The organism is Streptomyces sp. NPDC048473 (assembly GCF_043200155.1).
In the GTDB taxonomy this organism is placed as follows: Bacteria; Actinomycetota; Actinomycetes; order Streptomycetales; family Streptomycetaceae; genus Streptomyces.
In genome coordinates, this window is the sequence record NZ_JBICXE010000001.1 from 453,829 (window position 1) to 510,229 (window position 56,401).

Here is a 56,401-nt window from a genome sequence, read left to right on the forward strand (position 1 = left end):
GCAGGATCCGGATCTCGTCGCCGTCCATCCGGGCGATCTGCTGCGAGAAGTCCGCGGCGAACGGGATTCCGCGGGTGCGGCACTCCTCGGTGTGGCGGAGCATGCCCTCGGGGTCGTCGGCACCGATCGAGACGAGGTCGAGGCCGCCGACGCGGTCGGCGACGGCCTTCAGCTCGATGAGCCGGGCCTCGCTCATCGCGCCCGTGTAGAAGGAGCCGATCTGGTTGTGGTCGGCATCCGTCGTGCAGACGAAACGGGCGGTGTGCAGGACCTCGGAGATCCGGACCGAACCGGTGTCGACGCCGTGGCGGTCGAGCCAGGCGCGGTACTCGTCGAAGTCGGAGCCCGCGGCACCGACCAGGATCGGGCTCGTGCCCAGCAGGCCCATGCCGAAGCAGATATTGGCGGCGACACCGCCCCGGCGCACGTCGAGGTTGTCGACCAGGAAGGAGAGCGAGACCGTGTGCAGCTGATCCGCGACCAGCTGGTCGGCGAAACGGCCGGGGAAGGTCATGAGGTGATCGGTGGCGATGGAGCCGGTGACTGCGATTCGCACGGGGAGACTGCTCCTGTGGAGATCGGGGGGAACGGGTGACTGCGTTCCCGGGGCGGCGTGACAGTTCACGCTACCCGTTTCCCGCACTCACCCTGAAGGGGGGAAAACTACCCGATAGTAGGGCTTTCTTCCTTAGCCGTGCGGTGCCTACGGTGCGGATATGCCGAACCACATCGCCACACGCGAGTCCGAGATCAGCCTGGCCGAGCTGCGCGGTGACTGCGCGCGGATGGCTCCGCACTGGGTGGTCCCCGCGAAGTCTGCCCCCGTTCGGGTGGCGCCGTCCCTGATTCACGGGGTTACCGTGCCCGCCGCCTCCGCCCGGCTGATCGACGCCATGTCCGAATACGGCGACTGAGACCGGCACCGATCGCGTCCGACGCCCCCTGAGGGAACCGTGCGCTCCTGTGCCCCGTCCCACCGTTGTCCCCACCCGCGGGACGGACGGCAGGCCCGGTGACGGCCTGTGACGGCGATGCAGGCGAAGGAGCGATCCGGTGAGCACCGAGCGACCCGACAACGACGTGACCGGCCCCCGGCGGCGTTCGCCGCTCGCCGTGGCCGCGGTGGCGGCAGCTGTACTGCTGGCTGGGGGCGGCGGTGCGTACTGGGCCGCGACCGCCGCGGACGGGGAAGGCGGCGAGAGCGCGGCGGGCAGCGGGGAGCGCACCCCTCCCCCGCTGGCCCTGGACGAGCGCGCGGGTGACCCGACGGCGCCCGACGGGTCCTCGCAGGGCATCGCGCCGGGCGAGCCGGATCCGCACGGCGGCCAGGTGGTCTACCGCGCGTCCGGCAAGCTGCCCGAGGGGCCGCGTACGGCCGCGGTGCAGCGCGCGGAGGGGACTGTCTCCGCGACGGAGGTGGCCCGGCTGGCGAAGGCGCTGGGTGTGCAGGGCACGCCGCGGGCGGAGGGCACGTCCTGGAAGGTGGGGTCCGACGGGGACGGCTCGGGCCCGGTCCTCCGGGTGAACAAGCAGGCCCCGGGCACCTGGAGCTTCGCCCGGTACGGCTCCGGCGGTACGGACAACTGCGAGAGCGCCACGGTCTGTTCGAGCAAGAAAACGGCCCCGGGCGGCAGCGGCGCTCCGGTGAGCGAGAGCGCTGCCAGGGCTGCCGCGGCACCGGTCCTCAAGGCGGTGGGGCAGGACGACGCCGCCCTCGACGCCCGCCAACTCATGGGTTCGGTACGGGTGGTGAACGCCGACCCGGTGGTGGACGGCCTTCCCACCTACGGCTGGTCGACCGGGATCCAGGTGGGTTCGGGCGGTGAAGTGGTCGGCGGCAGCGGGCAGTTGAAGGGCCTGGAGAAGGGCGACAGCTATCCGGCGATCAGTGCGGGCGAGGCGCTGAAGCAGCTGAACGGGGCGGCGTCCCGGACGGACGGGCGCCCGGACGTCGGCGGGTGCGCCACTCCCGTACCGCTGCAGGATGGCCTGAAGTCGCCGGGGGTCCACTGCGGGGCGCGGACCGGGGCGGAGCGGACGACGACGACCGTGACGGTCGACAAGGCGGTGTTCGGACTGGCCAAGCAGTACGTGGCGGGAAAGCAGACGCTCGTACCGTCCTGGCTCTTCTCGGTGCGGCCGGCCGCGGGCGGCACGGGTGACACCGTGTCGCAGATCGCCGTGGACCCCACGTATCTGGCGAAGGACGCACCGTCGGCGACGACCCCGCCCCCGGGGGATACGGAGAAGTCCCAGCGGCAGATCCTGTCGTACAGCGCCGACGGACGGACCCTGTCGGTGACGTTCTGGGGCGGGGTGTGCAGTACGTACGCGGCGAGCGCGACCGAGGACGGGAACAGGGTGCGGGTGACGGTGACGGAATCGAAGCCGGCCGAGAAGAAGGTCTGCATCATGATCGCCAAGGAGCTGACCCGGACGGTGACGCTGGACGCGCCGCTCGGTGACCGGACAGTGGTCGACGCGGCGTCGGGCGGCGATGTGCCCCGCGCCTGACGCCTGCCCCTGCGTACGACGACGACGGCGGCGGCCCCGGATTCCGGGACCGCCGCCGTCGTGGTGTTCCGCCGCCGCCTTCAGGGCTTAGCTGAAGGAGTCGCCGCAGGCGCAGGAGCCCGTGGCGTTCGGGTTGTCGATCGTGAAGCCCTGCTTCTCGATGGTGTCGACGAAGTCGACGGAGGCGCCGCCCAGGTACGGAGCGCTCATCCGGTCGGTGACGACCTTGACGCCGCCGAAGTCCTTCACGACGTCGCCGTCGAGCGAACGCTCGTCGAAGAAGAGCTGGTAGCGCAGGCCCGAGCAGCCGCCGGGCTGGACGGCGACGCGCAGCGCCAGGTCGTCACGGCCTTCCTGCTCCAGCAGGCCCTTGACCTTGGCTGCGGCGGCGTCGGACAGGAGGATGCCGTCGCTCACGGTGGTGGTCTCGTCCGATACGGACATCTGCTTCTCTCCCGGGTTGTACGGAGACTGCTTGCCGACGTTGCAACCGTCGGGACCGCGGATTCATTCCGGGCCGAGCGCTTGCCTGTTCCATTCATGCTCGCACACCGGCCAACCGGGGGGATGCGTCACATCGACACTATGGCCATCGTCAAAGTGACGTGAACCGGATATGATAGATAACGTCAATTAGACGAAAAGGCTTTCTGCAGAGAAGAAAGGGTGCGTGACGTGACCACGGCCCACCCCGTCCAGGATCTCGACGTCCAGCCGACGCCCCTCGCCCTGCTTCTGCTCGGCCGTGAGGCCGACCCGAAGAGCGAGCGTGGCGTCGAGTGCCCCGGTGACCTGCCATCCCCGTCCGACCCGGACCTGGTGGAGCGTGCCCGCGCGGCCAAGGAGAAGCTCGGGGACAAGGTGTTCATCCTCGGCCACCACTACCAGCGCGACGAGGTCATCCAGTTCGCGGACGTCACCGGCGACTCGTTCAAGCTCGCCCGGGACGCGGCTGCGCGCCCGGAAGCCGAGTACATCGTCTTCTGCGGTGTGCACTTCATGGCCGAGTCGGCGGACATCCTGACCACCGACGACCAGAAGGTCGTGCTGCCGGACCTGGCGGCGGGCTGCTCCATGGCCGACATGGCCACCGCCGAGCAGGTCGCCGAGTGCTGGGACGTGCTGACCGAGGCCGGGGTCGCCGAGCAGGTCGTACCCGTCTCGTACATGAACTCCTCCGCCGACATCAAGGCCTTCACCGGGCGGCACGGTGGCACGATCTGCACCTCGTCCAACGCCAAGCGGGCGTTGGAGTGGGCCTTCGAGCAGCGGGAGCCCTCGGCGGGCAAGGTGCTCTTCCTGCCCGATCAGCACCTGGGGCGGAACACCGCGGTCCGGGACATGGGGATGTCGCTGGAGGACTGTGTCCTCTACAACCCGCACAAGCCGAACGGCGGCCTGACCGCCGAGGAGCTGCGCAACGCCAAGATGATCCTGTGGCGCGGGCACTGTTCGGTGCACGGGCGCTTCTCGGTCGAGTCCGTCAACGATGTGCGTGAGCGGATTCCGGGCGTCAATGTGCTGGTGCACCCGGAGTGCAAGCACGAGGTCGTGGCGGCGGCGGACCATGTCGGGTCGACGGAGTACATCATCAAGGCCCTGGAGGCGGCGCCGGCCGGCTCGAAGTGGGCGATCGGCACCGAGCTGAACCTGGTGCGGCGCCTGGCGAACCGGTTCGCGGCCGAGGACAAGGAGATCGTCTTCCTCGACAAGACGGTGTGCTTCTGCTCGACGATGAACCGGATCGATCTGCCGCACCTGGTGTGGACGCTGGAGTCGCTGGCCGAGGGGAACCTGGTCAACCGGATCGAGGTCGACCCGGAGACGGAGAAATACGCGAAGCTGGCACTGGAGCGGATGCTGGCGCTGCCGTAGCGGGTGACGGGGCGCGAGCCCCGGACCCCTTTTTGTCCTCAATCGCCGGACAGGCTGGAAAAACGCCGGACCGGCTGGACTTTCCAGCCCGTCCGGCGATTGAGGACAACGGCATGCAGAGGCCCCGGCACCGTCGAAACGGTGCCGGGGCCATTGCGTGCCCTGCGTTACGCCTTCGCGGGCTCCGGCTCCTCGGCGGTGGAGTCCCCCACCTCGACCGGGACCGGCAGGCCGGCCTTCTTGGCGCGCTTGGCCGCCTTCTTCTTCGCGCGGCGCTCCTTGCGGAGTTCGACCATCGCGTACAGCGTCGGCACCAGGAGCAGCGTCAGCAGGGTCGAGGTGACCAGGCCGCCGATCACCACGACGGCGAGCGGCTGCGAGATGAAGCCGCCCTCGCCGGTGACGCCGAGTGCCATCGGAAGCAGGGCGAAGATCGTCGCCAGGGCGGTCATCAGGATCGGGCGGAGCCGGTGGCGGCCACCCTCGATGACTGCTTCGACGACGCCCATGCCCTGCGTCCGGTACTGGTTGATCAGGTCGATCAGCACGATCGCGTTGGTGACCACGATGCCGATCAGCATCAGCATGCCGATCATCGCCGGGACGCCCATCGGGGTGCCGGTGACGACGAGCAGGCCGATCGCGCCGGTTGCCGCGAACGGGATGGAGACCAGCAGGATCAGCGGCTGGATCAGGGACCGGAAGGTCGCCACCAGCAGCATGAAGACGATCGCGATCGCGGCCAGCATGGCCAGGCCGAGCTTTATGAACGCATCGTTCTGGTCCTCGGAGACACCGCCGATGGTGGCCGTGGCACCGTCCGGGAGCTTCAGCGCGTTGATCTTCGTCTGGAGCGAGGCGCTGACCGCGCCGGTGTTGTCACCGGTGGGCTTGGCGGTGATGGTCGCGGCGCGCTGACCGTCGATCCGCGTCATCGAGACCGGTCCGGGGACCAGCTTCACTTCGGCGATCTGGCCGAGCTTGACCGGGCCGAGGGAGAGGTTCTTCAGCTCGGCCATCGTGGTGGCCGGGTGGGCGGACTTGATGACGACGTCGCGCTCGGTGTCGTCCATGATCGCCTTGCCGGACGGGGTGCCGCGCACCGCTCCGGCGACGGCCGCGCCGAGGGTGGTCTGGTTGAAGCCGGCGTCCGCTGCCTTGGAGTTGGCCTTGACCGAGATGCGCGGGATGCTCTGCGCCAGGTCGCTCTGGACGTCGGTGACGTCCTTGAGCCCGGCCACCTCGGCCCGTACCTCTTCGGATGCCTTCTTCAGGACGTCCGCGTCGGCGGCCTTGACCACGACGCTCAGGTCCTGGCTGCCGAAGCCGTCGCCCGCAGCGATGGTGGTGTCACCGATGCCGTCGAGCTTGCCGAGGCCCTCGTCGATGCGCTTCTGGGTGGCGTCGAAGTCGGCCGAGTCCTTCAGGGTGACCTGGTAGGAGGCCTGGTTGGATCCCGTACCGCCGCCGAAGGCCGCCATGAAGCCGGAGGAGCCGACGGTGACCTGGTAGTCCTTGACGCCCTGGTCGGTGTCGAGGAGCTTCTCGACCTTCTTGGCCGCCGCGTCGGCGCCCGCCAGGCTGGTGCCGGGGGTCAGCTCCTGCTTGATGGAGAGGACTTCCTGCTCGCCCTGGTCGAAGAAGTTGGTCTTCAGCAGCGGGGCCATGCCGAAGGTGCCGAACAGCACCACGATGGCGATGACGATGCTGGTGATACGGCGCCGGGTCGCGAAGCGCAGCACCGGGACGTACAGCCGCTGGAGCCGGCTGCGGGCTTCCTTCTCCTCGGCCTTGCGACGGGCCTCGTCCGGGTTCTCCGTGCTGCCCTTGGGTGCGCGCAGGAACCAGAACGACAGGACGGGGACCACGGTCAGCGAGACCAGCAGGGAGGCCAGCAGGGCCGCGGTGACGGTCAGCGAGAACGAGCCGAAGAGCTCGCCGACCATGCCGCCGACGAGACCGATCGGCAGGAAGACGGCGACCGTGGTGAGGGTCGAGGAGGTGACCGCGCCGGCCACTTCCCTGACCGCGGTGATGATCGCGGACTGGCGCTCCTCGCCGTAGCCGAGGTGACGCTTGATGTTCTCCAGGACCACGATCGAGTCGTCGACGACGCGGCCGATCGCGATGGTCAGCGCGCCGAGCGTGAGCATGTTGAGCGACAGGTCGCGGGTCCAGAGCACGATCAGCGCGAGGACCACGGAGAGCGGGATGGAGACCGCGGTGACCAGGGTGGAGCGCAGCGACGCGAGGAAGACCAGGATGACGATGACCGCGAAGAGCAGACCGAGCGCGCCCTCGGTGGTCAGACCGGAGATCGCCTTGGAGACGGCGGGGCCCTGGTCGGAGACGACGGTCAGCTCGGCGCCGGCGCCGAGGTCCTTGCGGAGGTCGGGGAGCTTGTCCTTGACCGCGTCCGAGATGGCGACGGCGCTGCCGTCCTTGTCCATCGTGGCCATCACGGCGAGGCTCGGCTTGCCGTTGGTACGGGTGATGGAGACCGCGGTGGACGGCTCCTGCTTCACCGTGGCGATGTCACCGACGCGGACCGGCTCGCCGGGCTTGCCCGTTGCCGGGTTCTGGCCGGTGACCCGCAGGTCCTCGATCTGCTTCACGGAGGTGAAGGCGCCGCCGACCTGGACGGTACGGCTCTTGCCCGACTCGGAGAAGGAACCGGCGGGGACGGTCGCGCCACCCGCCTGGAGCGCCTGGGAGAGCGTCACGGCGTTCAGACCGGCGGCCGCGAGCTTTTTGCCGTCAGGGGTGATGGAGACCTGGAGCTCCTGCACACCGTCGACGGCGACCTGGCCGACGCCGTCGATGTCCTCCAGCGCGGGGACGACGGTGCGATCCAGCTGGTCGGCGAGCGCCTGCTGGTCCTTGTCGGAGGTGACGGCGAGGACGACCGTCGGGATGTCGTCCGTCGAACCGGCGATGACCTGCGGGTCGACGTCGTCGGGAAGCTGGACACGGGCGCGGTTCACCGCCTGCTGGATGTCGGCGACGAGCTGCTTGGTGCCCTCGTCACCGAAGTCGAAGGACGCCATGATGACGGCGTTGCCCTCGCTTGCGGTCGAGGTGACGCCCGTGACGCCGTCGACGGCCTTGATGGAATTCTCGAGCGGCTCGACGACCTGCTTCTCGACCACATCGGGGGACGCACCCTGATAGGGGGCGAGCACCGACACCATCGGAAGTTCGATGGTGGGCAGCAATTGCTGCTTGAGCTGCGGGATCGCGATCGCTCCGAATACGAGCGCGACGATCGAGATCAGCCCGATCAGGGCCCTTTGCGCGAGGCTGAATCTGGACAGCCAGGACATGGGTGGGTCTCTCTTCTGTGGCTTACGCGGCAGGTGGGCGGGTGACTCGGGGACAGACCCGGCCCAGCTATACGATCGCTCATCCACAAGGCCGAAAGCGTCGCCCCAAGGTCGCTTTCTTATGCCGCGCATACCGCAGGTGGAGTACGCCGTATCTCCACCCGTCACTCCACCCTGGGGCGCACCAGGCCCGATTCATACGCAATTACTACCAATTGAGCCCTGTCGCGGGCGCCGAGTTTCGCCATCGCCCTGTTCACATGGGTCTTGACGGTGAGCGGGCTGACGACGAGCCGCTCGGCGATCTCGTCGTTGGAGTGCCCGCCCGCAACCAGGACCAGCACCTCGCGTTCGCGGCCGGTGAGCGCGGCGAGCCGCTCGGAGTACTCCGCGGCGCTCGGCCCGTCACCGCCCGAACCGCCGCCCTGCGCAAGGAAGGTGGCGATCAGACCCTTGGTCGCGGCCGGCGAGAGCAGCGCCTCGCCGCCTGCGGCGATACGGATGGCATTGAGCAGTTCCTCCGGTTCCGCCCCTTTGCCGAGGAAGCCCGACGCCCCGGCCCGCAGCGACTGCACCACGTACTCATCCACCTCGAAGGTGGTGAGCATGACGACCCGTACGTCCGCCAGTTCCGGATCGGCGCTGATCATCCGGGTCGCGGCGAGTCCGTCCGTACCGGGCATCCGGATGTCCATCAGCACCACGTCGGCACGGGTCGAGCGGGCGAGTTCCACGGCCTGTGCGCCGTCCGCCGCCTCGCCGACCACCTCCATGTCGGCCTCCGAGTCGACCAGCACCCGGAACGCGCTGCGCAGCAGCGCCTGGTCATCGACGAGCAGCACCTTGATGGGCGGTGTCATGCGTTCTCCCCCGTCCGGCCCGCCGCGCCCGGCTCCTCGGGCTCTGCGGTGCGGGCCTTGACGGGCAGGATCGCATGGACCCGGAATCCGCCGCCGTAGCGGGGCCCCACGGTGAGGGAGCCGCCGAGTGCGGTGACACGTTCGCGCATGCCGAGGAGGCCGTGACCGCCGCCGTCCCCGTTGCGGACGCCCCCGGCCGAGCCGTTGTCGATCACGGTGACCTCGGCCGTGGCGCCGACCCGTACGACGCTCACCTCGGCCTTCGCCCCGGGGCCCGCGTGTTTGCGCACATTGGTCAGCGCCTCCTGGATCACCCGGTACGCGGCCAGGTCGACGGCCGCGGGCAGCGGGGGCCGCCGGTCGGTGCAGGCCACCTCGACCGGGAGCCCGGCCCGCCGGACGGTGTCCACCAGCTCGTCGAGGACCGCGAGCCCCGGGGCCGGTTCGGTCGGCGCCTCCGGGTCGCCGGACTGACGCAGCAGCCCGACGGTGGCCCGCAGTTCGTTGAGCGCGGAGCGGCTGGCCTCCCGGACGTGGGCCAGCGCCTCCTTGGCCTGGTCGGGGCGCTTGTCCATGACGTGGGCGGCCACCCCGGCCTGGACGTTGACGAGGGCGATGTGGTGGGCCACGACGTCGTGCAGATCGCGGGCGATCCGCAGCCGCTCCTCGGCGACCCGGCGCCGGGCCTCCTCGTCACGGGTGCGCTCGGCCCGTTCGGCGCGCTCCCTGATCGCGTCGACGAAGGCGCGCCTGGAGCGTACGGCGTCCCCCGCGGCGCCGGCCATGCCGGTCCAGGCGAAGACGCCGAAGTTCTCCTGGCTGTACCAGGGCGCCGGACCGAAGAACATCGCCGCGGCCGTCAGCGCGGCCATGGTCAGCAGACCGACCCGCCAGGTGGTGGGCCGGTCGGTGCGGGCGGCGACGGTGTACAGCGCGATGACGGTGCTCATCACCACGGGCGCGGGCGGGTCGGATCCCACCAGCTCGACGACCGTCAGCCCTGCGGTGGCCGCGAGCACCGCCATGGGATTGCGCCGCCGCCAGATGAGCGCCACGGCACCGAGCACCATCAGGAGCACACTGCTCGCCTCGGGCGTGCGCGTGCCGAAGGTGTGCCCGTTCGGTGCGCCCGGGCGGACGAACGACCCGACGATCATGGCCACGAGTACGGCCAGGGCGAGCGCGGTGTCCAGCGCGAGGGGATGGTCGCGCAGCCAGTGCCGGACGCGCAGAACCCCGGTTCCGAGGGTGGTCACGTCAAGTTACGTTACGGCGTGTCGCGCGTGAATCGGTCCGGGTCGTACGGAGAAACCGGTGCGGAGCGCGCAGAACGCCCGGAATTCGCAGAACACCGGGGGTGCCGTACCGCGGACACAGCCGTGCCCCGTGTCCGGCGGACCGGACACGGGGCACGGACTTGTGCGGGTGCTGGAGAGCGACCGGCGTCAGCCGGGGATCAGGCCGTCGTCCCGGAGCATGGCGCGCACCTCTTCGAGAGTCGCGTCGGACGACGGCAGGATCAGCTCGGACGGCTCCAGGGAGTCGTCCGGCAAGGGTGTGCCGAGCTCGCGCACCCTGGCGAGGAGCGCGTGGAGAGTGGAGCGAAAGCCGGGGCCGTCGCCGCTCTCCATCTCGGCGAGCAGTTCGTCGTCGAGCTTGTTGAGCTCGGCGAGATGACTGTCGGCCAGTGCGACCTGGCCCTCCCCCATGATCCGTACGATCATGACGCTGCCTTAACTCTTGTCGAACTTGTGCGGGGACTGCGACGACTGCTGCTGCGCCGCGTCCTGCGGGCCGCCCTCGATCGCCTGCTGCTGGGTGGAGCCGCCGGCCAGCTCGGCCTTCATGCGCTGCAGCTCCAGCTCCACATCCGTACCACCGGAGATCCGGTCCAGCTCGGCGGCGATGTCGTCCTTCGCCGTCCCGGTCGGGTCGTCCAGGGCGCCGGAGGCGAGCAGCTCGTCGATCGCACCGGCCCGGGCCTGCAGCTGCTGGGTCTTGTCCTCGGCCCGCTGGATCGCCAGGCCGACATCGCCCATCTCCTCGGAGATCCCGGAGAAGGCCTCGCCGATCCGGGTCTGTGCCTGGGCTGCGGTGTAGGTGGCCTTGATGGTCTCCTTCTTCGTACGGAAGGCATCGACCTTGGCCTGCAGCCGCTGGGCCGCGAGAGTGAGCTTCTCCTCCTCGCCCTGCAGCGTGGTGTGCTGCGTCTCCAGGTCGGTGACCTGCTGCTGGAGTGCGGCGCGCCGGGACAGCGCCTCGCGGGCCAGGTCCTCGCGGCCGAGCGCGAGCGCCTTGCGGCCCTGGTCCTCCAGCTTGGACGACTGGCCCTGCAGCTGATTCAGCTGCAGCTCCAGCCGCTTGCGCGAGGTCGCCACATCGGCGACACCGCGGCGTACCTTCTGAAGCAGCTCCAGCTGCTTCTGGTACGAGTAATCGAGGGTCTCGCGCGGATCCTCGGCCCGGTCAAGGGCCTTGTTTGCCTTCGCGCGGAAGATCATCCCCATACGCTTCATGACACCGCTCATGGGCTTCGCGCGCCCCCTTCTGACGGACTGAGCTCCAGCACTCCAACAGAACCCACAGTACGGGCCCTGCCTCTATTACCGCACTGTTCGAGCACAGATGTGCTCCTCCCCAAGGACGACTGCACCCGGTCACCGCTCCGGCCCAGGGAGTAGGTGGTGGTCGGAGAAACCGGTGGAAACGTCCGTGCAGAATCCGTGGGGACACCTGCGAGGACGCAGGCCGTTGCCGGATCGTTCCCGACCGGCCTGGGGTCGCGGCGATCGAACCCGTACCCTTGGGCCTTGTGTTCCGTAGCCGTTCGAAGGAAGAGAAGGCGCCCACCGGCAAGGTGACGGCGGACCTCTCCAAGCAGCCCCGCGACCCGCAGTCCCCCAAAGGTCGCCCCACCCCCAAGCGCAGCGATGCCCAGTCGCAGCGCCGTCGTGCCTCCAGTGGCGCGCCGCTCGACCGCAAGGAGGCCGTGAAGCGGCAGCGCGAAGCGCGCCGTGTGGACATGGCCAAGCAGCGTGAGGCGCTCGCCAGTGGCGACGAGCGCTATCTGCCGGCTCGCGACAAGGGCCCGGTGCGGCGCTTCGTCCGCGCCTACGTGGACTCGCGTTTCTGCATCGCGGAGTTCTTCCTGCCGCTCGCGGTGATCATTCTGATCCTCAGCGTGATCCAGGTGCAGAACATCCAGAACATCTCGCTGCTGCTCTGGCTCATCGTGATCGTGCTGATCGTCATCGACTCGATCGGTCTCGCGTTCCGCCTGAAGAAGCAGCTGAACGAGCGCTTCCCCGATACGCCGAAGCGTGGCGCGGTCGCCTACGGCCTGATGCGTACGCTTCAGATGCGTCGGCTCCGGCTGCCGAAGCCGCAGGTCAAGCGCGGAGAGCGGCCCTGAGTACGGATCTCTCCGGCTCGGCCGGCGGCCCGTCCGCCGGCCCGCCGGGCGGTGCCGTCGCCGTCACCGGATTCTCGGGAGCCTCCTCGGTGTGGCTGAAAGGGCTCGGCGGACTGCGCAACACCGTCCGCCAGGAGCTCGTCGCCCGGCAGATCGACGAGCAGATAGCCGCCCGCTTCCCGGTCGGGCAGCGGCTGCGCGTCCTCGACGTCGGCATGGGCCAGGGCACCCAGGCGCTGCGCCTGGCCAGGGCCGGTCACACCGTGACGGGTCTGGAGTCCGATGCCGAGATGCTGCGGGTGGCCCGTGAGGCGCTCGGCAGCGAGCCCGCGGGCATCCGCGAACGGGTCCGGCTGATCGAGGGCGACGGCCTGGACACCGGGGTGCACTTCCTGCCCGGCAGCTTCGACGTGGTGCTCTGCCACGGTGTGCTGATGTATGTCCGGGAGCCGGACGCGATGCTGGCCGGTCTGGCCCGGATGCTGGCCCCCGGCGGACTGCTTTCGCTGCTCGTACGGAACGCCGATGCGCTGGCGATGCGGCCCGGGACCGCCGGGAACTGGGACGCGGCGCTGGCCGCCTTCGACACGGATACGTACACCAGCCGGCTGGGTCTCACGGTACGGGCCGACCGGCTGGACGCGCTGACGGCCACGCTCGCCGGGATCGCGGCGCCCCTGCACGCCTGGTACGGGGTGCGCGTCTTCACGGACAACGTGAGCAACGACGTGGAACTGCCCGCCGCCGACGAACTGGAGGGGGTGCTGGCCGCGGAGGACCAGGCCGGACGGACGGATCCGTACCGCCGGGTGGCCGCACTGCTGCATCTGTGCGGGGTACGGGGCTAGAACGTTCGGGGCGGTGGCCGGAGTGGTCCGGCGCCGTTCCCGGTTGGCCGAACCCAACAGGCCGCCAATAGGGTTAATAGCAATAATTCGGACATGGATGCATCTCACTCCCGCAGCCGTGTGCGCCGGTTGCTGCTGCCTCTGACCGCAGGTCTCTGTACGGTCGCCCTGGTGAGCGGCTGCTCGGACGCGAACTCCGATTCACAGGCGGCCGATCCCACCAAGTCGGCCTCCGCTTCCCGGGCCTCAGACGATCTGCAGAGCGAATACCAGGACGTGATCAAGAACGTGCTGCCGTCGGTCGTGCAGATCGACGCCTCCAACAGCCTTGGCTCCGGCATCATCTACGACTCCAAGGGCCATATCGTCACCAACGCCCATGTGGTCGGCAACGAGAAGACGTTCAAGGTCACTGTCGCCACCGGCGAGAAGGTTCTGAAGGCCTCGCTCGTCGCCGCCTATCCGGAACAGGATCTGGCCGTCATCAAGCTCGACAGCGTTCCGGATGGGCTGAAGGCCGCGAAGTTCGGTGACTCCGAGCAGGTCGAGGTGGGACAGATCGTGCTGGCGATGGGCTCGCCGCTCGGGCTGTCCTCCAGCGTCACCCAGGGCATCGTCTCGGCGCTCGGCCGGACCGTCAGCGAGAGCCGCGTGGGCGGTGGCACGGGCGCGACGATCGCGAACATGGTGCAGACCTCGGCGGCGATCAACCCGGGCAACAGCGGCGGTGCGCTGGTCAACCTGAACAGCGAGGTGATCGGCATCCCGACGCTGGGGGCGGTCGACTCGCAGATGGGTGACAGTGCGGCGCCGGGGATCGGGTTTGCGATCCCCGTGTCGATGGTGAAGACGGTCGCCGATCAGATCATCAAGAGCGGCAAGGTCACCGACTCGGGCCGGGCGGCGCTGAACATCGCCGGACGCACGGTCGTCGACGACACCTACCAGCCGGCCGGGGTGGCGCTGGTCAGCGTGACGAAGGGCGGCGCCGCGGAGAAGGCGGGGCTGCGGGTCGGCGACGTCATCATCAAGGTCGGAGATCTGCCGGTCCCGACGATCACGTCCCTGTCGGAGGCGCTGGCCTCGGACAAGCCGGGCGAGAAGGTCACGGTGACGTATCTGCGCAACGAGGCGGAGAAGACGGCGCAGGTCACCCTGGGCGAGATCTGACTCCCGGCCGTCGCCGTACGGGCCCGGTCGCGGCCGTACGAAACGGGGCGTCGCCGTACGAGAGCCCGACCGTCAGCCCTACGGAGCCGGTCGCGGCCGTACGAGGATGAGCATCGCCGTACGGCCCGGTCGTCGCCGTACGGGCCCGGTCGCGGCCCAACGAGAGACCGGTGCTTCGCCGTACGGGCCCGGCCATCAGCCGTACGGGCTCGGAGACCGGCCCGAGCCCGTACGGCTCCTCACGCGTCGGGGCGGATCAGCCCTGGTCGGCCTGGAGGCTCATGGGGCCGTAGATCTTCGTCGTGTCGTCGAAGAGCGTCACCTGGTCCGCCCCGCCGTCGAGGAGTTCCTTCCAGTACTCACCGATCCAGGACTCCGCATCGCCCTGCGTCGTGAATTCCTCCGGCTGCAGGGCCGGCTCCGTCTCCGCACCGTCGGACTTCTCGAACCGCCACGTCCACGCCATGTCCGCCTCCTGGGTCACTTTGCTGCCCGCAGCCTAGTGCCTCCAACCAGTGCGGGAACGGGTCCTGCGCCCGCCCGGACACCCCCAAGTCGCGCACCCGTTGCGCGGACGCGGGAGGATCGGAGGCGTGGAACTGACTCTGCTCGGCACCGGAGCCCCCGACGGGCTGCCGCGGCCCGAATGTCCGTGCGCCGCCTGCGCCACCGCCCGCGGGCTGCGTTCGCGGGCCGCGACCGCGCTGCTCGTCGACGACGCGCTGCTGCTCGATCTCACCCCGGGGGCCGTGTTCGCCGCCGCCCGTGCGGGGCACTCGCTCACCGGCGTACGGCAGGTGCTGCTCACCCATCCGCACGACGGGCCCGCCGTGGAGCTGCCCGCCGGACTGCCTCCGGCGGGACGGGTGCCGGACGGGCGGGAGCTGACGCTGATCAGCGGTCACCGGGTGCGGGCGGTGCCGATGGACGCGCCGGGTACGGGTTACGAGGTGACGGCGCCGGAGGGCGCACGGCTGCTCTACCTGCCGCCGGGCGCCGCGCCCTCCGGTCTCGCAGACCGGGTGGCCCAGCCGTACGACATGGTGGTCGGCGATGTGGTCGGGCGGCCGGACTCGGTGGCACGGCTGCGGGCCGTCGAGGCGATCGGGCCGACCACCGAGATCATCGCCGTCCATCTGGACCATGACGCACCGCCCGGCGCCGAGCTGGACAGGCGGCTCGCGGCGGCCGGCTCGCGGGCCGTGCCGGACGGGACGACGCTGGTGGTGGGCGAGTACCACTCGGTGCCGGCCGCACCGCGGCGCACGCTGGTGACGGGCGGGGCCAGGTCGGGGAAGTCGGTGGAGGCCGAGCGGCGTCTGGAGACGTTCCCCGAGGTGGTGTACGTGGCGACCGGTGGTGGCAGGGAAGGGGACGAGGAGTGGGCGGCCCGGATCGGGCTGCACCGGGAACGCAGGCCTGCCGCCTGGCGCACCGAGGAGACCTGTGAGCTGGCGGAGCTGCTGGAGTCGGACGGGCCTCCGCTGCTGATCGACTGTCTGTCGCTGTGGCTGACGGATGCGATGGACCGGGTGGATGCCTGGGACGACGCGGCGTGGGCGGGCGGCGGCGAGAGCGCGCTGCGGGAGCGGACCGCCGAGCTGGTCGCCGCGGTGCGCGGAACGCGGCGCACGGTCGTCGCCGTGACCAATGAGACCGGCTCGGGCGTGGTGCCCGCGACGGCCGCCGGGCGGCGGTTCCGCGACGAGCTGGGCCGGTTGAACGCCGCGTTCGCCGACGAGTGCGAACAGGTGCTGCTGGTGGTGGCCGGACAGGTGCTGACGCTGCGCGGCTGACCGGGGCATGGGAACGAAACGCGAGAACAGGAGGAGCGGACATGGCACGTGTGCGACCGATGCTGAACGGGGTTCCCGAGACCTTGTTGTGGACGCTCTACAACCGGGCGTACGAGGCGGGGCAGCCCTATCCCGTGCTGGATGATCCGATGGCGCTCCGGCTGCTGGAGGATCTGGACTACCCCTTCGAGGAGCGGTTCGGGCGGCCGAACGCGTTCCATTCACAGGCCCAGGGGCTGCGCTCGCGCTGCTTCGACCTGGCCGTGCAGGGGTATCTCGCCGACCGGCCGCAGGCCACCGTGGTCGCGCTCGGCGACGGTCTGGAGACCGGCTTCTGGCGGGTCGACAACGGCCGGCTGAACTGGCTGAGCGTGGAGCTGCCCGAGGTCGCCGAGCTGCGCCGGGCACTGCTGCCCGCCTCGGACCGGCTGCGCACCCTGTCCCGGTCGGCGACCGATCTGTCCTGGCTGGACGAGATCGAGGACCCCGAGGGCCGCGGTGTTGTCGTCACGACGCAGGGGCTGCTGATGTACCTGCCCCCCAAAGAGGTACGGAGGATCCTGGCAGCCTGTGCCGAACGGCTGCCCGGCGGCATCCTCGTGCTGGACACGATGGCGCGCTGGCTGGCCAGGGGCACGGTGGCGGGCACATCGAAGGTCGGTGCGATGACCATTCCGCCGATGCGCTGGGCGATGAACCCCGGCGAGCGCCACAAGCTGCGCGGCACGCACCCGGGGATCACCGAGGTGCGGGCGCTGCGGCTGCCGCGGGGACGAGGCGCGATGGGCGAGCTGATCCGGATCCAGTCGCTGCTCCCGGGGCTGCGGACCCTGACGCCCGCGATGACGCAGCTGCGGTTCGGGGGCGGAACCCCGCACTGACCGGGTGTCAGAAACGTGGCGGGTACTGTTCCGCAGTGAGCCCGCCGCCGGGCTCACCGGCCCACTCCACGTATCGACCCGCGAGGCAGACCCCCGTGAATCTGGACGACTTCTCCGACCTGATCGAACGCCCCGACGGCGGCGTACGGCGTGACGCCGAGGAACGCCGGGAGCGTCTGGTCGTTCCGCCGGGCGCCCTCGGCCGCCTGGACGAGCTGGGCGAATGGCTCTCGGCCGCCCAGCAGGCCGTACCGGTCAAGGCGATCGAGCAGCCGCGCGTGGTGCTCTTCGCCGGTGACCACGGGGTTGCCGAACTGGGTGTCTCGGGGCGCGCGGCCGGGAGTGCGTACGAGCTGGTACGGGCCACGCTGGAGGGTGCGACTCCGCTCGCCGTGCTGGCCCGCCAGTTCTCCGTACCGGTACGGATCGTCGACGCCGCCCTGGACTGCGACCCCGAGCTGCTGCCCGAGTCGGTGGTACGTCACCGGGTGCGGCGCGGCAGCGGCCGGATCGACATCGAGGACGCGCTCACGGCCGAGGAGGCCGAGCAGGCGGTACGTCTCGGCATGGCGATCGCCGACGAGGAGGCCGACTCGGGCACCGATCTGGTGGTGCTCGGCGATCTGAGCGTCGGCGGTACGACGGCCGCGGCCACGCTGATCGCGGCGCTGTGCGGCACGGATGCCTCGGTGGTCACCGGGCGCGGCGGTGCCAACATCGACGATCTGGCGTGGATGCGCAAGTGTGCGGCGATCCGGGACGCGCTGCGGCGGGCCCGGCCGGTCCTCGGTGATCAGCTGGAGCTGCTGGCCACGGTGGGCGGTGCGGATCTCGCGGCGATGACCGGGTTCCTGCTGCAGTGCGCGGTGCGCAGGCTGCCGGTGATTCTGGACGGCGTGGTCTCGTCGGCCTGTGCGCTGGTGGGTCAGCGGGCGGCCTTCCGGGCGCCGGACTGGTGGCTGGCGGGTCAGGCGAGCGGCGAGCCGGCGCAGACCAAGGCGCTGGACCGGATGGCACTCAACCCGTTGCTGGACCACGGCGTCATCGTGGGCGAAGGAAGTGGGGCATTGCTCGCACTTCCGCTTGTTCGGGCCGCGGCCGCACTGGCGGCCGAGCTGCCCGAACGTGCACCCGTCGCCGACGAGAAGGACGGCGCCGGCGAAGGGGCCGACGGAAGCGACGCGGACGGCGACGCGGCCGACGGCTGACGGACCCGGCAGAGTTGCGGCCGCCCAGGGCATGTCCGGCCATGATCCGCCGGACAGGCCCTGGCACCGGCCGCAGCACAGTCCCCTCATGCAGCGCGATGCACCATATGATCGCTTTTCATGGGAGAGGTCCGATTGGCCACCGAGGATTCCGGGCGGGGCAGTACCCGGTCACCGAGCACCGTCCGGTCACGCCGCGGCGCCGCGTTCACCATCTGGTATCTGCGCGTCGTGTCGTTCATCAATTTCCTGAGCGCCGTCTGGGTCACTCTCGGCAACGATCTGCGCCGTCACAACACCGCGAACTACTTCACCCCCTACCTGCTCACCGCGGGCTTCTCCTCCGGGGTGGTCGCGCTCTTCCTCGCGGTCACCATGCGCCGCCGCAAGCGGGCCGCCTGGATCGTGAACATGGTGGTGAGCAGTCTTCTGCTGCTGCTCTTCGCCCTGGTGATCCCGTTCCCGGAGGTCCGGCAGTACCCGCAGAACTGGATCTCGCTGGCGCTGACCGCCGTCTTCGTCCTGGCGCTCGCCCTCGGCCGGCGGGAGTTCTATGCGAAGGGCGACCGGTCCAACCCGAAGCTGGCCGCCGTCGTCGCGGTCGGCGGACTGCTGGCCACCTCGCTGATCGCCGCGGGCCTGGTCACCCTGACCAACACCGCGCACGACGGCTACCTCTCGTCCTTCCTGGACCGCTGGCGCTACGGCGCCCTGCGGCTGGTCTCGGTCGCCGCCAATGACGCCGATTTCCCCGGTATCACCACGCCCGGCTGGGTCAATGTCACCATCAACATCCTCTCCACACTGCTGCTGATCGCCGTCGTGTACGCGGCGTTCCGGTCCCGCCGGGCCGTCGACCCGATCACCCCCGAGGACGAGGCCCGGCTGCGGGCGCTGCTCGACAAGCACGGCGGCCGCGACTCGCTCGGCTACTTCGCACTGCGCCGGGAGAAGAGCGTCATCTGGTCGCCGACCGGGAAGGCCGCCGTCGCCTACCGGGTGGTCGGCGGGGTCTCGCTCGCCTCCGGTGATCCCATCGGCGACCCGGAGGCCTGGCCCGGAGCGATCGGTCCATGGCTGGCCGAGGCCCGCGAGCACGGCTGGATCCCGGCGGTGATGGGCGTGAGCGAGGAGGGCGGCACCGTCTACGCGCGGCACGGCCTCGACGCCCTGGAACTGGGCGACGAAGCGATCGTGGAGACCGCCGAGTTCACCCTCGAAGGACGGGCGATGCGGACCGTCCGCCAGGCGTACAACCGGGTCGGGCGCGCCGGGTACGACGTGACCGTGCGCCGGCATGCCGACATCCCCGACGACGAGATGGCCGAACTGGTGCGGCGCGCCGACGACTGGCGCGACGGGGCGACCGAACGCGGCTTCTCGATGGCGCTGGGCCGGCTCGGCGATCCGGCCGACGGGCAGTGCGTGATGCTCGAATGCCGCGACTCGCCCACCGAAGAGGGCGGCGGGCCCGGCGAGTTGCGCGCCGTACTGAGCTTTGTGCCATGGGGACCGAACGGCCTCTCGCTGGACCTGATGCGCCGTGACCGGGACGCCGAGAACGGCCTGATGGAGTTCATGGTCATCGAACTCCTGCAGCGCGCAGAAGAGATCGGGATCACTCAGGTCTCGCTGAACTTCGCGATGTTCCGGTCCGTCTTCGAACGGGGTTCACGGCTCGGCGCCGGACCGGTGCTGAGGCTGTGGCGCTCCATGCTCAGTTTCTTCTCGCGCTGGTGGCAGATCGAGTCGCTCTACCGCGCCAACGCCAAGTACCGACCGATCTGGGAGCCGCGTTTCATGCTCTTCGAGAAGAGCTCCGACCTCCTGCGCATCGGCCTCGCCGCGGGCCGGGCCGAAGGGTTCCTGGAGGCGCCCGGCCTGCCCAAGTGGATGCACCGCTCGCATCTCGGGGCCGGTGGATGAGACCCGTACGCGCGCTGGGCGGAGCGGCTCGCCGCGAATGGGGTCCGCTCGTGGGGACCGTACGCGCGGGGCTCGCCGCCTCCCGGCTGCGGGCGGTCCCGATGACGCTCGCCGCGGTCTGTCTGACGGCGCTGCTCCATGCGGTGCAGCGCCAGTGGTGGGGGGTCGGGGCGGTGCGCGGGCTCGGGGCGGTGCGGGCCGAGGATCCGTTGTGGGAGGCCCTGCTGCGTACCCCGTTGTCGCTGTTCGTCCCGGCGCCGGATCTGCCGGTGTGGGGGGCGCTGGCGCAGATCCTGGTGGTGTTCGGGGCCGCCGAGATCTGTCTGGGCCGATGGCGCACGCTCATGATCGCGTACGTCGCGACGCTGGCCGGGACGCTGTACGCGCGGATCGGCGTCGCACTCGGTCCTGACGGGCTGTTCGGACTGCCCTCCTCCGACGCCCGGATCGTCGACACCGGTCCGTCGGCGGCGGTGGTCGGTGTCGCCGTCTATGTGTGCTGCGTCTACCGGGCCTGGTTGACCGGGGCGCTGGTGATCGTGGCGATGGCGGTCGAGGTGGTCTTCAAGAACAACCTGGCCGGCAAGGAGCATCTGGCGGCGATCGCCGCGGTGCTCGTGCTCTGCGCCGTCGCGGTCGGCCGGGACCGGCGCCGGTATCTGCGCCGCCGGGATCAGGACTTGCGTACGGGGGCCGGAACCCGGTCCGGTGCGCCGCCGATCAGGTCCTGAAATCTGCGGCGCGGGCCCGCCCAGCGCACATCGTGGTGGTAGGCGCGCAGCACTGCCCGCGCGCGGGCGCGGTGGCGGTCGCGGTAGAAGCGCTTCGCCCACACCGAGGTCGGCCGGGCCAGCCGGATCGCCCCGATCAGTGCGACGAACGGGACGAGGGTGCCGACGACCGCGAGCCGCGCCTTGCCCTTGAACAGGGCGATCAGCACGAAACAGAAGTTGACGGCCAGGGTCAGGACGACGCCGAGTCTGCCCTGCTGCTGGTCACTGCTCAGCTCGTTCACGCCGAGCGGTGAGAATCCGGCCAGGACCAGCAGCACCAGCGCCGCGGTGAGGACCACGACCTCCACGCTCTGGCGGCCCTCCTCGGTCCAGTACACATCGTCGAGGTGGAGGATCAGGGCGAACTCGTCCAGCACCAGACCCGCACCCATGCCGAAGATCACCGCGCAGACCCCCGCGGTGACGCCCTGGCGTCCGCTGGCGACCGCCCCGAAGCCGCCGATGACGCTCAGCACCACTCCGGGCACCACATGGTGGACATGCACTCCGCCGGGCGTGATGTTGCGGAATGGGCCCTTCCCCGCCCGGATCATCCGCGTGATGACCCGGGTGATGGCGAAGGTGAGCACGAAGGCGGCCAGGGCGAGGAGCAGCGGCAGCTTTCCCGGCTCGACGATGTTCTGATCGAACCAGTGACCCATGCCACCCACTCCCGATAAGCCTCTTTTGCCACGGTCTATTGCGTTCTGCACAATCTATCGGCCCGTCACACCGATTAGCCTGCGCGCCGTGACCTCCCTGAACAGCCATGGCCTGCGTTTCGCCTTCGGCACCCTGACCGTGCTCCCCGTCCGCGTCACCCGCTGGGACCGCCGGACCGCCCGCGCCGGGATGCTGTGCGCGCCGCTCGCCGGCCTCGTGGTGGGGCTGCTCGCGGCGGTGCCCGGCTGTCTGTTGCTGCTGCTCGGCTCCGGTCCGCTGCTCGCCGCGGTCGCCTCCGCCGCCGTGCCCGCGGTCCTGACCCGGGGTCTGCATCTGGACGGTCTCGCGGACACCGCCGACGGCCTGGGCAGCGGCAAGCCCGCCGACGACGCCCTGCGGATCATGAAGCAGTCGGACATTGGGCCATTCGGTGTGATCACCCTGCTGTTCGTGCTGCTGGCCCAGGTCGCGGTCCTTTACCAGCTCTACGGGCAGAGCTGGGCGCACGGAGCGGTGGCGGCGGCCGTCGCCGCGGTCACCGCCCGGCTGGCACTCACCCTGGCTTCCCGTCAGGGCGTGCCGGCGGCCCGTCCGGAAGGGCTGGGTGCGGCGGTGGCGGGGACGGTCACGGTCCGGGCCGCGGCGGCGGCCGGGGCCGTCGTGGTCGCGGCCTGTGCGGGTGCCGGGGCGCTCTTCGGCGGGTATGGGGCGCTGCACCACGCCCTCGCCGCGCTGGCCGCCCTCGGCGTCGCCCAACTCCTGCTGCGGCACTGTGTGCGGCGCTTCGGCGGGGTGACCGGCGATGTCTTCGGCGCACTGGCGGAGACGGCGGCGACGGCGGCCCTGGTGGGCCTGGCACTCGGTTAGGACATGGTCCGGAAGCGAGGCACTAGGGGCGGGCCTTCGGGCACTCCTGGCGCCACACGCCCAGCTCGTACCTCTTCCGCAGCGAGCTGAGCCCCAGCCGCTCCGATCCGGCGCAGAACCGGGCGACCGGCAGCTCGTACTCCACATGGAAGACGGCCTTGTCCGCCTTCACGAACGGTGTGAGGGCCTCGCACTCCTCGTACTGCGCGCACTGCTCATTGACCGCGAAGTCGAAGTCCGGCTCCAGCTCCGGGATCTGGCCGAGGTCGTTCTTCAGACCGACGGCGAGTCCATGGCGGTGGGCGATACGGGCGATGAGCCGGTTGTAGCGCAACTGGTCGGCGGCGGTCAGCGGGAAGCCCGTGCGGTTGCGGTAGCCGTCCATGTTGTCGGGCTCCACCGCATCGAAGCCCTTCTTCGCACACATCGCGATCCGCGCCTCCATCAACGGCTCCAGGACGTCCGTGCGGCGGATGTCGAGCCACCGCTCCCCCGCCCAGCCGTTGCCCTTTCCCCGTACCGAGGCGGGAAACTTCCCCGCGTCCGGGCGGAACTCCTCCCAGGCACCGGTGGAGAGGTAGCAGATCACCTTGCGGCCCCGGCGGTGCAGATCGGCGACCGCCGCAGCCTTGTGCTCGAAGCCGTCGATGTCGTACACCGGGACGTCCACCGTGGGGTCCAGCCGGCCGGAGAGCTGCCACTGCCAGCCGATGCCCGGCTCCGGCCGCCAGCGGTCCGTTCCGGCGGGTTCCGGCGCCGAGGTGCAGCCGGTCAGCAGGGCCAGCAGGGCCAGCAGGGCCAGCAGAATCAGTACGGTGACCGGCAGCGCCGGCCCGGGTCCGGTCACGCGTGCAGCCCCACGGGCGCGCATGGTTCTCCCCCCGTCGGTCCGCCACCACCAACGACCCTACTTCCACGGCCCGTTCCAGCTGCACGGCCCCGGCCCCGGCCGCCCGGAACCGGCGCATCGACGCCACAACAGGCCGCCGACGGCCCGCCGCCGTGTTCCCGTGGCAAAGGCGCGCGTAGGCTCATTCCCGGCACATTGCGGCGGCGTCTACGATGCGCCGGGCACGGTCGGCCCACCCCTCGACCGGCAACGAACTCAACGGAAGCGAGATTTCACCACCGTGACTGCTCTCACTCTCAGCACTGCCGGTGCGGCGACGCTGCGCGCCGACGCACTCGTCGTCGGCGTCGCCAAGGGCGCCAAGGGTCCGGTCCTCGCACCGGGCGCCGAGGCCGTGGACAAGGCGTTCGACGGAAAGCTCGCCACCGTCCTGGAGGCCCTGGGCGCCGCAGGTGCCGAGGGCGAGGTGACCAAGCTCCCCGCGCCCGCCGGCCTCAAGGTCCCGGTCGTCATCGCGGTCGGACTCGGTTCCGTCCCGGAGAAGGACGACGCGTACGACGCCGAGGCGCTGCGCCGGGCCGCGGGCTCGGCCGCCCGTGCCCTGAGCGGTTCGAAGAAGGCCGGCTTCGCGCTGCCCATCGCGTCCGCCGAGGACGCCGAGGCGATCTCCGAGGGCGCGCTCCTCGGTGCGTACGCCTTCACCGCGTACCAGGGCGGCGAGAACAAGCTGGCGCCCAAGGACAAGAAGAACGGCAACGGCCCGAAGCTGCCGCTCGGCGAGGTCGCCCTGCTCGGCGCCAAGCCGCGCGACAAGGCGTTCAAGGCGGCCGCCGAGCGTGCCGTCGCGGTCGTCGAGGAGATCAACCGCGCCCGCGACCTGATCAACACCCCGCCGAACGACCTGTACCCCGAGTCCTTCGCCGCCGTGGCCACCGCCGCGGGCAAGGAGCACGGCATCAAGGTGCAGGTCCTCGACGAGAAGGCGCTCGTCAAGGGCGGTTTCGGCGGTCTGCTGGGCGTCGGCCAGGGCTCGTCCCACGGCCCGCGTCTGGTGAAGCTCGCCTACACGCACCCGAAGGCGGAGAAGACCCTGGCCCTGGTCGGCAAGGGCATCACCTACGACTCGGGCGGCATCTCGCTGAAGCCGGCCGGCCACAACGAGACGATGAAGTGCGACATGAGCGGCGCCGCCGCCGTGTTCGCGAGCGTCGTCGCGGCCGCCCGTCTGGGTCTCCAGGTCAATGTCACCGGCTGGCTGGCGCTCGCCGAGAACATGCCGTCGGGCAACGCCACCCGCCCCGGTGACGTGCTGCACATGTACAGCGGCAAGACCGTCGAGGTCCTCAACACGGACGCCGAGGGCCGGCTCGTCCTCGCCGACGCGCTGACCCGCGCCTCCGAGGAGAACCCGGACGCGATCGTCGACGTGGCGACCCTGACCGGCGCGATGGTGCTGGCGCTGGGCAACCGCACCTTCGGCATCATGGCGAACGACGACGCCTTCCGTACCTCCATCCACGAGATCGCCGAGGAGGTCGGCGAGGCCTCCTGGCCGATGCCGCTCCCCGCCGACCTGCGCAAGGGCATGGACTCCCCGACCGCCGACATCGCCAACATGGGCGAGCGGATGGGCGGCGGCCTGGTGGCCGGTCTGTTCCTGCAGGAGTTCGTGGGCGAGGGCATCGCCTGGGCGCACCTGGACATCGCCGGCCCGGCCTTCCACGAGGGCGCCCCGTACGGCTACACGCCGAAGGGCGGCACCGGTTCCGCGGTCCGCACGCTGGTGAAGCTGGCGGAGCGCACCGCTGCCGGAGACCTCGGCTGAGGTCGCAGCCGGCATACGGCCCCGGGCATACGTCCGGGGCCGTATGTGTTCCCCCCGTGGCATCGCAGCACGGATCCGGCAGGTTTCGCTCTCGACGAAATCCGTAGGCCTCTACGCAGCGGTAACCACCCGAGACGGAGATCATCCGCCTCAGACCCGGGCCCCGCGTCCCGCCCACCGTCAACAAGTGCGAAGATGGGTTCTCGGCAGGACAGGGCCCCCACCACAGGGCCGAATAACAAAAGCGGCCGAACACCAGCCGACCGGCCGGTCACACCCCAGCGACGGGGCCCGGCGTACGGCGCACATGCATGGAGGACGTGACGTGGCGAACGACGCCAGCACCGTTTTCGACCTAGTGATCCTCGGCGGTGGTAGCGGCGGTTACGCCGCGGCCCTGCGCGGAGCGCAGCTGGGCCTGGACGTCGCTCTGATCGAGAAGGGCAAGGTCGGCGGCACCTGCCTGCACAACGGTTGTATCCCGACGAAGGCCCTGCTGCACGCCGGCGAGATCGCCGACCAGGCGCGCGAGGCCGGGCAGTTCGGTGTCAAGGCCACCTTCGAGGGCATCGACATCGAGGCCGTCCACAAGTACAAGGACGACGTGATCTCGGGCCTGTACAAGGGTCTGCAGGGTCTCATCGCCTCGCGCAAGGTCACCTACATCGAGGGTGAGGGACGGCTCTCCTCCCCCACCTCGGTGGATGTGAACGGCCAGCGCGTCCAGGGCCGCCACGTGCTGCTCGCGACCGGCTCCGTGCCGAAGTCGCTGCCGGGCCTGGAGATCGACGGCAACCGCATCATCTCCTCGGACCACGCGCTGAAGCTGGACCGTGTCCCGAAGTCCGCGATCGTGCTGGGCGGCGGCGTCATCGGCGTCGAGTTCGCCTCGGCGTGGACGTCCTTCGGCACCGACGTGACGATCATCGAGGGCCTGAAGCACCTCGTCCCGGTCGAGGACGAGAACAGCTCGAAGCTTCTTGAGCGCGCCTTCCGCAAGCGCGGCATCAAGTTCAACCTCGGTACGTTCTTCCAGAGCGCCGAGTACACGCAGGACGGCGTCCGCGTGACCCTCGCCGACGGCAAGACCTTCGAGGCCGAGGTGCTGCTGGTCGCCATCGGCCGCGGCCCGGTCTCGCAGGGTCTGGGCTACGAGGAGGCCGGCGTCGCGATGGACCGCGGCTACGTCCTCGTCGACGAGTACATGCAGACCAACGTGCCCACCATCTCGGCCGTGGGTGACCTGGCCCCGACGCTCCAGCTCGCGCACGTCGGCTTCGCCGAGGGCATCCTGGTGGCGGAGCGGCTGGCCGGTCTGAAGACCGTTCCGATCGACTACGACGGTGTCCCGCGGGTGACGTACTGCCACCCCGAGGTCGCCTCCGTGGGCATCACCGAGGCCAAGGCCAAGGAGCTCTACGGCGCGGACAAGGTCGTCGCTCTGAAGTACAACCTCGCGGGCAACGGCAAGAGCAAGATCCTCAAGACCGCGGGCGAGATCAAGCTCGTCCAGGTCAAGGACGGTGCCGTGGTCGGCGTCCACATGGTCGGTGACCGTATGGGCGAGCAGGTCGGCGAAGCCCAGCTGATCTACAACTGGGAGGCGCTGCCCGCCGAGGTCGCGCAGCTCATCCACGCCCACCCGACCCAGAGCGAGGCGCTCGGCGAGGCCCACCTGGCCCTGGCCGGCAAGCCGCTGCACTCCCACGACTGATCAGTCGACCGGGCGCGACGACCGACCTACTTCCGCACTTTCGTAAGGAGCAACTGAAACCATGTCGGTTTCCGTAACCCTTCCGGCGCTCGGCGAGAGCGTCACCGAGGGCACTGTCACCCGCTGGCTGAAGGCCGAGGGCGAGCGCGTCGAGGCCGACGAGCCGTTGCTCGAGGTTTCGACCGACAAGGTCGACACCGAGATCCCGGCCCCCGCGGCCGGCATCCTCGCCTCCATCAAGGTCGCCGAGGACGAGACCGTCGAGGTCGGCGCCGAGCTGGCCGTCATCGACGACGGCACGGGTGCGCCGGCTGCCGCCGCGGCCCCGGCCGCCGAGCCCGTGGCCGCCCCGGCGCCGGTCGCCGAGGCCCCCGCTGCCGCTGCTCCGGCCCCCGTGGCCGAAGCTCCGGCCGCCGCCGCACCGGCCGGTGGCGCCGCCGGTACCGACGTCACCCTCCCGGCGCTCGGCGAGAGCGTCACCGAGGGCACCGTCACCCGCTGGCTGAAGGAGGTCGGCGAGGAGGTCACGGAGGACGAGCCCCTCCTGGAGGTCTCCACGGACAAGGTCGACACCGAGATCCCGGCCCCGGTTTCCGGTGTGCTGCTGGAGATCGTCGTCGCCGAGGACGAGACCGCCGAGGTCGGCGCCAAGCTCGCCGTCATCGGTGCCGCCGGTGCCGCTCCGGCGGCTGCCCCGGCCCCGGCCGCTCCGGCACCCGTCGCCGCCCCGGCTCCGGCCCCGGTCGCCGCTGCCCCCGCCCCGGCACCGGTCGCTCCGGCCGCCCCCGCGCCGGCTCCGGCCCCGGTGGCGCCCGCCGCCCCGGTCGCCGCTCCGGCCCCGGTGGCCCCGGCCGCTCCGGCGCCCGTTGCCGCTCCGGCTCCGGTCGCCCCGGCCGCGCACGCCGGTGACGACGGCGCGTACGTCACGCCGCTGGTCCGCAAGCTCGCCGCCGAGAACGGCGTCGACCTGGGCGCGGTCAAGGGCACCGGCGTCGGTGGCCGTATCCGCAAGCAGGACGTCGTCGCCGCCGCGGAGGCCGCCAGGGCCGCCGCCGCTGCTCCGGCCCCCGCCGCTGCTCCGGCCGCCGCCTCCAAGGCGCCGAAGCTGGAGGCCTCCCCGCTGCGCGGTCAGACGGTCAAGATGACCCGCATGCGCAAGGTCATCGGCGACAACATGATGAAGGCGCTGCACTCGCAGGCCCAGCTGACCTCGGTCGTCGAGGTCGACATCACGAAGCTGATGAAGCTGCGCAACCAGGCGAAGGCCTCGTTCGCCGCCCGTGAGGGCGTCAAGCTGTCCCCGATGCCGTTCTTCGTGAAGGCGGCGGCCCAGGCGCTGAAGGCCCACCCGGTCGTCAACGCCCGGATCAACGAGGACGAGGGCACCATCACGTACTTCGACTCGGAGAACATCGGCATCGCCGTGGACGCCGAGAAGGGTCTGATGACCCCGGTCATCAAGGGTGCGGGCGACCTGAACATCGCCGGTATCTCGAAGAAGACCGCCGAGCTGGCCGGCAAGGCCCGCGGTGGCGGCCTGACGCCGGACGACATGTCCGGTGCCACCTTCACCATCAGCAACACCGGCTCGCGCGGTGCGCTGTTCGACACCGTCATCGTGCCCCCGAACCAGGCAGCCATCCTGGGCATCGGTGCCACGGTCCGCCGCCCGGTGGTCATCGACCACCCGGACCTCGGCGAGACGATCGCGGTGCGCGACATGACGTACCTCTCGCTCTCCTACGACCACCGTCTGGTGGACGGCGCGGACGCCGCCCGTTACCTGACCGCGGTCAAGGCGATCCTGGAGGCCGGTGAGTTCGAGGTCGAGCTCGGCCTCTGAGCACCACGGTTGTAACCAGCCTCACCAGCGGCGCCCCTGTCCGGAACACTTCCGGTCGGGGGCGCCGCCGTATTGTCTAGACACCACCGGTCGCCCCGGCAGCCGTGATGGCTCAGACAGCACCGGTTTGCCCCGAAGGAGCCCCTCATGACCCCGCCCGTCGTCCACTCGCTGCGCGAACAGATCCGCGAGCACATCGTGGACGGGATCGTCAGCGGGCGCTGGAAACCGGGTGAGCGGATCGTGGAGCGCCGGATCGCCACCGAGCTGGAGGTCAGCCAGACGCCCGTACGCGAGGCGCTGCGGGAGCTGGAGACGCTCCGGCTGATCGAGTCGGCACCCAACAAGGGCGTACGGGTCCGCAATCTCACCGCGGCCGATCTGGAGGAGAGCTATCCGGTTCGGGCCGGTCTTGAGCAGATCGCGGCGGAGCTGGCGGCTCCGGCCCTCGGCGAGGACTGCTCGCGCCTCGCGCCGCATGTGACGGCGCTCTACGAGGCGGACCGGCTGGCCGACGGCGAGGCGCAGGTGCGGCACACCGTGGGGTTCCACCGCGAGATGGTGCGGGCCGCCGGGAACGCCGTGCTGCTGCACACCTGGGAGGGGCTGGGCATCGAGGTGTTCACCGCGCTGTCGATCCGGTGGCTGGGCACGGTCCAGAAGTCGTACGCGGAGGAGCACGAGGCGCTCATCGAGGCGTTCCTGCGGAAGGACCCGGACATCGGTGTGCTGGTCAAGGCGCATGTGCTCGGCTGCGCACCGCGCGCCTGAGGTTGGTACGCATCTGTCGTGGGGGGCGCTCGCCTGTGCAGGCGAGCGCCCTTTTTGTGCACTAAATCCCGTCACTCCGTGCCCCGTTTCGCGGCACCGAATGCCACTTTCTTCATATCGAGAAGTTTTGCCTTTCATCCTTTGATCGATCATCGATCGGCGACTTACAGTTCACTCCGCGGGCCCACCGGCCCCATCGCCCTGTCCTGCCAGTCAGGGCCTTTCTCCACCCCCCTCCACTCCGGAAGGCGGCGATCATGACCGACCCCGTAGGAAAGCTTCCGAGCGAGCTCGACCAGCTCCCGGACCGTGACCCCGAGGAGACCGCCGAATGGGCGGCCTCCCTGGATGCCGTCACCAAGGCCGCGGGCCCGCACCGTGCCGCGTACCTGATGCGTCGCTCGCTCCAGCACGCCGAGGGCGCCGGTCTCGCGCTGCCCAAGCTGCTGGAGAGCGATTACGTCAACTCCATCCCGACCGCCGCCGAGCCCGCGTTCGACGGCGACCTGGAGATGGAGTCCAGGATCACCGCCTGGAACCGCTGGAACGCGGCAGCGATGGTCACCCGTGGCGCCCGGCTCGGCGTCGGCGGCCACATCGCCACCTTCGCCTCGGCAGCCTGGCTGTACGAGACCGGCTTCAACCACTTCTTCCGCGGCAAGGAAGGGGACGGCTCCGGCGACCAGCTCTACATCCAGGGCCACGCCTCCCCCGGCATCTACGCCCGCGCCTTCCTCGACGGCCGGCTCAGCGAGCAGCAGCTCGACAACTTCCGCCAGGAGGCGGGCGGCGACGGTCTGCCGTCCTACCCGCACCCACGGCGGCTGCCCTGGCTGTGGGAGTTCCCCACCGTGTCGATGGGCCTCGGCCCGCTCTCGGCGATCTACCAGGCGCGCTTCAACCGCTATCTGGCCAACCGCAACATCAAGGACACGTCGAACTCGCACGTCTGGGCCTTCCTCGGCGACGGCGAGATGGACGAGCCCGAGTCGACCGCCGCCCTCGCCCTCGCGGCCCGTGAGCAGCTCGACAACCTGACCTTCGTCATCAACTGCAACCTGCAGCGCCTCGACGGCCCGGTCCGCGCCAACTTCCGCGTGGTCCAGGAGCTGGAGGGCGCGTTCCGCGGCGCCGGCTGGAACGTCATCAAGACGCTCTGGGGCAACGCCTGGGACGAGCTGTTCCAGCTGGACACCACCGGTGCGCTGGTGCGCCGGCTCCGAGAGGTCCCGGACGCGCAGTTCCAGACGTACGCCACCCGCGACGTCGCGTACATCCGTGAGCACTTCTTCGGCGCCGAGCCCGCGCTCGCCGAGCTGGCGAAGCTGCTCACCGACGCGAAGATCGCCGAGTGTTTCTACACCTCGCGCGGCGGCCACGAGGCCCGCAAGGTCTATGCGGCGTACAGGGCTGCCGTCGAGCACAAGGGCGCGCCCACCGTGATCCTCGCGCAGACGGTGAAGGGCTACACGCTCGGCAAGGGCTTCGAGTCCAAGAACGCCAATCACCAGATGAAGAAGCTGTCGATCGACGAGTTCAAGGGCATGCGCGAGCTGCTCGGCCTCCCGATCCCGGACAGCGCCTTCGCCGACGGCGTGGTGCCTTACGGCCACCCGGGCGCCGACTCCCCCGAGGTCCGCTACCTCCAGGAGCGCCGTGCCGCTCTCGGCGGCCCCGCGCCGGCCCGCCGGGTGCACGCGGTGGCGCTGCCCGAGCCCGAGGAGCGCGCGTTCCAGGCCCTGTACAAGGGGTCCGGCAAACAGGAGATGGCCACCACCATGGCGTTCGTGCGCCTGGCCAAGGACCTGATGCGGGACAAGGAGACCGGCAAGCGCTGGGTGCCGATCGTCCCGGACGAGGCCCGTACCTTCGGCATGGAGTCGCTGTTCCCGTCGGCAGGCATCTACTCGCCGCTGGGCCAGACGTACGAGCCGGTCGACCGCGACCAGTTGATGTACTACAAGGAGGCCAAGGACGGGCAGATCCTCAACGAGGGGATCACCGAAGCCGGGGCCATGGCCGACTTCATCGCCGCCGCCACGTCGTACGCGACGCACGGCGAGACGATGATCCCCTTCTACATCTTCTACTCGATGTTCGGCTGGCAGCGGACCGGCGACCAGATGTGGCAGCTCGCCGACCAGCTCGGCAAGGGCTTCATCGTCGGCGCCACGGCCGGCCGGACGACGCTGACCGGCGAGGGCCTCCAGCACGCGGACGGCCATTCGCACCTGATCGCGTCCACGAACCCCGCGTCGCTCAACTACGACCCGGCGTTCGCGTACGAGATCGCGGTGATCGTCAAGGACGGTCTGCGCCGGATGTACGGCCCCGAGGCCGAGAACGTCTTCTACTACCTGACGGTCTACAACGAGCCGAAGCCGCAGCCCGCGATGCCGGAAGGCGTCGAGGAGGGCATCGTCAAGGGCCTCTACCGCTTCAAGGAGGGCACGCCCACGACGGCGGACGCACCGCGCGTCCAGCTGATGGCCTCCGGTACGGCGATCCACTGGGCCCTGGGGGCGCAGGAGCTGCTGGCCGCGGACTGGGGTGTCACGGCCGACGTCTGGTCCGCCACCTCGTGGGGCGAGCTGCGCCGCGAGGCGCTGGAGTGCGACGAGGCGCTGCTCCGCGGTGAGCAGCGGGTGCCGTACGTGACCCAGGCGCTGGAGGGCGCACCGGGTCCGGTCCTCGCGGTCAGCGACTGGATGCGGCAGGTCCCGGACCAGATCAGCCAGTGGGTGGAGCAGGACTGGTCCTCGCTCGGCACGGACGGCTTCGGGCTCTCCGACACCCGCGACGCGGCCCGCCGCCACTTCGGCGTCGACGCCCAGTCGATCACGGTCGCGGCCCTGGCCCAGCTGGCCCGCCGCGGCGAGGTGACCGCGTCCGCGGTCAAGGAGGCCCGGGAGCGGTACGGGCTCTGACGCGAGGGCGGCCGGGTACGCCCGGCTGCCGCTGTTGTCCTCGATCGCCGGACGGGCTTGAAGATCAAGCCCGTCCGGCGATCGAGGACATCTTTTGAGCCCGGCCGGCGATCGAGGCCCCCACGCGGCCGGGGCACGCGGGCCGCAACCCGCACACCGCGGCCACAATGGCCGCATGCGTGCTGCCCGTCTCATCAAAATGGTGCTGCTCCTGCAGTCCCGCCCCGCCATGACCGCCACCGAGCTCGCCCAGGAGCTCGAAGTGTCCGAACGGACCGTCACCCGCGACGCGCAGGCACTCTCCGAAGCGGGCGTCCCGGTGTACGCGGACCGGGGCCGGGCCGGGGGCTACCGGCTGGTCGGCGGGTACCGCACGCGCCTCACCGGACTCGCCCGTAACGAGGCCGAGGCGCTCTTCCTCTCCGGGCTGCCGTCCGCGCTGCGCGAGATGGGCCTGGAGGACGCCGCGTCCGCCGCCCGGCTCAAGGTGTCGGCGGCTCTGCTCCCTTCCCTGCGGGACGCCTCCGACAGCGCCGCCCAGCGCTTCCACCTGGACGCTCCCGGCTGGTACCAGGAACCGGTCACCCCCGAACTGCTGCCCGCTGTCGCGGAGGCGGTCTGGGACGACCGGATCGTCCATGCCCGCTACCGCCGCAGCGGCCGGGACGACGAGGTGGAGCGGGAGCTGGCCCCGTACGGACTCGTCCTGAAGGCCGGGGTCTGGTATCTCTGTGCCCGCGTGGCGGACGACTTCCGGGTGTACCGGATCGACCGGTTCTCGGCCGTCGCGGTGTCGGACGAGCGGTTCGAACGCGACGAACAGTTCGATCTGCCGGGCTTCTGGGACGAGCGGGCCGCCCAGTTCGCCCGCTCGCTCCTGCGTACCGAGGTGACGGTACGGGTGTCGCAGGAGGGTGTACGCCGACTGCCGTACGCCATGGACCGTTCGGCGGTCCACGACGCGCTGGACGCGGCCGGCCCGCCCGACGCGCAGGGGCGGCTCACCGTCACCCTGCCGGTCGAGTCCCTCGATGTAGCGTACAACCAACTACTGACCCTGGGGCCGGAGTTGGAGGTCCTCGAACCGGCCGCTCTGCGGGCCCGCTTCACCGCAGCCGCCGAACGCCTGCACGACCTCTATCGCTGAAGGCTTCTTTTCGCCGCGTCCGCGTGCGTCGCCCGCCGTCAAGGCCGATGCTTGTCCCGTGATGGACGAGACGGAGTTCTGGGAGATCATCGACAGCACCCGCGAGGCCGCCGAGGGCGACCCCGAGGACCAGGCCGACCTGCTCGTCGAACGGCTGGTGCGGCTCGATCCCGAAGCCGTGCTGGATTTCGCCAGGCACTTCGAGGCCCGTTACAACCGCGCCTACCGCTGGGAACTGTGGGGCGCCGCCGCCGTGCTGCTCGGCGGCGCGAGCGACGACGCCTTCGACTTCTTCCGCTGCTGGCTGATCGGGCAGGGCCGGGAGATCTTCGAGGGCGCTCTGCACGATCCGGACAACCTCGCCGATCTCCTCGACGACTTCGACGAGGAGATCGACGGGGACGCCGAGGATCTCGGCTACGCCGCCGACGAGGCGTACGAACAACTCACCGGCGTGGTCGCCCCGGACCTCGGCCTGCCGCCCCAGGCATCCGAGCCGGAGGGCACCCCCTTCAGCTTCGAGGACGACACGGCCCTGGCGGAACGCTTTCCCGCGCTCTGGGAACGGTTCGGAGCAGGCTGAACGCGCGGGTTCGGAGCCGGCTGAACGCGCCCGGGGCCCTGTCGCCGAGCTGCGGGCCCGACGGCACCACGGCGCACAGGACACGAGGGGTCACGGGGCGAGCGAGCGGCCCATCATGACGTCGTCGACGTAACGCCCGTGCAGGAAGAACTCACCGGGCAGCACACCCTCGACGGCGAATCCCTCCGACTCGTAAAGGGCCCGCGCGGGTGCGTTGTGCCCGAGCACCCGCAGCGTCATCCGGTTCGCCCCGTCACTCCGCGCCGCCGTGAACGCGGCCCGCAGCAGGGCCCTGGCAATACCGCGGCCGCGCGCCCAGTCGGCCACGGCGAGGCCCTGTATCTGCCGGACATGTGTGTTGCAGGCCAGCGGGGTCGGCGGGACCAGCCTGGTGTACCCGGCGAGGCACACCTCTCCCGCCGCGTTCTCCGCCTCGGCCACGAGGAAGCCCTCGGGCTTGTGGCGGTCGTCGAAGAACGGCGCGTACGGGGGCTGCGGCCTCGGTGTCACGGCGTGCAGCGTCGACCAGGTGGCGCGGTCGAGTTCGCCGAGAGCGGCTTCGTCGGAGAGAACCGCGGGGCGGACGGGGCGGACCGGGTACGTGTGGATCTCGGGCATGCGCGCCACTGTGCCACGCCACCCGTCGCCCGGTCAGCCCTGTTTCGCGGCCCGGCGCAGGCCGGCGACGCACGAAGGGCCGTCGGCCCGGCGGGGGCGGCGCACCGGGGGCCGCTGCGGCAGGATGGACCCCATGCTGCATTCCCGTATCGCTGTCACCGGAGCATCCGGACTCATCGGAGCGGCGCTGGTGCGCTCGCTGCGGACCGACGGGCACGAGGTCGTTCGCCTGGTGCGGCACCCGGCGCGGGCGGGCGACGAGGTGGAGTGGGATCCCAAGCGCGGATACGTCGACGTGGCGGGCCTGGTGGGCTGCGATGCCGTCGTCCATCTCGCCGGGGCCGGGGTCGGCGACCACCGCTGGACACCCGCGTACAAGAAGGAGATCCGGGACAGCCGGGTGCTCGGGACGGCGGCCGTCGCCGAGGCCGTCGCGTCGCTGGACGTACCGCCGAAGGTGCTGCTGTCCGGCTCGGCCATCGGCTACTACGGCGACACGGGGGACCGTGCGGTCGACGAGAGCGCCCCGGCCGGCGAGGGCTTCCTGCCGTCCGTGTGCGTGGAGTGGGAGGCGGCCACGGCCGCCGCTCAGGAGGCGGGCGTACGGACGGTGCACGCGCGCACCGGTCTGGTCGTCGGCCGTGAGGGCGGGGCCTGGGGGCAGCTCTTCCCGCTGTTCCGGGCGGGGCTCGGCGGGCGGCTGGGCAACGGGCGCCAGTACTGGAGCTTCATCGCGCTGCACGACGAGGTAGCGGCCCTGCGGCACATCCTGGACACGGAGTCGCTGTCGGGTCCGGTGAATCTGACCGGCCCCGACCCCGTCACCAACGGCGAGGTGACGGCCGCGATGGGACGGGTGCTGCGCCGCCCCACGCTCCTGACCGCTCCGGCACCGGCCCTGCGGATCGTCCTGGGGGACTTCGCGGAGGATGTGCTGGGCAGCCAGCGTGTACTGCCGGGTCAACTGCTGAACTCGGGCTTCGTGTTCGCCTTCCCGGGAATCGACGGCGCGATCCGCGCAGCGCTGCGCTGAGCGCACCGAACACGCACCGGCACACGCCGGACCGCGCCATGCGCAGCCCTGGCCCGCATATCCTCCGCGCATTCGGACGGACGTGCGACCCCGTGCAACGGTGCCCCCGGTGCGCGCGACTGCGCCCGCACCGGCCCCCCTCCTAGCCTCCTTGCGAACTCGGGCATTCCGGGGGCCTGTTGGGGGCAAGAGCCTCCCAGTAGTTGCGCCGACTCGGGGAGGGGCACGTGCTCAGCTCGGCACACCACGCGGACGTCGTCATCATCGGGGCCGGGATCGCCGGTCTGTCAGCCGCCCACCAACTGACCAGCGCAGGGGTAAGTGTCAGCGTCCTGGAGGCCGGCCCCCGGGTCGGCGGCCGGATGGCCACCGCCGACGTGGACGGCTTCCGGCTCGACCACATCGGCCCGCTGCTCAGCACCTCGTACCCGGAACTCCGCCGGATGCCCGCCCTCGAAGGGCTCGTGCTGCGCAACTTCGCACCGGGGGTGCTCGTCCACAGCGAGGGCCGTCAGTACCGGACCGGTGATGTACGGGGCGCGCGGGGCGCATTCAAGGTGGCGCGCGCCCTGGCAAGCGCCCCCCGTCCGTCGATGGGTGGGCCGATCGACCAGGCCCGGCTGGGCGCCGCCCTGTCCCGGCTCGCCGCCACCCCGGCAGCCCGCATCCTGGCCCGGCCCGAACAGACCGCGCTCGCCGCCCTGTCCCACCGCGGCCTGACCTCCCGTACGGTCAACGGCTTCCTTCGCCCGCTGCTCTCCGCGCTCCTCAGCGACCCGGAGCTCACCACGTCCAGCCGGTGCGCCGATCTCACCCTGCGCGGCTATGCGCGCGGCAGGCTGTGCGTACCCGAGGGCGGTTCGGAAAGGCTGCCCGAACTGCTCGCGGCCGCGCTGCCGCCCGGCACCGTACGGACGGGTGTGCATGTCACGGCTGCCGACATCACCTCGGTCCGCACCAAGGAGCACGGCGAACTGGGCTGCCGCTCCCTGCTGCTGGCGACCGGCGCGGGCGCCGCCGCCGAACTGCTGCCCGGTCTGCGGGTACCGCCCTTCCACCCCGTGACGGTCCTTCACCACACCGCCCCCGCTCCCCCGCCGACCGGCGCCTCGCTGCTGCTGGACGCCGACCGCTCGGGCCCGGTCGCACACACCGCGGTGATGAGCGCGGTCGACCCCTCGCGCGCCCCGCACGGCCGGACCCTGATCAGCTCGACGGTGCTCGGCACCCCGCCGCCCGACCTGGACCGCACGGTCCGCGCCCATCTCGCCGCCCTGTACGGCACCCCCACCGACGACTGGGAGCTGCTGGCCGCCCACCACGACCCCGAGGCGGTCCCCGCGATGCCGGCCCCGCACGATCTGCGCCGCCCGGTCCGGCTGCTCGCCGGGCTGTACGTGTGCGGCGACCACCGCGACACGAGCACGGTCCAGGGCGCCCTGTTCTCGGGCCGCCGCGCAGCCGAGGCGATCCTCACCGACCTGGGCGTACGGCCGGGGTACGGGAACGGGGCGGCGCTGCCCGAAGCGGCGTAGGCCCAGGGCACCGGGCGGTGGCCGGGGCACCAGGCCGCGGGCGCCGTCTCGCGGGCGCCGGGCCACGGGCGCCGTCTCGCGGGCGCCGGGCCACGCGCGGTGGCCAGGCCGCGGGCACCAGGGCCGGGCGGTCTCCGGGCGGTGGCCTGGCACCGGCCCGGGCGGTAGCCGGCCCGGGCGGTAGCCGGCCCGGGCGGTAGCCGGCCCGGGCTCACCCCAGTGCGGCGACCCGCTCGCGGTATCCCCGCACCGCGGCCGCGTCCCGGTACGGCTCCAGGCGGCGCTCGAAGTCCCGTACGTACTCCGTCGCCCGTACCGACCGCATCTCCGCCGCCTGCTGGGCGGCCTCGGCGCCGAGCACGCACGCCTGGTCGAGCTCACCGAGCCCGAGCCGCGCGGAGGCCAGCACCACCCGGCAGAACAGCCGACTGCGGGCGTACGCCGGGGCGCGCAGCTGGAGGGAGCGCTCCGCGTGCTGCGCCGAGATCCGGTACTGCTGCAGATCCCGGTGGCAGTGGCCGAAGTCGTCGGCGAGCTGGGCCTCGTCGAAGTACCGCGCCCAGTACGGCACCTCGTCCCCGGGGCGGGCGATCTCCAGCGAGCGTTCCGCCCGCGCCAGCGAGGCGGTGCAGGGCCTGGCCTCGCCGAGCACCCCGTGGCCGCGTGCCTCGACGGCGTGCAGCAGGGCCTGGACGACGGGCGGCGCCGACGAACCGATGCCCTGCTGGGCGACGCGGGCCAGCTGTACGGCTTCCCTGCCGTGCCCGAGGTAGACCGCCTGCCGGCTCATGGTGATCAGGACGTAGCTGCCGTACGCGCGGTCCCCCGCGGCCTGGGCGAGCCGCAGCGCCTGGACGAAGTACCGCTGGGCCAGGCCGTGGGCCGCGATGTCGTACGAGGTCCAGCCCACCAGCCGGGTCAGATCGGCGGCGGCGGAGAAGAGCCGCCGCCCGGTGGCCTCCCCGTACGTCCCGCGCAGCATCGGTTCCGTCTCGTGCTCCAGATACCGGACGAGGGCCTGCCGGGCATGGCCGCCGCCGTAGGCGTTGTCGAGGGTGCGGAAGAGTTCGCCGACCGACCGCAGGGCGGCGACATCACCGCTGCTGACCCGCTGGCCGGGGCCGCGGTCGCTCTGCCGCTGCCGGGGGACGCCGGGGGCGCCCGGCAGCCCTGTTCCCAGAGAGGCGGAAGCCGTCGAGGGTGCGGGGGATCCTGGTGGCGCGGACGGTCCGGGAGGCCGGGACGGTACGGGTCCACGGGCCCCGCTGCGGCCACTCGCACCGGCCGCCCCCGTCCCGCCGTGCCCACCGGCGCCGGGCCAGTGCGACCCGTGTAACCCCTGCGCTCCGATCCCACGCGCCCCGCCGAGACCACCGGGCCGCGCCGGACCACCGGCCTCAGTGGCCCCTACAGCTCCCGCAGCCCCTGCGGCCCCAGTGGGCCCGACGGACCTGCCGAGCCCACCAGCCACACGGGCACCACCGGCTCCGCCCGGCACCGGGGGCGAGGACTCACTCCCCCGCCCCACCCACTCATCGGCCCGGCCGATCAGCCAGTCCCTGCTGGGGACGACGAGCCCGGCCGGGGTGAAGGCGATCTTGCGCAGCTCCGCATGGCTGCCCGAGTCCTTCCGCCACAGTCCGCTGACGATGTCGACCGCCTCGGCGGGCGTGGCCGCGAACTCCAGGCCCGCGTAGACGGGGGCACATGCGTCGAGGCCCAGGTCCTGCGCGGAGAGGCGGCGCCCGAGCCGCCGGGTGAAGACCTCGGCGATCAGCGCGGGGGTGGTTCCGCGCGGCTGCTGGCCGCGCAGCCAGCGGGTCACGGAGGTCTTGTCGTACCGCAGGTCGAGGCCGTGTTCCAGACCGAGTTGGTCCACCCTGCGGGCGAGGCCGGCGTTGGAGAAGCCGGCCTCGGTGATGAGCGAGGCGAGTCGGCGGTTCGGGGTGCGCTGCGGAGGTCGTTCCGACATCAGCTGTACGGTCTCCTGCCTTCGGGGCCGGGCGGGCAGCCCTAATGGAACGGCGCGAATTTAGCGGCCTCTGGGGCGGTCGCAGCCACCTTCGCTTCACTTTCATCCGATCGTGTGAGGATTGGGGGTGGCGCTGACGGGCACGACCTGCTGGGCCACCGCCCGGAGTCCGGTCGTACAGTGGCTCGGGGCTGATTCAGTGCATGGTGGCGTGGCTCCGGGCACCCCCCGGCCCCCGGCACCGCGAGTAGGGAGGCATCTGTCGTGACTGAGCTTCGGTTCGTCCGGCTGGGATTCGGCGAGGAAGCCGTCGATTACCAGGAGGCCTGGCAGAAGCAGCGCGAGGTGCACGCGGCCAGATTCGAGGACACCGTCCCGGACACCTGTCTGCTGCTGGAACACCCGCCCGTCTACACGGCGGGGCGGCGCACGACCGTCAGTGAGCGCCCGCTGGACGGCACCCCGGTCATCGATGTGGACCGCGGCGGCAAGATCACCTGGCACGGTCCCGGACAGCTGGTCGGCTACCCGATCCAGAAGCTGCCCCGCCCGGTGGATGTCGTCGCGCACGTCCGCCGGCTGGAGGACGCGCTGATCCGTACCGCCGCCGAATTCGGTCTGGAGACCTCCCGGGTCGAGGGCCGCAGCGGGGTCTGGGTCCTCGGCGACCCGGTCGAGGACCGTCCGTCGATCGGCGGCCTCTCCCTCGACTTCGACCCGCGGCTGCAGGACGAGGAGTTCGACCCGCGGCTGAACGGCCCCGAGTACGCCCCGTCCAACGCCGGGCAGCGCCGCGAGGACCGCAAGCTGGCCGCGATCGGCATCCGGGTGGCCAAGGGCGTGACCATGCACGGCTTCGCGCTCAATGTGAACCCGGACAACACCTGGTTCGACCGCATTGTGCCGTGCGGCATCCGGGACGCGGGCGTCACGTCAATCGCGTACGAACTGGGCCGCGACATCACCATCGCGGACGTGCTCCCGGTCGTCGAGAAGCACCTCAAGGGCGTCCTGGAGAACGCGGAGCTCGCCCCGCGCACCATCGAGCGTCCGGCGGATGCCGTGGCCACGGCATGACAGCCTGAACACCCGGCGGGGAATAGGCCCTGCCGGCCACAGGTTGGCCAGACGTAAAGCCGTTTGAACCACGGGCGTACCCTGGTGTTCGCCGAAGAATCCAATGCAGTGAAAGCAAAGGGGAGTGCCGGAGTGTCCGCTGTCGCACCCGACGGGCGCAAGATGCTGCGCCTTGAGGTCCGGAACAGCCAGACCCCCATCGAGCGCAAGCCCGAGTGGATCAAAACCCGGGCGAAGATGGGCCCCGAGTACAACCAGCTGCAGAAGCTCGTGAAGAGCGAGGGTCTGCACACGGTGTGCCAGGAGGCCGGCTGCCCCAACATCTTCGAGTGCTGGGAGGACCGCGAGGCCACGTTCCTCATCGGCGGCGACCAGTGCACCCGGCGCTGTGACTTCTGCCAGATCGACACGGGCAAGCCGCAGGCGCTGGACCGGGACGAGCCCCGCAGGGTCGGCGAGTCCGTCGTCACGATGGACCTGAACTACGCCACCATCACCGGCGTCGCTCGCGACGACCTGGAGGACGGCGGTGCCTGGCTGTACGCGGAGACCGTGCGCCAGATCCACGCGCTGACCGCGGAGCGGGAGGCCGGCCGCACCAAGGTCGAGCTGCTGATCCCCGACTTCAACGCAGTGCCCGAGCAGCTCGCCGAGGTCTTCTCCTCGCGCCCCGAGGTGCTCGCGCACAACGTCGAGACGGTGCCGCGGATCTTCAAGCGGATCCGCCCCGGTTTCCGTTACGAGCGCTCCCTTGAGGTCATCACGCGGGCCCGCGAGGCCGGCCTGGTGACCAAGTCCAACCTGATCCTCGGCATGGGCGAGACCCGCGAGGAAGTCAGCGAGGCACTCCAGGATCTGTACGACGCGGGTTGCGAACTCATCACGATCACGCAGTACCTGCGGCCGTCCGTGCGCCACCACCCGGTCGAGCGCTGGGTGAAGCCGCAGGAGTTCGTGGAGCTGAAGGAGGAGGCCGACGAGATCGGCTACTCCGGCGTGATGTCCGGGCCGCTGGTCCGTTCCTCGTACCGCGCGGGCCGTCTTTTCCAGCAGGCGATCGAGCGGCGCGGCGCCGTCGCCGCGGCGCCCGCCGTGTGAATCCGAGCACAAGAAGCTACTGAGCGGTAATAGCTGATTCGACGCGGCCCCTACGCTCCCCGCAGGTCGGGGGCGCGTATGGGCCGCGTCGGCGTGCGCTGCGCCCATATCAAGGTTTCATTGGTGTTTGACCGACCGGTCATGCGCTGGTAACACCGAGCAATGATGCTGGGTGCACACGGCGCAGTGACTCCGCGGGTCGCTGCCACCCCTGCTTCCCGCACCCAGCGCACGCCACCCACTTCGCGCAACGCAGTCCCGGGCAGCTCGGCCCGGGCAGCTGAGTCCACGCAACTCAGTCCGCACATCCGCTCCGAGGAGATTTCCACGATGCAGGCCGTGCCGGTTCGCGCCACCGCCATCCCTTCCGTCACCGATGCTCTCCGTGCCGTCGAGTCGCTGCTGCTGAGCAGCGGCCAGCGCACCGCCCGCCGTAACGCCTGGACTGCCGTCCTGGAGGACCGGCGCCGGGCCAAGGACCGGGTCGAGACCGAGTACGTACTGGAGGCCGCGGCCGACCACCGTTCCTGAGCCACGTAAACTTCTGTACATGGCGAGGAAGGCAAACACTGAAGGCGCGGACAGCGCCGAGAACGCGGGGCGGCTCAAGCAGATCGCCCTGACCTACAAGATGACCAGGCGGACCGACTCCAAGATCGGTCTTGTCGTCGCGGGTGTGGGAATCGTCACCTTCGGTGTCCTCCTCGCGGTCGGTTTCCTGATCGACCACCCGATCTATGTGGGCATCCTGGGCTTCGTACTGGCCCTCCTCGCGATGGCGATCGTCTTCGGACGGCGTGCCGAGCGCGCTGCCTTCGGGCAGATGGAGGGACAGCCGGGCGCTGCGGCGGCAGTGCTGGACCGGGTGGGCCGTGGCTGGACCACGACCCCTGCGGTCGCGATGAACCGCAGCCAGGACGTCGTCCACCGTGCCGTGGGCAAGGCGGGCATCGTGCTGGTCGGCGAGGGCAACGCGAACCGGGTGAAGCTGCTGCTCGCGGCCGAGAAGAAGAAGATGGCGCGCATCCTGGTCGACGTACCGGTGCACGACATCGTCGTCGGCAACGACGAGGGCCAGGTGCCGCTCAAGAAGGTGCGCACCAAGATGCTGAAGCTGCCGCGCGTCCTGACCGGCCCGCAGGTGACGGCCGCCAATGACCGGCTGCGCGCGATGGGTGACCTGATGAGCAACATGCCGCTGCCCAAGGGCCCGATGCCGAAGGGCATGCGGATGCCGCGCGGCGGAAAGATGCGCTGACGCCTCCGCCGTACATATCCACTGCACGTACGAAGAGGGCGGGTTGCGAACCGGTTCGGTTCGCAACCCGCCCTCTTCTCGTTCCGTCTTCGGTATCCGTCTTCGGTATCCGTCTTCGGTATCCGTCTTCGGCTCAGATACGGACCTGAACGGCGCGGGCCAGCCGGTCGTGCAGGCCGCGGCCGTCGCGGTCCCAGACCAGGGCCGGAATCGCCAGGCACAGCAGCACGCTCCGGACGATCACCCGCCCGAAAGTGAGCCGGCCACCGTTCTCGGAGACGATCCTGATGCCCAGGAGGCGCTTGCCGGGCGTGCAGCCGATGGTCCCGACGGTGAGCACACTCAGTACGAGAAAGACGCCGAGCGCCCAGTTCCCGGCCGTCTGCTGGTCACCGCGAGCGAACAGCCCGTATGCGATCACCAGGCACAGGGCCCAGTCGATGAAGAGCGCACCGAAGCGCCGGCCGAGCGGCGCCACGGATCCCGGCCCGTGCTCGGGCAGACCGAGCCGCTTGCCCCGGTGGCCGAAGTCGGCCCCCATCTCCTCGGCGGCCGCGCGCGGCCCGGAGAGCCACGATCCGATTGCTTGCCTATTGTCCACCCGACCACGGTACTGCGCCCGCCCGCGCGCCCTGCCGGGCGGGGGGCGGCTGCGGGCTCCCGCCCGGCAGGGACAAGGGCCCCGGACCGGCCACGAGATGCCGCTCGCACCCGGCTCGGTTAACTTCTGCGAAACAAATGGGTCATGCTTGAGAAATCCGGTCTGCCTATGGTCGGGTCCAGCGTGTGCCACCGCACTGGCCGCACCACGAGCTACAACCCCGTCCCTCCCGGGCCGGGAGTAGGAGGAGTTGGATGTTCCAGAACGCCGACGACGCGAAGAAGTACATCGCCGACGAAGACGTCAAGTTCATCGATGTCCGGTTCTGCGACCTGCCCGGTGTGATGCAGCACTTCACCATCCCGGCGGCAGCCTTCGACCCGACCGAGGAGCTCGCCTTCGACGGCTCGTCGATCCGCGGCTTCCAGGCCATCCACGAGTCCGACATGGCGCTGCGCGCGGACCTGTCGACCGCTCGCGTCGACCCGTTCCGCCGCGACAAGACCGTCAACATCAACTTCTTCATCCACGACCCGATCACCGGCGAGCAGTACAGCCGTGACCCGCGGAACGTGGCCAAGAAGGCCGAGGCGTACCTCGCCTCCACCGGCATCGCCGACACCGCGTACTTCGGCCCCGAGGCCGAGTTCTACGTGTTCGACAACGTCCGCTTCCAGACCTCGGCGAACGAGTCCTTCTACCACATCGACTCCGAGGCCGGCGCCTGGAACACCGGTTCGGAAGACAACAACCGCGGCTACAAGGTCCGTTACAAGGGCGGCTACTTCCCGGTCCCGCCGGTCGACCACTTCGCCGACCTGCGTGCCGAGATCTCCCTGGAGCTGGACAAGAACGGCCTCCAGGTCGAGCGCCAGCACCACGAGGTCGGCACCGCGGGCCAGGCCGAGATCAACTACAAGTTCAACACGCTGCTCGCCGCGGCCGACGACCTGATGCTCTTCAAGTACATTGTGAAGAACGTCGCCTGGCGCAACGGCAAGACCGCGACCTTCATGCCGAAGCCGATCTTCGGCGACAACGGCTCGGGCATGCACGTCCACCAGTCCCTGTGGGCCGGCGGCGACCCGCTGTTCTACGACGAGCAGGGCTACGCGGGCCTCTCGGACATGGCCCGCTACTACATCGGCGGCATCCTCAAGCACGCCCCGTCGCTGCTGGCCTTCACCAACCCGACGGTGAACTCGTACCACCGCCTGGTCCCCGGCTTCGAGGCCCCGGTCAACATGGTGTACTCGCAGCGCAACCGCTCGGCCGCCATGCGTATCCCGATCACGGGCTCGAACCCGAAGGCCAAGCGCGTCGAGTTCCGCGCCCCGGACCCGTCGTCGAACCCGTACCTCGCCTTCTCCGCTCTGCTGATGGCGGGCCTGGACGGCATCAAGAACAAGATCGAGCCCGCCGAGCCGATCGACAAGGACCTGTACGAGCTGGCTCCCGAGGAGCACGCGAACGTCCAGCAGGTCCCGACCTCCCTCCCGGCCGTCCTGGAGGCGCTGGAGGCGGACAACGAGTATCTGCAGGCCGGCGGCGTCTTCACGTCCGACCTGATCGAGACGTGGATCGACTTCAAGCGGACCAACGAGATCGCCCCGATCCAGCTGCGCCCGCACCCGCACGAGTTCGAGCTGTACTTCGACCTCTAGAAGGCGATGTCGGCCTCGCTGGGCCCCCGCGGCGGGCGGCGTCCAGCATGGTCGCGTCCGCTGCGGCCCCGGCAACTTTCAGTCGGGTGAGCCGCACCGTGACGGTTAAGGAGAACAGGCCGGGATCGCTCCCGGCCTGTTCTGCGTTCTGTGCCGGGCCAGGTGGGCGCCGATGGCCCGAGTCGGGCCCCGCAGTTCGTACCCGGAGAGGTTACGGTCGGCCGGCGGCGACAATGTCCGGCCGCAGGGAAGCCGGCAGCCGACGGACGAGCCGGTACTCGCCGGACCATGAACCCGAACTCCCGCGCATGGGCAAGGGTGTCGGGGATGTCCGGCGGTGCCGTCCCAGGCGACCAACCGGAGACCGGTTCGGACGCGAACGCGCCCGAGACCGCCGTCCAGATCAAGCGTCGCCGCACCGGCCGCCGCACCGGCTCCGTATCAGTCCTGCCGTGTTACGGGATACTCCGCTGATCGAACGTCCGCCCAATTGAATATGGGGGCACGGAATTTACCGCCCCCAGAACCTGAGGCTTCGCAACCGCACGAGATAAACCTGACACTGCCACTCCTAGGATGAGCGGTCTCTTGTTGCCCATCAGCCCTCATGCAACGCTTTTCCTTGCACGGACCCACCACAAAGGGGAATCTCATGCAAGGAAAGAAGCGAATTCTCGCCCTGGTCGGCGTCCCGCTGGGTGCGTCGCTCGCGCTGGCACCAGCAATCTCCGCCGAGGCGCACGCCGCAACTCCTAGCAAGAGTGCAGCGTCGGGGGCCGCTTCACTGCCTTCGATCGCTCCGACAGCCTCCTGTTCGGCTTCCGGAATCGAAGGCCCGAATGAGAGCGCGACTCTGACCGGCTCCGGTTTCACCGCTGGGCAAACCGTCTCCTTCATCAGCGGGAAGCGCACGATCGCGACTGCGACGGCCACCGCCGCTGGAGCGGCCTCCGCGGTGGCAGTAGTCAAGGCTGACGACGCCATTACAGCCCAAGAGGGCGCGAACCAACAAGGGTGCCTGAACCTTGTCAAGCCGAGCGCAACGTCGAACGCAACAGTTCCTCCGGGCACCGGCACGGTTCCGGGCACAGCCGCTGATCGGGAGCAGGCGCTCGCCGCCGGGGAGAACGACGGCGACGCAACGTGCAGGCAGAAGGTCGACCAGTTCAAGCTGAACTCCGACAAGAGCGCGGCATTCCGGGCGGATTACGCCACCGGATTCAACAACAAGGTGGCAGCCACCACCGGCTGCGCGCAGATGCTGGCGCAGCTTCGGTCTGGAGTCCCGGCCACGCAGACTCCAAGCCAAACCCAGGGCCAAACCCAGGGGCAGGGTCAGGGCCAAACCCAGGGCCAGGGCCAAACCCAGGCCCAGGGTCAGGGCCAGGGCCAGGGCCAGGGCCAGGGTCACCGCGACGGAGGGCGCGGGAACCGCTGATCTCAACCCCGCACGAAGGGTCCGCCAGCTCGCTGCCGGGCCCTTTGTGGTGTCGCCGATGGGATTCTTCGGGGTTCGAACTCACGGAACGAAATGGCCGGTACACCCTCTATTTCTCTACGGTTGGTGACGCGCTGCTCGCGCTGCGACGAGTCGGAAGTGCGGCCGGCTTCCTGGCTCGATCTCGCAACCTGGACTCACGACCTGATCTCACACACGGCATGACGAGGGCCGCTGCCCCCACCTCAGGGCAGCGGCCCTCGTCATGCTGCCGCTGCGAACCGGGCGAGCGGGGGCGTGTACCGCAGGCCCGACGCCGCTTCCGCCGGCAGCACCACACGTGACAGAGCGCGCATCCAGAAACCGACTATCCTGGGAGCAGAGGTCCCCGGTAATAACCATCCGCAATAGTCGCCCAGCAGAGGGAACAACGGATGAATTACGACCAACGGCGAGCAGAGCTCGCGGACTTCCTCAGAACACGCCGGCTGGCTCTCCAGCCGGAAGAGGTCGGCCTTCCATCACGAACATCGCGGCGAACCCCCGGCCTGCGACGGGAAGATGTCGCCGACTTGGCGGGTATCAGCGCCTGCTGGTACGCCCGCCTTGAACAGGCCCGGAACATCCGGGTATCCAGCCACGTCCTCAATTCGCTGGCCGAAGCCCTTCGCCTCAACACCGAAGAGCGCAACTACCTGCTGGCCCTGGCGAACGAGGACTCCCGTTCAAGTGTGAGCGTTCCCGCGGACGGTGTATCTCCGGCTCTCCAGCGCATCCTGGACAGCCAGCATCCGCATCCGGCATTCGCTCTCGGTCCCCGTTTCAACATTCTCGCCTGGAACCAGGCCAGAACCGATGTCTACGGCGATCTGGCCAAAATCCCCCCTGAGCACCGGCATATGCTGTGGCTTTTCTTCGGCGGCTATATGCGCGAGCTGATTCAGAACTGGGAGCCGAGCGCCCGATCCGTACTGGCCGAATTCCGCGCGGCCACCGGATTGTACGTCCACGAACCATGGTTCACCACGCTGGTCCGCGACCTGAGTCAGAACAGCCCGGAATTCCTCAGATGGTGGCAGCAGCACGAAATCGAAAGGCACCACGTCACCGCTCGGGAAGTGAGTCATCCTTCTGTCGGCCGTATGGTGCTGGAGGAGAACGCGCTCATTGTCGACGACTGCTCGGACCGGCGGATCATTCTCGAGATCCCGCAACCCGGTACCGGCACCGAGAACAAGCTGACGGCGCTTTCCTGCCGGTCCCACCAGGCGCAGGCTCCGCCGTGGTCCGTACTTCGAAGGCCGGCCTCACGGGAACAGCGCAACAACCACTACTGACGGTGCTGCCCGGCAAGGATGCGGCCACGACGGCCGAGCAGCGCCGCCTGCTCTTGATGCTGTCGAATTCCCGGCGGACGTGCCGGCGGATCTCCCCTGCGGGGAACGGTCGCGGCTCCATGGTGTACGCGAGGTCGCCCTGTTCCCATCTGGCCACGGCTATCTCGTGCCAGGAGGCATGCGCGCGCACCTCCATGAGGATTCCCGGCATCTCCGGCTCCGAGAGAAGGTCCGCCCTGGTCCGCAGGATGTCGCGCGATCAGTGCCGCAGGGCCGTTCCCACCTCGGCCTTGATGTCGCCCGAGAGCTTGCGGTTGCTGCGGGCCTTGGCGTCCTTGGATGCTTTCGGACCGACGTCGTCGACCGTCACCACCACCGTGTCGAGCAGATTGCCGTTCGGGTCGCGGAAGTTGATCTGCACGGCGTACGACTTCGCCGAGTCGGCGCTGTTCGTCACGGTGACCTTCGCAGTGGCGCGACCGTCGGGGTCGGTGCTCGGTGTGCCCAGTTCGACGTCGCCTTTGGCGTTCACACCGCCCTTGAAGCCTTTCAGCTTCTCACCTGCGGCGGCTGTCGCCGAGGCCACCACGTCGGAGCCCATGGAGGCCACCGACGCCGCGGCGGACGCGGCCTTGGACGCCGTGCTGGAGGCGTTGCCGCCGTCGGAACAGGCGGGCGCCGTCGATATCACGGCAGTCGTCAGCAGTACGGCCCACAGACCTCGCGCGGCTTTCCTCGTCATCGTGCCTCCCAGTACTGGCCCATCGCCTCAGTCAAAGGGGCGGCGGGCGGGGCCGCATGCCGTGTACGCCGGACGGGTGATGGAACGGGCCGGAGCGGAGGTCGTACGTCAGGGTGCGGCTGCCCCGTGGAGTCGCGGCGTACCGGGCGACGGCCGAGTCCGGTGGCATGCGCGACCAGGACCCGGGCGGCGTCCCGGACCAGCCGTGGCACCAGCAGGACGGCCGGCCGGAGCCCCTCCGGCGGCGGCAGTGGCCCTGGGTGCTGCTGGTCGTCGTGCCGGTGCCGGCCGGTGGTGGTGCGGCCGTCGGGGTGGTCTCCGGTGAGTTGTCGAGGGAGGGGACGGAGCCCCTGCGGATCACGTACGAGGTCACCGGCACCGCCAAGGACGTCACGGTCACCTACCCCACCTGGCAGGACGGCTACCTGTCGACCGCGCGGCTGACGCTGAGGACGCTGCCGTGGACCGGGGAGCTGGAGACCAAGGGCTTCATGAACGGCGGCTCCTTCGCCGTCACGCCCGGGGAGTCGGGTGGCGAGGTCGCCTGCACCGTGACGGTCGACGACGGGACCGTCCGGACGGCCTCGGCGTCCGGGGCCTTTGCCACCGCCACCTGCAGTGGGTTCTGAGCGGGTGCTGTGTGCGTACGTACCGAAGCTCGTGCCCCCAAGGAGCACGAGCTTCGGCTGCGTCAGCCGTCAGCGGCCGTAGCGGATCAGGGCGCGGACCATGCGGCAGGTCGTGTCGGACGGCGGGTGGATGCCGATGCGCTCGGCAGTCGTACGTATCTTGTCGTTGGTCGCGGTCGACGGGTAGTAGACGCCCGTGTCGAGCAGGGCGATCGCCAGGCGCATGGCCTTCAGACGGCGATTGTGGGAGACGTACCACTCGCGGGGCCGGCCCGCGGGGAGCGGCTTCTTCTGCAGGGGCTTGTGGAGCGGCTTGGTCGTGACTGCGGCAACGGCCATGGGCAACCTCCTGGCACGGTCGTGAAACCCTCACGAACTACCTCTATTTTACGGCCCACCACTGACAATCGCCGCTGACCAGACGGGCTTTCGCGGCGCCCCTCCCGTACCGTCGGCCCCATGGAGATCTGGATCAATCCCGCCTGTTCCAAGTGCCGCAGCGCGGTGAAACTGCTCGATGCGGAGGGTGCCGAATACACCGTCCGCCGCTATCTGGAGGATGTGCCGTCGCCGGACGAGATCCGGGCCGTGCTCGACCGCCTCGGGCTGGAGCCGTGGGACATCACACGGACTCAGGAAGCGGATGCGAAGGAGCTCGGGCTCAAGGAGTGGCCGCGCGAGGCCGGTTCGCGGGAGCGGTGGATCTCGGCGCTCGCCGGGCACCCGAAGCTGATCCAGCGGCCGATCATCACGGCGGACGACGGAACCGCCGTCGTGGCACGGACGGACGAGGCGGTACGGGACTCCATGGGGCGCTGAGCACCCGGCACAGCGCGAGCTATCGGGTCAGCAGGAAGTCCTCGATCCTGCGGTTCAGTTCGGTGGTCGTCGGCTCGTGCAGCGGCAGGGTGTGGTGCGTCGCGCCGGGAATCGTCGCCGTCTGCGCGTGGGGGAGCAGCCGGGCCGCTGCGACGGCGACGCGGGCCGGGTCATGGGCCCGGCTGTGTCCGGCGAGCAGGATCAGGGTCGGTACGTCCAGTCCGCTCAGGGCCTCGGGTGCGGGGCGGGGTCCGGTGACGGGGCGGGCGGACGGGAAGTCGGCAGCCACGCAGTGCGGAACAGCTCGGCCACCTCAACCGCACCCGTGACGCGCGTGACCGGAGACGGGTGCTGTCGAGCGTGACGCCACGTGCGGTGGAGGTGGGCCGGTCCTTCTTCGGGCCGCTGATCGACAACACGGTGAATGTGCTGCGCGAATTCGACGAGAGCGAAACGGCCGCGGTCCGGCGCTTTCTGCACACCGCTCACCGGGCCGTCACGACACCTCCCCCGCCCACGCGGGGTACGGGCGGGGCGGTTGAAACAAATGGAGCTGTCTCTCCTGCGTAGGGACACGCACGCCCCCTCCCCGTCCGAGCCCCGCCCCCATGCTCCGTCCCCTTACACCCTCGCCTGCTTCTCCGCCTCGGCCAGCAGTTCCGTCAGGCGCAGGCCGAACCGGACGTCGCAGGGGTGCGGCTCCCCCGTGCGTACCGAGTCGATCAGGGCGTCCACCGCTGCCCGGAAGGAACCGACCGCGTCGCCCCACCGGGGCAGTGTGACGGTTCCCTGTTCGCCTCTGAGCTCGATCTCCGTGCCTACCGCGCCCACCGGGGCACCCAGTGCGAGCGTCACGGTGCTGGAGGCGCCGGAGGTGTGGCGGAGGATCAGGTGGGTGGTGTCGGACGGGCCATGGGCCGCGGTCAGGTGTGTCACGTCGCCCAGTACCGGGATCAGGACCGACAGGACGTGCGGGCCGACGTCCCAGAGGCCGCCCTTCTCGCGGCGCCAGGGCGAGGCGGCGTACTCGCTGGTCGCACCGGGGGCGAACAGCGCTCCGATCCACTCGGCGCGGGCGGTGAACCAGCCGTCCAGGGCGGCCTGTTCGGTGATCCAGGCGGATGTCTCGGCCGCGAACCGCAGGGTGCAGAAGACGACGGACGCGACCCCGGTCTGCTCGACGGCGCGGGCGACCTCGCGGGCTCCGGCGACGGTGGTCGCGACCGGCTTGTCCATCAGCAGATGGCGGCCGGTGGCCGCGGCGCGGGCGGCCAGCGGGGCCTGGATGTCGGGCGGCACAGCGAACGCGATGGCGTCGCTGGCCGCGAAGAGCTCGTCGAGGCCCTCCTCATCGGTGTACGCCGTGGTGCCGTGGGCGGCGGCCAGCGCGTTCGCGGCCTCGGGGCGTCGGCCCCACACGCCGCTCAGTGCGACGCCGGGGTGGGCGGCGAGGGCGGGGGCCTGGGTGTTCCGGGCCCAGGGGCCCGTACCGACGAGGCCGATACGCAGGGGGGTCGGGGGAAGTGTCGTCATGGGGCAAGTCTGCCGGTTCGCCGGGCCGCTCCTGTATTGAGTTGGCGGAGAGTGAGCTTCCTGGCTACGTTTGCGGTGCCGGCCGCGGGACTCCGGCGCGACTTCCGGGACTTGCCTATAAAGCAGTGATTTCGCTGTTCGCGCCCCCATTCCCCGGCCGGCGCTCCGCCCCTGCGTACGGCGGCGCGTGACACCACGGGGGAGACCATGGCGACCAGCACCGAGACCACTCGCACCGGGACCGGTGCCGACCTCGTCGCAGCCGAGGACGTACTCCTCTTCGTCAATGCGGCGATCACCGCGACCGGACAGCGCGAGTTCCGCTCGACCGCGTATCAGCAGCAGCTTTCGCTGGACTTCCTCCATGAGTACGTACGGGTCAACTACCGCCGGGTGTACGCCGCCGCGCTCGCCCTCGACATCAACGACCACAACGCCGTGCGCATCGTCCAGGGCCTGCTGGAGAGCGCCGCAGACACGACCGCCGAGGAGAAGCGCACCGAGGGCCGGCTGATCGCGGCCCGGCTGGCGAAGCTGCCGCCGCAGCGCGTGTACCGGCTGTTCCGGGTGCTGCGCGGGGCCAAGGTGAACAACCGGCGCACCCGCGCGATCATGCGCGACTGGCTGGCCGCCCGGCCGGATCCGGCGCACGACGCCGTGAAGTACCGCGCCGGTCTGAAGACCGCCGCCCGCCATGTCCACCTCCGGTTCGACGGGCCCGGTGAGCCCGGCGAGATCGGGGACTTCCTGTTCCGGCCGGGGCGGCGGGCGCGCTACCGGCACCAGCTGCTCGACGCGTGGCGGCGCGCCCACTACGAGCAGGGTGCCGTCGACGAGCTGCCGTTCACCGTCGCCGAGGGCTTCGCCGCCCGGCACGGGATGAAGCGCGAGGTGTTCCTGGAGCGGATGGTGCCCCGGATGACCCGGCTGGAGCGGCTGCGGACCCAGGGACGGCGCAGCGCCGGAAACGAGGTGCGGCTGCCCACGGATGTCGACCTGACCGTGATGCCGCTGACCCGGCTCACCCTGTACGTCCTGTCGCTCGGCTTCGAGGTGCGGCGGCTCCACCGCAAGGAGCTGACGCATGCTCTGCGGACCGCCGCCCGCCGTGCGGCGGGCCCGCATGCCGGGAGCTGGGGCAAGGTCGCCGCCGTGCTGGACGACAGCTACTCGTCGTCCGGGTCGGGCCAGAAGCGGCGTCGTCCGCTCGCCGTGGCGCTGGCCTGCCACTTCCTGCTGGAGGCGCTGGCCGCGCCGGGGGCGTACACCCCGCTGTGGACCTCGGGCGGCACCGATCCGCTGCTGGTCAGGCCCTGGGGCCCGACCCCGCTCGGCACCCGCGTACTGGACGCCCTGGAGCACGGCCCGGACCGGCTGGTCATCGTCTCGGACGGCTGGGACAACGCGCCGCCCGGACTCGCGGGCGAGGTGCTGCGGGTGTGGCGGACCCGGCTCGATCCGGACCGGCGAACTGCTGTGGTGCATGTGAACCCCGTATACGACGCGGACGGTTTCGACGTGCGGCGCCTCGCGCCGGGCGTGCCCACGGCCGGGATCCGGGACGCGGAGGATCTGCCGGCGCTGGTGGAGATCGCACAGTTCGCCGAGGGACGTACGGGACCGGCGGCCCTGTACGCCTATCTGGACCGGCAGGTCGCACGTTTCATGAGTTCCGTGACTGAGGAGAAGGCGGGAGCCGCATCGTGAACAGGCTCGAACTGTCCGGGCTCACCACCCGCCCCGCCCAGGTGTGGGGCGGCATCCGGCTGGTACCGCTGGTGCGTGAGATGCCGGTCGAGGGGCTTCGGCTGCACCGGGAGATCTACACGGGTCATGGGAACGGCGTCGTGGACGTCGGTCCGCGCACGCACTACACCTCGTACATCCCGCACGGCTTCGTCGCCGACTGGTCCGGCGAGGGCGCCCAGTCCGCCGCGTACGGTACGCAGCTCGGCACCGGCGCCGGCCCGGGCGCTTCGCCCGGCAACCCGCCGCCCCGGACCGCGCGGCTCCAGCGCAACCGTCACCATCGCATGGCCAAGCGGCAGCCGGGCGACCGGCTGCGCTTCCTGCCGCTGCACCTCGCGATGGAGGGCTATCTCGCCCTGCACTTCGGCGGCCCCGCCATCGCCTGGGAGGAGTGGTCACGGCAGGCGCTGCGCGACGGGCTTTCGCCGCGTGCCGAGGACGCGTACATGGGGTGGTCGGTGCGCGGGCTCGGCGACGCGCTGCGGGCCTTCGAGATCCATCCCGGCCAGTGCGGGGTGATGGTGTACGCGGCCGACGCGCTCGCCGCCGCCTTCGTTGTGCCGCACCCGGAGGACTACCGCCTGCTGCACCCTTCGCTCGTGCAGGATCTGTACGGGGAGCTGGTCCATCAGTACGCCCTGTACGGCGCGCCGGTGGCGGAGTTCGCGGCGCGGATCCCCGACGGACCGCATCTGCGGACGCTCGCCGGTCTGCGGGCGGCGGCACGGGCGCAGGAGCAGGAGTGGGCCGAGGCGCACGACACCCTGTTCGCGCGTGAGCTGACGACCACCCCGTACGCCTTCGACCGGGTGTACCGGATGGGCTCGTTCACGCTGTGGCGGTTCCTGCCTCCGTTCCTGCGCAACGGGGAGGGCCAGCACATCGGTGAGACGATCACCGATCACAAGGGGCAGGTCGCGTATCTGAAGACGTTCCGGCTGTCCGAGGCCCAGATCAGGCGCGGGCATCTGCTGCACCGGCTCTCCGACGCGGACTGGCGGCTCGCGCAGGCGGCCGTGGCGCTGGGCACCAGTGAGGAGGAACTGGTGCGCCGGATCCGCGCCGCCGGTTTCGAGTCGTTGCTCAGGGCCCGCGTACACCCCCACGTAGAACGCAGGAAACCTCGGTAACACGGGGTTCACATTCGGGCAACGGACGGGAAATCGCGTTTTGCGAAGCTGCGCTGCACAGACCGGACCGCAGCACCGCAACACCCGCAAAGGATGGCTTCCGTGACGTTCAAGGCTGAGTACATCTGGATCGACGGTACCGAGCCGACCGCCAAGCTCCGTTCGAAGACGAAGATCATGGCCGGGAGTCCGTCGCAGGATGTGGCCGAGCTGCCGATCTGGGGCTTCGACGGTTCGAGCACCAACCAGGCCGAGGGCCACGCCTCCGACCGGGTGCTGAAGCCGGTCTTCACGTGTCCGGACCCCATCCGCGGCGGCAACGACGTGCTCGTCCTGTGCGAGGTCTTCAACATCGACATGACGCCGCACGAGTCCAACACCCGTGCCGTGCTGCGCCCGGTCGCCGAGCAGTTCGCCGGCCAGGAGCCGATCTTCGGCATCGAGCAGGAGTACACCTTCTTCGACGGCCACCGCCCGCTCGGCTTCCCCGAGGGCGGCTTCCCGGCCGCGCAGGGCGGCTACTACTGCGGTGTCGGCGCCGACGAGATCTTCGGCCGCGAGATCGTCGAGAAGCACCTCGACAACTGCCTGAAGGCGGGCCTCGGCATCTCCGGCATCAACGCCGAGGTCATGCCCGGCCAGTGGGAGTTCCAGGTCGGCCCGCTGGCCCCGCTGGAGGTCTCCGACCAGCTGTGGATCGCCCGCTGGCTGCTGTACCGCACCGCCGAGGACTTCAACGTCTCCGCGACCCTCGACCCGAAGCCGGTCAAGGGCGACTGGAACGGCGCCGGTGCGCACACCAACTTCTCCACCAAGGCGATGCGCGAGGGCTACGACGCGATCATCACCGCGTGCGAGTCGCTGGGCGAGGGCTCGAAGCCGATGGACCATGTCAAGAACTACGGCGCGGGCATCGACGACCGTCTGACCGGTCTGCACGAGACCGCTCCGTGGAACGAGTACAGCTACGGCGTCTCCAACCGCGGCGCCTCGGTCCGTATCCCGTGGCAGGTCGAGCAGGACCAGAAGGGCTACATCGAGGACCGCCGCCCGAACGCCAACGTCGACCCGTACGTCGTCACGCGGCTGATCGTCGACACCTGCTGCACCGCGCTGGAGAAGGCCGACCAGGTCTGATCCCGTTCCGTCGTCCGCGAGGGGGCGCCCACCCGGCCGGGTGGGCGCTTCCTCGTCGTAGCATCACGCGCATGCCGAGGCGACTGGACGAGCTGGACGACGTGGACTGGGCGTCGTTCGAGCACGCCTACGGCCCTGCCGACGACGTCCCCGAGCTGCTGAGCGACCTCGCGTCGGACAACGCGCAGACCCGGGGCGAGGCCGTGTACGAGCTCTTCGGCACTGTCTGGCACCAGCACTCGGTCTTCGGGGCGACCGTCGTCGCCGTACCGTTCCTCGCGCAGCTCGCCCGCACCGCACCCGGCCATCGCAGCGATCTCCTCGGACTGCTCTCCCTGATCGCCCAGGGCAACGGCCGGGCCGCCCCCGCCGCCCGGCGTGCCGTCCTGGAGGAGCTCCCCGGGCTGCTCGCCCTCGCCCATGACCCGGGCCCGGATGCCGCCGCCGTCCGCTCACTGCTACGGCTGATCGCCGCCTTCGGTGATCTCGCGCTGCCCGTGATGCCGCTGCTGCGCCGCCTGTACGAGTCCGCACCGGACCCTGCCGTACGCGCCGACGCGCTGACCGCGATGGGGTACGTCGACGGGGCAACGCCCGCCCAGCGGAAGCGATGCGGCACCGGGCTCCACGACCCCGCGCCCGAACTGCGGCTGGCCGCTGCCCACTCGCTGCTCCGCACCGGGCAGCCGCCGTACGATCCGCAACTGGTCAGGGCGGCCGCCGAGGTGGTGGCGGTGCAGACCGAGGGGTTCGAGGGGCCGCTGTGGCCGGGGCGGACCATCCGCCTCGAACGCCGGGTACAGGAGCTGCTCGACGGAACACACGAGGAGCAGGGGAGCCGGTAACCGCTCCCCGGACCGGGCCCGTTGTCAGTGGCGTGTGCCAGGGTTGGCGCATGCTCGACATCAAGGTGGAGACCGAGAACTGGCAGACCCACACCCGTATTTCGGACCGGGCGCTGAGCGACCTGGTGTACCGGATCGGTGCGGACGGCGACCACTACCTGGTCGTACAGCGCATACCCGATCTTCCGGGCACCTTTGTGCAGGTGTGGCACGAACACGGGGGCGACTACCAGCTGGAACACCGCTCCGGTGGTCCCGCCACGCACTTCCGGGTGATGGTCGATTCGCCGGAGCGGGTCGCCGAGCTGATGACCCGCTGGGCGCGCCAGGAACCGGAGTGGGACGCGGGCACGGAGTGGGAGAGCGCCGGACTGCCGGAAGCGGAGCCTGTGCCCGACATTCCGGCGGAG

General features: G+C 70.4%; 52 protein-coding genes (2 of these 52 running past the window's edge). 35 read left to right on the plus strand and 17 right to left on the minus strand.

Translation table 11 applies throughout. The features are described from left to right. Window positions 1-556 carry the 5' portion of a carbohydrate kinase family protein gene (locus ACGFU7_RS02125; RefSeq protein ID WP_393691372.1) on the minus strand. 419 nt of this gene lie to the left of the window's left edge, so 556 of the gene's 975 nt are visible here — the first part of the coding sequence; its start codon is at window positions 554-556; the stop codon falls past the left edge of the window. Between the two features lie 160 nt (window positions 557-716). Here ACGFU7_RS02125 and ACGFU7_RS02130 point away from each other — a divergent pair, with 160 nt between their 5' ends. Together ACGFU7_RS02130 and ACGFU7_RS02135 are read left to right on the plus strand one after the other, a co-directional pair. Continuing rightward, on the plus strand, window positions 717-914 hold the full coding sequence (locus ACGFU7_RS02130; protein ID WP_393691374.1) for a hypothetical protein: 198 nt from the start codon (window positions 717-719) through the stop codon (window positions 912-914). A gap of 139 nt (window positions 915-1,053) precedes the next feature. Further along, a complete protein-coding gene (locus ACGFU7_RS02135) occupies window positions 1,054-2,514 on the plus strand; it encodes a hypothetical protein (protein WP_393691376.1) in 1,461 nt (486 codons plus the stop codon). An 87-nt stretch (window positions 2,515-2,601) separates the two neighbouring features. Here the strand turns inward: ACGFU7_RS02135 and ACGFU7_RS02140 are convergent, their stop codons facing one another. Further along, window positions 2,602-2,958, minus strand: a complete 357-nt coding sequence (locus ACGFU7_RS02140) for an iron-sulfur cluster assembly accessory protein (RefSeq protein ID WP_024488899.1) — start codon at window positions 2,956-2,958, stop codon at window positions 2,602-2,604. A gap of 222 nt (window positions 2,959-3,180) precedes the next feature. On the opposite strand from ACGFU7_RS02140, the gene nadA reads away from it, so the two are divergent. Then, the gene (gene nadA, locus ACGFU7_RS02145; protein ID WP_393691378.1) at window positions 3,181-4,389 is read left to right on the plus strand and encodes a quinolinate synthase NadA; all 1,209 of its coding nucleotides are present in this window, start codon (window positions 3,181-3,183) and stop codon (window positions 4,387-4,389) included. A gap of 167 nt (window positions 4,390-4,556) precedes the next feature. On the opposite strand, the gene ACGFU7_RS02150 is transcribed toward nadA, so the two are convergent. The 5 genes from ACGFU7_RS02150 to ACGFU7_RS02170 all read right to left on the minus strand — a co-directional run bounded on the left by ACGFU7_RS02150 (window position 4,557) and on the right by ACGFU7_RS02170 (window position 11,088). Continuing rightward, a complete protein-coding gene (locus ACGFU7_RS02150; RefSeq protein ID WP_393691380.1) occupies window positions 4,557-7,712 on the minus strand; it encodes an efflux RND transporter permease subunit in 3,156 nt (1,051 codons plus the stop codon). 164 nt (window positions 7,713-7,876) lie between these two features. Beyond that, a complete protein-coding gene (locus ACGFU7_RS02155; protein WP_393691382.1) occupies window positions 7,877-8,572 on the minus strand; it encodes a response regulator in 696 nt (231 codons plus the stop codon). After that, the gene (locus ACGFU7_RS02160; protein WP_393691384.1) at window positions 8,569-9,828 is read right to left on the minus strand and encodes a sensor histidine kinase; all 1,260 of its coding nucleotides are present in this window, start codon (window positions 9,826-9,828) and stop codon (window positions 8,569-8,571) included. Before ACGFU7_RS02160 ends, ACGFU7_RS02155 begins: the two co-directional genes overlap by 4 nt. Before the next feature lie 189 nt (window positions 9,829-10,017). Then, window positions 10,018-10,296 (minus strand): hypothetical protein, encoded by a 279-nt coding sequence (locus tag ACGFU7_RS02165; RefSeq protein ID WP_393691386.1) that lies wholly within the window; start codon window positions 10,294-10,296, stop codon window positions 10,018-10,020. 9 nt (window positions 10,297-10,305) lie between these two features. Next, window positions 10,306-11,088 (minus strand): PspA/IM30 family protein, encoded by a 783-nt coding sequence (locus ACGFU7_RS02170; protein WP_393691388.1) that lies wholly within the window; start codon window positions 11,086-11,088, stop codon window positions 10,306-10,308. A gap of 296 nt (window positions 11,089-11,384) precedes the next feature. On the opposite strand from ACGFU7_RS02170, the gene ACGFU7_RS02175 reads away from it, so the two are divergent. The 3 genes from ACGFU7_RS02175 to ACGFU7_RS02185 all read left to right on the plus strand — a co-directional run bounded on the left by ACGFU7_RS02175 (window position 11,385) and on the right by ACGFU7_RS02185 (window position 14,002). After that, a complete protein-coding gene (locus ACGFU7_RS02175) occupies window positions 11,385-11,984 on the plus strand; it encodes a DUF3043 domain-containing protein (protein WP_393691390.1) in 600 nt (199 codons plus the stop codon). An 89-nt stretch (window positions 11,985-12,073) separates the two neighbouring features. Continuing rightward, a complete protein-coding gene (locus ACGFU7_RS02180) occupies window positions 12,074-12,832 on the plus strand; it encodes a class I SAM-dependent methyltransferase (RefSeq protein ID WP_393691392.1) in 759 nt (252 codons plus the stop codon). A 93-nt stretch (window positions 12,833-12,925) separates the two neighbouring features. Then, entirely contained in the window at window positions 12,926-14,002 is a 1,077-nt protein-coding gene (locus tag ACGFU7_RS02185) for a S1C family serine protease (RefSeq protein WP_393691394.1), read from the plus strand. Window positions 14,003-14,258: 256 nt separating this feature from the next. On the opposite strand, the gene ACGFU7_RS02190 is transcribed toward ACGFU7_RS02185, so the two are convergent. After that, window positions 14,259-14,468, minus strand: a complete 210-nt coding sequence (locus ACGFU7_RS02190; RefSeq protein ID WP_393691396.1) for a hypothetical protein — start codon at window positions 14,466-14,468, stop codon at window positions 14,259-14,261. 127 nt (window positions 14,469-14,595) lie between these two features. Between ACGFU7_RS02190 and ACGFU7_RS02195 the strand changes: the two genes are divergently transcribed. From ACGFU7_RS02195 to ACGFU7_RS02215, 5 genes are all read left to right on the plus strand, one after another. Continuing rightward, window positions 14,596-15,798, plus strand: coding sequence for a bifunctional adenosylcobinamide kinase/adenosylcobinamide-phosphate guanylyltransferase (locus tag ACGFU7_RS02195; RefSeq protein WP_393691398.1), 1,203 nt, complete (start codon window positions 14,596-14,598; stop codon window positions 15,796-15,798). Window positions 15,799-15,839: 41 nt separating this feature from the next. After that, window positions 15,840-16,679 (plus strand): class I SAM-dependent methyltransferase, encoded by an 840-nt coding sequence (locus ACGFU7_RS02200; RefSeq protein ID WP_393691400.1) that lies wholly within the window; start codon window positions 15,840-15,842, stop codon window positions 16,677-16,679. Window positions 16,680-16,774: 95 nt separating this feature from the next. Then, on the plus strand, window positions 16,775-17,887 hold the full coding sequence (cobT, locus tag ACGFU7_RS02205; protein ID WP_393691401.1) for a nicotinate-nucleotide--dimethylbenzimidazole phosphoribosyltransferase: 1,113 nt from the start codon (window positions 16,775-16,777) through the stop codon (window positions 17,885-17,887). 120 nt (window positions 17,888-18,007) lie between these two features. Then, window positions 18,008-19,813 carry a phosphatidylglycerol lysyltransferase domain-containing protein gene (locus tag ACGFU7_RS02210; protein ID WP_393691403.1) on the plus strand — a complete coding sequence of 602 codons (1,806 nt, stop codon included), beginning with the start codon at window positions 18,008-18,010 and terminating at the stop codon, window positions 19,811-19,813. Further along, window positions 19,810-20,544 (plus strand): hypothetical protein, encoded by a 735-nt coding sequence (locus ACGFU7_RS02215; protein WP_393691405.1) that lies wholly within the window; start codon window positions 19,810-19,812, stop codon window positions 20,542-20,544. The genes ACGFU7_RS02210 and ACGFU7_RS02215 overlap by 4 nt, the downstream gene beginning before the upstream one ends. Here the strand turns inward: ACGFU7_RS02215 and ACGFU7_RS02220 are convergent. Further along, on the minus strand, window positions 20,487-21,248 hold the full coding sequence (locus ACGFU7_RS02220) for a hypothetical protein (RefSeq protein WP_393691407.1): 762 nt from the start codon (window positions 21,246-21,248) through the stop codon (window positions 20,487-20,489). The genes ACGFU7_RS02215 and ACGFU7_RS02220 overlap by 58 nt on opposite strands. An 88-nt stretch (window positions 21,249-21,336) precedes the next feature. Here ACGFU7_RS02220 and ACGFU7_RS02225 point away from each other — a divergent pair, with 88 nt between their 5' ends. Further along, the gene (locus tag ACGFU7_RS02225) at window positions 21,337-22,116 is read left to right on the plus strand and encodes an adenosylcobinamide-GDP ribazoletransferase (RefSeq protein ID WP_393691408.1); all 780 of its coding nucleotides are present in this window, start codon (window positions 21,337-21,339) and stop codon (window positions 22,114-22,116) included. A gap of 22 nt (window positions 22,117-22,138) precedes the next feature. Here the strand turns inward: ACGFU7_RS02225 and ACGFU7_RS02230 are convergent, their stop codons facing one another. Continuing rightward, window positions 22,139-22,987, minus strand: coding sequence for an endo alpha-1,4 polygalactosaminidase (locus ACGFU7_RS02230; protein ID WP_393691410.1), 849 nt, complete (start codon window positions 22,985-22,987; stop codon window positions 22,139-22,141). Between the two features lie 259 nt (window positions 22,988-23,246). Between ACGFU7_RS02230 and ACGFU7_RS02235 the strand changes: the two genes are divergently transcribed. The 7 genes from ACGFU7_RS02235 to ACGFU7_RS02265 all read left to right on the plus strand — a co-directional run bounded on the left by ACGFU7_RS02235 (window position 23,247) and on the right by ACGFU7_RS02265 (window position 33,776). Next, window positions 23,247-24,791: a leucyl aminopeptidase gene (locus ACGFU7_RS02235; protein ID WP_393691412.1), complete on the plus strand. Its 1,545-nt coding sequence runs from the start codon at window positions 23,247-23,249 to the stop codon at window positions 24,789-24,791. A 325-nt stretch (window positions 24,792-25,116) separates the two neighbouring features. After that, on the plus strand, window positions 25,117-26,505 hold the full coding sequence (gene lpdA, locus ACGFU7_RS02240) for a dihydrolipoyl dehydrogenase (protein ID WP_393691414.1): 1,389 nt from the start codon (window positions 25,117-25,119) through the stop codon (window positions 26,503-26,505). Between the two features lie 61 nt (window positions 26,506-26,566). Then, window positions 26,567-28,348, plus strand: coding sequence for a 2-oxoglutarate dehydrogenase, E2 component, dihydrolipoamide succinyltransferase (gene sucB, locus ACGFU7_RS02245; RefSeq protein WP_393691416.1), 1,782 nt, complete (start codon window positions 26,567-26,569; stop codon window positions 28,346-28,348). Between the two features lie 147 nt (window positions 28,349-28,495). Further along, window positions 28,496-29,119, plus strand: coding sequence for a GntR family transcriptional regulator (locus ACGFU7_RS02250; protein ID WP_266361865.1), 624 nt, complete (start codon window positions 28,496-28,498; stop codon window positions 29,117-29,119). Between the two features lie 257 nt (window positions 29,120-29,376). Next, window positions 29,377-32,046, plus strand: a complete 2,670-nt coding sequence (gene aceE, locus ACGFU7_RS02255; protein ID WP_393691418.1) for a pyruvate dehydrogenase (acetyl-transferring), homodimeric type — start codon at window positions 29,377-29,379, stop codon at window positions 32,044-32,046. 175 nt (window positions 32,047-32,221) lie between these two features. Then, on the plus strand, window positions 32,222-33,193 hold the full coding sequence (locus ACGFU7_RS02260) for a helix-turn-helix transcriptional regulator (protein WP_393691419.1): 972 nt from the start codon (window positions 32,222-32,224) through the stop codon (window positions 33,191-33,193). 61 nt (window positions 33,194-33,254) lie between these two features. Then, window positions 33,255-33,776: a DUF4240 domain-containing protein gene (locus ACGFU7_RS02265; protein ID WP_393691834.1), complete on the plus strand. Its 522-nt coding sequence runs from the start codon at window positions 33,255-33,257 to the stop codon at window positions 33,774-33,776. 90 nt (window positions 33,777-33,866) lie between these two features. Here the strand turns inward: ACGFU7_RS02265 and ACGFU7_RS02270 are convergent, their stop codons facing one another. Beyond that, window positions 33,867-34,394, minus strand: a complete 528-nt coding sequence (locus ACGFU7_RS02270) for a GNAT family N-acetyltransferase (protein WP_393691421.1) — start codon at window positions 34,392-34,394, stop codon at window positions 33,867-33,869. A 133-nt stretch (window positions 34,395-34,527) separates the two neighbouring features. Between ACGFU7_RS02270 and ACGFU7_RS02275 the strand changes: the two genes are divergently transcribed. Both ACGFU7_RS02275 and ACGFU7_RS02280 read left to right on the plus strand, forming a co-directional pair. Beyond that, window positions 34,528-35,427 (plus strand): TIGR01777 family oxidoreductase, encoded by a 900-nt coding sequence (locus ACGFU7_RS02275; RefSeq protein ID WP_393691422.1) that lies wholly within the window; start codon window positions 34,528-34,530, stop codon window positions 35,425-35,427. Window positions 35,428-35,654: 227 nt separating this feature from the next. After that, entirely contained in the window at window positions 35,655-36,962 is a 1,308-nt protein-coding gene (locus ACGFU7_RS02280) for an NAD(P)/FAD-dependent oxidoreductase (protein WP_393691424.1), read from the plus strand. 211 nt (window positions 36,963-37,173) lie between these two features. Here ACGFU7_RS02280 and ACGFU7_RS02285 read toward each other — a convergent pair whose 3' ends face one another. Then, window positions 37,174-38,934 carry a regulator gene (locus ACGFU7_RS02285; protein WP_393691426.1) on the minus strand — a complete coding sequence of 587 codons (1,761 nt, stop codon included), beginning with the start codon at window positions 38,932-38,934 and terminating at the stop codon, window positions 37,174-37,176. Between the two features lie 264 nt (window positions 38,935-39,198). Here ACGFU7_RS02285 and lipB point away from each other — a divergent pair, with 264 nt between their 5' ends. The 4 genes from lipB to ACGFU7_RS02305 all read left to right on the plus strand — a co-directional run bounded on the left by lipB (window position 39,199) and on the right by ACGFU7_RS02305 (window position 42,367). After that, a complete protein-coding gene (lipB, locus tag ACGFU7_RS02290; protein WP_393691428.1) occupies window positions 39,199-40,011 on the plus strand; it encodes a lipoyl(octanoyl) transferase LipB in 813 nt (270 codons plus the stop codon). Window positions 40,012-40,143: 132 nt separating this feature from the next. After that, the gene (gene lipA, locus ACGFU7_RS02295; protein WP_383978109.1) at window positions 40,144-41,109 is read left to right on the plus strand and encodes a lipoyl synthase; all 966 of its coding nucleotides are present in this window, start codon (window positions 40,144-40,146) and stop codon (window positions 41,107-41,109) included. 330 nt (window positions 41,110-41,439) lie between these two features. Next, window positions 41,440-41,640: a hypothetical protein gene (locus ACGFU7_RS02300; RefSeq protein WP_114244165.1), complete on the plus strand. Its 201-nt coding sequence runs from the start codon at window positions 41,440-41,442 to the stop codon at window positions 41,638-41,640. A gap of 19 nt (window positions 41,641-41,659) precedes the next feature. After that, window positions 41,660-42,367 (plus strand): DUF4191 domain-containing protein, encoded by a 708-nt coding sequence (locus tag ACGFU7_RS02305; RefSeq protein ID WP_393691429.1) that lies wholly within the window; start codon window positions 41,660-41,662, stop codon window positions 42,365-42,367. A 133-nt stretch (window positions 42,368-42,500) separates the two neighbouring features. On the opposite strand, the gene ACGFU7_RS02310 is transcribed toward ACGFU7_RS02305, so the two are convergent. After that, window positions 42,501-42,968, minus strand: a complete 468-nt coding sequence (locus tag ACGFU7_RS02310; RefSeq protein ID WP_393691431.1) for an RDD family protein — start codon at window positions 42,966-42,968, stop codon at window positions 42,501-42,503. A 254-nt stretch (window positions 42,969-43,222) separates the two neighbouring features. Here ACGFU7_RS02310 and glnA point away from each other — a divergent pair, with 254 nt between their 5' ends. The 3 genes from glnA to ACGFU7_RS02325 all read left to right on the plus strand — a co-directional run bounded on the left by glnA (window position 43,223) and on the right by ACGFU7_RS02325 (window position 47,407). Next, entirely contained in the window at window positions 43,223-44,632 is a 1,410-nt protein-coding gene (gene glnA / locus ACGFU7_RS02315) for a type I glutamate--ammonia ligase (RefSeq protein ID WP_393691433.1), read from the plus strand. Between the two features lie 652 nt (window positions 44,633-45,284). Then, a complete protein-coding gene (locus ACGFU7_RS02320) occupies window positions 45,285-46,070 on the plus strand; it encodes a hypothetical protein (protein WP_393691435.1) in 786 nt (261 codons plus the stop codon). 434 nt (window positions 46,071-46,504) lie between these two features. Beyond that, window positions 46,505-47,407, plus strand: a complete 903-nt coding sequence (locus ACGFU7_RS02325) for a helix-turn-helix transcriptional regulator (protein ID WP_393691437.1) — start codon at window positions 46,505-46,507, stop codon at window positions 47,405-47,407. Window positions 47,408-47,666: 259 nt separating this feature from the next. On the opposite strand, the gene ACGFU7_RS02330 is transcribed toward ACGFU7_RS02325, so the two are convergent. Beyond that, window positions 47,667-48,149 carry a hypothetical protein gene (locus ACGFU7_RS02330; RefSeq protein WP_393691439.1) on the minus strand — a complete coding sequence of 161 codons (483 nt, stop codon included), beginning with the start codon at window positions 48,147-48,149 and terminating at the stop codon, window positions 47,667-47,669. Window positions 48,150-48,262: 113 nt separating this feature from the next. Between ACGFU7_RS02330 and ACGFU7_RS02335 the strand changes: the two genes are divergently transcribed. Continuing rightward, a complete protein-coding gene (locus ACGFU7_RS02335) occupies window positions 48,263-48,778 on the plus strand; it encodes a hypothetical protein (protein WP_393691441.1) in 516 nt (171 codons plus the stop codon). A 69-nt stretch (window positions 48,779-48,847) separates the two neighbouring features. Here the strand turns inward: ACGFU7_RS02335 and ACGFU7_RS02340 are convergent, their stop codons facing one another. Then, complete coding sequence (locus ACGFU7_RS02340; RefSeq protein WP_093897585.1) at window positions 48,848-49,117, minus strand: hypothetical protein; 270 nt, start codon at window positions 49,115-49,117, stop codon at window positions 48,848-48,850. A gap of 120 nt (window positions 49,118-49,237) precedes the next feature. On the opposite strand from ACGFU7_RS02340, the gene ACGFU7_RS02345 reads away from it, so the two are divergent. Continuing rightward, window positions 49,238-49,597 (plus strand): arsenate reductase family protein, encoded by a 360-nt coding sequence (locus tag ACGFU7_RS02345; protein ID WP_393691443.1) that lies wholly within the window; start codon window positions 49,238-49,240, stop codon window positions 49,595-49,597. 19 nt (window positions 49,598-49,616) lie between these two features. On the opposite strand, the gene ACGFU7_RS02350 is transcribed toward ACGFU7_RS02345, so the two are convergent. Then, complete coding sequence (locus ACGFU7_RS02350) at window positions 49,617-49,886, minus strand: alpha/beta fold hydrolase (RefSeq protein WP_393691445.1); 270 nt, start codon at window positions 49,884-49,886, stop codon at window positions 49,617-49,619. A 332-nt stretch (window positions 49,887-50,218) separates the two neighbouring features. Then, window positions 50,219-51,130 carry a Gfo/Idh/MocA family protein gene (locus tag ACGFU7_RS02355; protein ID WP_393691447.1) on the minus strand — a complete coding sequence of 304 codons (912 nt, stop codon included), beginning with the start codon at window positions 51,128-51,130 and terminating at the stop codon, window positions 50,219-50,221. Between the two features lie 207 nt (window positions 51,131-51,337). On the opposite strand from ACGFU7_RS02355, the gene ACGFU7_RS02360 reads away from it, so the two are divergent. The 5 genes from ACGFU7_RS02360 to ACGFU7_RS02380 all read left to right on the plus strand — a co-directional run. Beyond that, window positions 51,338-52,837 carry a hypothetical protein gene (locus ACGFU7_RS02360; protein ID WP_393691449.1) on the plus strand — a complete coding sequence of 500 codons (1,500 nt, stop codon included), beginning with the start codon at window positions 51,338-51,340 and terminating at the stop codon, window positions 52,835-52,837. Further along, on the plus strand, window positions 52,834-54,009 hold the full coding sequence (locus tag ACGFU7_RS02365; RefSeq protein WP_393691451.1) for a hypothetical protein: 1,176 nt from the start codon (window positions 52,834-52,836) through the stop codon (window positions 54,007-54,009). Before ACGFU7_RS02360 ends, ACGFU7_RS02365 begins: the two co-directional genes overlap by 4 nt. 102 nt (window positions 54,010-54,111) lie before the next feature. Continuing rightward, a complete protein-coding gene (gene glnII / locus ACGFU7_RS02370; RefSeq protein ID WP_393691453.1) occupies window positions 54,112-55,146 on the plus strand; it encodes a glutamine synthetase in 1,035 nt (344 codons plus the stop codon). Window positions 55,147-55,217: 71 nt separating this feature from the next. Beyond that, window positions 55,218-55,991, plus strand: a complete 774-nt coding sequence (locus ACGFU7_RS02375; RefSeq protein WP_393691455.1) for a hypothetical protein — start codon at window positions 55,218-55,220, stop codon at window positions 55,989-55,991. Window positions 55,992-56,041: 50 nt separating this feature from the next. Next, window positions 56,042-56,401, plus strand: partial view of a DUF6891 domain-containing protein gene (locus tag ACGFU7_RS02380; RefSeq protein ID WP_393691457.1) — the beginning only. 552 nt of this gene lie beyond the right edge of the window; the window shows 360 of its 912 coding nt (coding positions 1-360); the start codon lies at window positions 56,042-56,044; its stop codon lies beyond the right edge, outside the window.

Bases quoted from the DNA above. Each gene is read 5' to 3' on its own strand.
- ACGFU7_RS02130 (WP_393691374.1), top strand. From the start codon at position 717: ATGCCGAACCACATCGCCACACGCGAGTCCGAGATCAGCCTGGCCGAG.
- ACGFU7_RS02140 (WP_024488899.1), bottom strand. From the start codon at position 2,958: ATGTCCGTATCGGACGAGACCACCACCGTGAGCGACGGCATCCTCCTG.
- ACGFU7_RS02150 (WP_393691380.1), bottom strand. From the start codon at position 7,712: ATGTCCTGGCTGTCCAGATTCAGCCTCGCGCAAAGGGCCCTGATCGGG.
- ACGFU7_RS02155 (WP_393691382.1), bottom strand. From the start codon at position 8,572: ATGACACCGCCCATCAAGGTGCTGCTCGTCGATGACCAGGCGCTGCTG.
- ACGFU7_RS02165 (WP_393691386.1), bottom strand. From the start codon at position 10,296: ATGATCGTACGGATCATGGGGGAGGGCCAGGTCGCACTGGCCGACAGT.
- ACGFU7_RS02170 (WP_393691388.1), bottom strand. From the start codon at position 11,088: ATGAAGCGTATGGGGATGATCTTCCGCGCGAAGGCAAACAAGGCCCTT.
- ACGFU7_RS02185 (WP_393691394.1), top strand. From the start codon at position 12,926: ATGGATGCATCTCACTCCCGCAGCCGTGTGCGCCGGTTGCTGCTGCCT.
- ACGFU7_RS02190 (WP_393691396.1), bottom strand. From the start codon at position 14,468: ATGGCGTGGACGTGGCGGTTCGAGAAGTCCGACGGTGCGGAGACGGAG.
- ACGFU7_RS02200 (WP_393691400.1), top strand. From the start codon at position 15,840: ATGGCACGTGTGCGACCGATGCTGAACGGGGTTCCCGAGACCTTGTTG.
- ACGFU7_RS02210 (WP_393691403.1), top strand. From the start codon at position 18,008: ATGGGAGAGGTCCGATTGGCCACCGAGGATTCCGGGCGGGGCAGTACC.
- ACGFU7_RS02215 (WP_393691405.1), top strand. From the start codon at position 19,810: ATGAGACCCGTACGCGCGCTGGGCGGAGCGGCTCGCCGCGAATGGGGT.
- ACGFU7_RS02220 (WP_393691407.1), bottom strand. From the start codon at position 21,248: ATGGGTCACTGGTTCGATCAGAACATCGTCGAGCCGGGAAAGCTGCCG.
- ACGFU7_RS02230 (WP_393691410.1), bottom strand. From the start codon at position 22,987: ATGCGCGCCCGTGGGGCTGCACGCGTGACCGGACCCGGGCCGGCGCTG.
- sucB (WP_393691416.1), top strand. From the start codon at position 26,567: ATGTCGGTTTCCGTAACCCTTCCGGCGCTCGGCGAGAGCGTCACCGAG.
- ACGFU7_RS02250 (WP_266361865.1), top strand. From the start codon at position 28,496: ATGACCCCGCCCGTCGTCCACTCGCTGCGCGAACAGATCCGCGAGCAC.
- aceE (WP_393691418.1), top strand. From the start codon at position 29,377: ATGACCGACCCCGTAGGAAAGCTTCCGAGCGAGCTCGACCAGCTCCCG.
- ACGFU7_RS02260 (WP_393691419.1), top strand. From the start codon at position 32,222: ATGCGTGCTGCCCGTCTCATCAAAATGGTGCTGCTCCTGCAGTCCCGC.
- ACGFU7_RS02265 (WP_393691834.1), top strand. From the start codon at position 33,255: ATGGACGAGACGGAGTTCTGGGAGATCATCGACAGCACCCGCGAGGCC.
- ACGFU7_RS02270 (WP_393691421.1), bottom strand. From the start codon at position 34,394: ATGCCCGAGATCCACACGTACCCGGTCCGCCCCGTCCGCCCCGCGGTT.
- ACGFU7_RS02275 (WP_393691422.1), top strand. From the start codon at position 34,528: ATGCTGCATTCCCGTATCGCTGTCACCGGAGCATCCGGACTCATCGGA.
- ACGFU7_RS02285 (WP_393691426.1), bottom strand. From the start codon at position 38,934: ATGTCGGAACGACCTCCGCAGCGCACCCCGAACCGCCGACTCGCCTCG.
- ACGFU7_RS02300 (WP_114244165.1), top strand. From the start codon at position 41,440: ATGCAGGCCGTGCCGGTTCGCGCCACCGCCATCCCTTCCGTCACCGAT.
- ACGFU7_RS02305 (WP_393691429.1), top strand. From the start codon at position 41,660: ATGGCGAGGAAGGCAAACACTGAAGGCGCGGACAGCGCCGAGAACGCG.
- glnA (WP_393691433.1), top strand. From the start codon at position 43,223: ATGTTCCAGAACGCCGACGACGCGAAGAAGTACATCGCCGACGAAGAC.
- ACGFU7_RS02320 (WP_393691435.1), top strand. From the start codon at position 45,285: ATGCAAGGAAAGAAGCGAATTCTCGCCCTGGTCGGCGTCCCGCTGGGT.
- ACGFU7_RS02325 (WP_393691437.1), top strand. From the start codon at position 46,505: ATGAATTACGACCAACGGCGAGCAGAGCTCGCGGACTTCCTCAGAACA.
- ACGFU7_RS02330 (WP_393691439.1), bottom strand. From the start codon at position 48,149: ATGACGAGGAAAGCCGCGCGAGGTCTGTGGGCCGTACTGCTGACGACT.
- ACGFU7_RS02340 (WP_093897585.1), bottom strand. From the start codon at position 49,117: ATGGCCGTTGCCGCAGTCACGACCAAGCCGCTCCACAAGCCCCTGCAG.
- ACGFU7_RS02345 (WP_393691443.1), top strand. From the start codon at position 49,238: ATGGAGATCTGGATCAATCCCGCCTGTTCCAAGTGCCGCAGCGCGGTG.
- ACGFU7_RS02355 (WP_393691447.1), bottom strand. From the start codon at position 51,130: ATGACGACACTTCCCCCGACCCCCCTGCGTATCGGCCTCGTCGGTACG.
- ACGFU7_RS02360 (WP_393691449.1), top strand. From the start codon at position 51,338: ATGGCGACCAGCACCGAGACCACTCGCACCGGGACCGGTGCCGACCTC.
- ACGFU7_RS02375 (WP_393691455.1), top strand. From the start codon at position 55,218: ATGCCGAGGCGACTGGACGAGCTGGACGACGTGGACTGGGCGTCGTTC.